Origin of the sequence: Sphingorhabdus sp. EL138 (genome assembly GCF_945862485.1) — a bacterium.
Taxonomy (GTDB): domain Bacteria; phylum Pseudomonadota; class Alphaproteobacteria; order Sphingomonadales; family Sphingomonadaceae; genus Sphingorhabdus_B.
Window position 1 is genome coordinate 1 of record NZ_CAMAYF010000009.1, and the last position, 57,671, is coordinate 57,671.

The window sequence follows — 57,671 nt, forward strand, 5'->3', positions numbered from 1 at the left end:
TGGTGCACCCGGAGCGATTCGAACGCCCGGCCCTCAGATTCGTAGTCTGATGCTCTATCCAGCTGAGCTACGGGTGCACTGGAGCGCCGCTATTAGGGACGGCGGTAAAGTTGTGCAAGACCTAATTTGACGTTTAAACTTGCTTGCACGTCGATTTTCGGCGGATTGCGTCTACGGCCGGAAATTCGGATGGATTGGCAAGCAATATACGCACCAGTGCAAGGCCCCGGTCATAGCGCAAAAGCACAGGTTCATATCCCGCTGGTGCCATTTGCCCCTGCTTAATCAATGCAAGGCGGGCGGGCGCGCCTTTGGTATCGCGATCGCTCCGTACGGCGGCAACATCCGTTCGCGCATCGAAGATGCTGACAGACCAATAGCGCCCGGGAACAGGTGTGACATCGACCAGAACAGGCCCCTTCGACAGGTCAAATACACAGGTCGAATAGGATAAATCTGGGCTTGGCCGGACGATCGGTTGATTGTCGGCAGTCGCCATTTTTGAAAAGACAAAACGGTTCGACGCGCCGTCACCACCGATCTTTTGAAGCGCCGCATACATCAACGCATAAGGCGTTGCCAGCAAAGTAGATTGGTAAGCACCCAAAGCGACAAGGCCGCCCGCCAATATCGGAAATATCCAGCGCCGCATCATGCACATCCTTTACGTTCAATGACGGGGAGTTTTGCTTTTTCAGGATTGGCGATGACCTCCGGCGAAGGATGATATAGCCGCAGGGTGAGATCAAAGGCCTTTGCTGATCCCGTTGGCAGCCAATTGCCAGCCTGCGCATCCGGCGATACCGTGAACGCCCATCGCCCTTGCGCGTCTGCTTTCACTGCGCTTGCTGCAACCGACCAACGGTTGGCCGCATTTTTCACAAGCCAACCTTCGCCTTCATACAAGGTAACGCTCCACCAGCGGCCATCCAGCGTTCCGCCGCGCACATCATAACTGCAGCGGCCGTCCAGCTTGCGGCCATTGCTGTCGCGGCTGGCGGTGAAATACATAGCCTCTTTGGCAGGCAGGGCCATCAGGCCTGATAAAGCGACCTTGGCGCGGGTGAGCGCTCTTGCATCCACCGTTCCGAAGCTTTTTCCTGTCTCCCAAGGTCCATTGGGAACGAGGCCATCGTTTAAGCCGCCGCGCACCTGATGTACCGCAAAGGCCGCGCCGCCGACGAGCCCAAGTGCCATAACAATGACATATCTTTGCCAAGCCTTCATAATCCCTCTCCTCAAGATCGAATGCTAGCCAATTACCTTAGCCATTGGCAAGCGCCGCCTGCGCCGCCGCAAGCCGTGCGATGGGTACGCGATAAGGCGACGCGCTAACATAATCGAGGCCCACTTTTTCACAGAAGGTGATCGATGCGGGGTCGCCGCCATGTTCGCCGCAAATACCAAGCTTGATCTCCGGACGCGTCGCGCGGCCCTTGTTGGCGGCAATCTCGATCAATTGGCCAACACCTTCGACATCCAAGCTGACGAAGGGATCACGGGCATAAATGCCCTTGTCGACATAATGCGTTAGGAAACGTGCGGCATCATCGCGGCTGACGCCCAAGGTGGTTTGCGTCAGGTCATTGGTGCCAAAGCTGAAGAAGCTACCGACTTCAGCAATTTCGTCGGCCATCAACGCCGCGCGGGGTAGCTCGATCATGGTGCCAACGAGATATTCAATCCGCTTACCCTGTTCGGCAAAAACGGCTTCTGCGGCCTTGTCCACGACATCCTTCATCAGTTCCAGCTCACGGCGCGTGCCGACGAGCGGGATCATGATTTCGGGCACGGGTGCAACGGCAAGGCTGCACGCGGCTTCAAAAATCGCGCGCGCCTGCATCTCGTAGATTTCGGGATAAGTTACGCCCAAGCGGCATCCGCGATGGCCCAGCATAGGGTTGAATTCATGCAATTCGGACGCCCGTTGTTTCAATACCTCAACGCCGACGCCCGCGGCTGCCGCAACCTCAGCAAATTCGCTTTCGTGATGCGGCAGGAATTCATGCAAGGGCGGGTCAAGCAAGCGAATGGTGACGGGAAGGCCCGCCATGACTTCGAAAATCGCGGCAAAATCCTTGCGCTGCTCAGGCAGTAATTTGTCGAGCGCAACCCGGCGGCCCTTTTCATCATCCGCAAGGATCATCTGGCGCACAGCGGTAATGCGTGCGGCATCAAAGAACATATGCTCGGTCCGGCACAAGCCAATGCCCTCCGCACCGAAATCGCGCGCGGTTTGCGCGTCGGACGGGGTTTCGGCATTGGCGCGGACCTTCATCCGGCGACCCGCATCGGCCCAGACCATCAATGTGCCAAAATCGCCTACCAATTCGGGCTGAATTGTCGGCACTTCGCCCGCCATCACTTCGCCGGTCGAACCGTCCAATGTCAGGATGTCGCCTTCTTGGAGTGTACGTCCAGCGATGCGCAAAACTTTGGCAGCAGCATCGATTTGCAGGCTGCCTGCGCCCGATACGCAAGGGCGGCCCATGCCACGTGCTACAACGGCGGCATGGCTGGTCATTCCGCCGCGCGCGGTCAATATGCCCTTGGCGGCGTGCATGCCGTGAATATCCTCGGGGCTAGTTTCGACACGGACCAATATGACCGCCTTGCCCAATTCGTTGAAGCGTTCGGCGGTGTCGGCATCAAAGACGATCTCCCCCGATGCCGCGCCCGGTGACGCCGGCAGGCCAGAGGTCAGCACATCGCGCGGCGCTTGCGGATCCAGCGTCGGGTGCAGCAACTGGTCCAGCGCCATCGGATCAATGCGCAAAACGGCCTCGTCGGTCGTGATCATGCCAGCCTGCGCCATATCAACGGCGATTTTCAAGGCGGCCTTCGCGGTGCGCTTGCCCGAACGGGTTTGCAGCATCCACAATTTCTCCCGCTCAACGGTGAATTCGATATCCTGCATATCGCGATAATGGGTTTCCAGGATTTCAAACACGCGCGCCAATTCGGCATATACCGTCGGCATAGCCTCTTCCATCGACAGCGGCTTTGCGCCTGCACGTTCGCGGGCGGCCTTGGTCAGATATTGCGGGGTGCGTATCCCTGCGACAACATCTTCCCCCTGCGCGTTGATCAGATATTCGCCGTAAAAGGCGTTCTCGCCCGTTGCCGGGTCACGGGTGAAGGCAACGCCTGTCGCTGACGTTTCGCCCATATTGCCAAAGACCATCGCCTGCACATTGACCGCAGTGCCCCAGTCGCCCGGGATATTGTTCAGGCGGCGATAGACCTTTGCCCGGTCCGATTCCCATGATCCAAACACCGCGCCGACCGCGCCCCATAATTGGTCATGCACATCTTGCGGAAATGGCTTGCCCCATTCGGCAGCCACGAGGCGCTTATACTCGGCAACCAAAGCCTTCAAATCATCGGCGGATAATTCGGTATCGAGATAGAAGCCGCGATCTTCCTTCGCGATTTCCAACGCCTCTTCAAACGCTCCGTGATCCAGTTCCAACACCACATCGGCATACATTTGAATGAAGCGGCGATAGCTGTCCCACGCGAAGCGCGCATCACCCGACGAAGCGGCAAGCCCTTCGACTGTCTGGTCATTCAACCCCAGGTTCAACACCGTATCCATCATCCCCGGCATCGACACCCGCGCACCCGAACGCACCGACACCAGCAACGGATTGGCCGGATCACCAAAGCATTTGCCCGTTACCCGCTCAATATGCGCAAGGCCATTGGCGACTTCGGCCCGAACGCTGTCGGGGAAGCTTTGGCCATTGGCATAATAAGCCGTGCACATTTCGGTCGTAATCGTGAAGCCCGGCGGGACAGGCAAGCCAATCGACGCCATGCCATCCAAATTCGCGCCTTTGCCGCCCAAGATGTTCTTATTGCCGCGAACGGTTTCGTCACCATCCGAAACACCGCCACCGAACCGATATACATATTGGGTCATCCCGCAGCCATTCCTTTTACTTGGCTTTAATACTTGGTCGCCGTTGTGCAGTGCAGCGCATCGGAGTCAAGTCTGGATGGCGGTTATTTTCCGGATTTGTTGGCGAATAACATAAAGCGCGCCAAGGGCCATTTGAATGATAGCAGATACAAGACATGGAGCACGACCAGCGCAATCGCCAGATTTGCGAGATATTCATGCGCTTCTTCGGTAATCTCGCCGGATTCATTTTCGCGGCCTGCGCTTTCATGCTCGCCCGAGAGGGAAAAGGAAGTAAGCGCGCAGGGTTGCAACGCGCGCCCCTTGTCCATCATGATACCCGTGCCCGTGGCACCGATTACCGAAAGGGCGATTCCCGCCAATAGGACTTGGCTAATGACAGGATGGGTCATGATACCCTGTAGATGCAAATCTTTGAACGAGGGGTGGAAGCGCGCAAGCCCCAATTGCGGCGCGCCGCTCACAGCCCAAATCAGCCGGAATACAATAAGAACAGCCACGCCATAACCGAGCCATGCATGGATCAGGCCCATTTCCGCAGAAAAATAGGCCGCCAAAACGGTCAGCGCGAGTACGCTATGAAAAATACGGATGCGGTGCATGACGGCCATTGGGATGTTCCTTTGATCAGGAAACAACTCAAGCCCCCATTCGGCCCCGATGGCATTGATTTAGATCACACGCCGCCATGCTGAACATGTTCAGCGTGCCGTCAGACCCTATCCCTCAATCTTCGAAAAATCGGCCACGCGGCTGACCGCATCGCGGAACCGCGCGAGTAAGCCCAAACGAAACGCCCGCTTGGCCGGATCCGGATCATTGACCATCACGCCTTCAAAAAAGGCATCTATAGGCGCGCGCAAAGTCGCCAATGCCGCCATTGCGCCTTCGAAATCTTCGACGGACAAGGCGGCAGCGGCCTTGGGCTCCGCCGCGTCAAGCGCAGTGCGGAGAGCACTTTCGTCGCCACCCAAGTCCGCGTCGCTCCAGCGTAGGCTGGAGCCTATCTCGTCTGTCGTTTTAGACTGTGACACGTCATGGGCCCCAGCCTGCGCTGGGGCGACGGACGTTTTTTCTGCACCGTCGGCCTGCTTCAATATGTTCGCCGCACGTTTATACGCCGCCAACAGGTTCGCACCCTCAGCGGTCGTGATATAGGCCTGCAAAGCCTTCACCCGCGCCAGCAGCCGGACAAGATCATCCTCACCGCCAAGGCTAAAGACCGCGTCGATGAGGTCGTGGCGGACGCCAGCTTCGCGTTGTTGGACTTTTAGGCGGTCGGCGAAGAACTTCTGAAGTTCACCGATGATTTTGGGAGTGCTTTCGAGGGGTTCAGGATAGGCGTTGTGAGGCTTATCCCAAGCGTAACCAATCTGAATTTGGTTCCAAGATTGAGACCAAAACCGGCGCTTAGTGATGTCCATCACAGATTCTTCTGGTCCGATAAAGTTGATTAAACCAGCGAGTATAGCGGCTATATCGAAGCGAACATTATTCGTCTGAAGCAGGGCCAGCACACCGAAGGCTGAGCGCCTGAGTGCGAACGGATCTTTGGAACCTGTTGGAGCTTGGCCCATTGCAAAAAACTGGGCAATACTATCCAACTTATCCGCCAAACTCACCGCCACCGTCACCGGCGCAGTCGGCACATCATCGCCCTGCCCGACGGGCTTATAATGGTCGCGAATGGCGTCGGCGACGGCGTCGCTCTCACCTTGCGCGCGGGCGTAATAGCCGCCCATGATGCCCTGCAATTCGGGGAACTCGCCGACCATGCCGGTGACGAGGTCAGCCTTGCACAAACGCGCCGCGCGTTCGGCGGCATCGGCAGTCGCGCCCTTGACGATACCCTCTTCCACCAGCCAACGTGACAGCTTAGCAACGCGTTCAACCTTATCGGCAACGCTGCCCAATTTTTCGTGGAATGTGATCTGCGCCAATTTCTGCGCTTGGCTATCCAGCGCAACCTTAAGGTCCTGTTCCCAGAAGAATTTCGCATCGGACAGACGCGCGGCCAGTACCTTTTCATTGCCTGCAACAATCGCTGCGCCGCCATCATGCGCATCAATATTCGCGGTGCAGACAAAAGCGTTGGCAAGCTTGCCAGTGCTGTCATGACAGACAAAATATTTCTGGTTTACGCGCGCGGTCAATTGAATGACCTCTTGCGGCACGTCCAGAAATGCGGCGTCGAAGCGGCCAAGCATCGGCACAGGCCATTCGGTCAGGCCCGCATTTTCGATGACCAGACCTTCATCTTCCACCAAGGTCAGGCCAGCAGCCTGTGCCGCCGCCTTTGCACCGTCACGGATGATACGGCAGCGTTCGGAAAAATGGACGAGGACATAAGCAGCGCGCAGCTTCTCGATATAATCGCCAGCGTTGCCGACGGTAATAGCACCGCTGTGATGGAAGCGATGACCCATCGTCTCCGCGCCGCTGACAATGCCGTCAATGTCGCAATGCACCACCGCATCGCCGAGCAAAGCTACAATGCCCTGCAATGGGCGCACCCAGCGCAGGCTTTCGGTCGAAACCGATGCTGCGCCCCAGCGTTGCGATTTCGGCCATGGGAAGGCGCGGATGATCGCGGGGATCGCCTCTGCCAAAACATCTGCCGTCTGACGCCCTGCCTTTTCAACTACCGCATAATAGACGCCATCGCGTTCGACCAACTGGTCTTGCGAAAGGCCGCTTTTTCGCAGAAACCCTTCCATCGCCTGCGGCGGCGCACCGACCTTTGGCCCTTTCGTCTCTTCAGACACAGCCTCAGTCGCCAATGGCAAGCCAGTCGCGATCAACGCAAGACGGCGCGGCGTGGCAAAAACTTCGACCGACGCTGCAGAAAGCCCAGCCTTGGTCAACGCATCGTTAAACAGGCGGGCCAAGTCTTCCTTGGCCTTCACTTGCATCCGCGCAGGGATTTCTTCGGAGCGCAATTCAAGCAGGAAGTCGGTCATACTGCCCACCCATTCTTTTCCATCCATGCTTGGCAACTGCCTTTGGCAAGGTCGCGGACGCGGCCCATATAGCTTGCGCGTTCCTGCACAGAAATAACGCCGCGCGCTTGCAATATGTTGAAGATATGGCTCGCCTTGATCGCTTGCTCATAAGCGGGAATGGGCAAAGCATGTTGCAGGCAACTTTCGCATTCTGCCGTCGCTTTTTTGAACGCATCAAACAACATGTCGGTGTCGGCAACTTCGAAATGATAGGTGCTCATCTGCCGCTCATTTTCGCGGAAAATGTCCCCATAAGTCACCGCCGGACGATCCGCCGTTGCGTTGTTATACACAAGGTCGAAAATGCTGTCCTTGTTCTGGATATACATCGCCAGACGTTCCAGACCATAAGTCAGCTCACCCGAAACGGGTTTGCAGTCAAAGCCGCCCATTTGCTGAAAATAGGTGAACTGCGTCACCTCCATGCCGTCGCACCATATTTCCCAGCCAAGGCCCCATGCGCCCAGCGTTGGGCTTTCCCAGTCATCTTCGACAAAGCGGATGTCGTGGAGCAAAGGATCAATACCAATCGCCTTTAACGAACCGAGATACAGCTCCTGCAAATTGGGCGGGCTTGGTTTCAGGATTACTTGATATTGATAATAAGCGCCCAGCCGATTGGGGTTTTCGCCATAACGGCCATCGGTTGGTCGGCGTGATGGCTGCACAAAGGCGGCGTTCCATGGGTCCGGCCCCAGCGCGCGCAGGGTCGTGGCCGTGTGGAACGTGCCAGCACCCATTTCCATGTCATAAGGCTGCAATATCGCGCAACCCTGCTTACCCCAATAAGCATGAAGCGTGAGGATCAGATCCTGAAAACTAAGTGGAGCAACGTCGGACATGGCCAGCCATTGGCGGAGAAGCGGCGCTAAATCAAGGTTATGAATAAGCGCACGGGTTTTTGTCAGTGGTGCATAGCATTATGTAAGGTGTTGTTGACATTATGTGCAAATCGAATTAGTAATGTTTACATGACACAAAGACACCGACACCTGACATGAAAAACCAGCTCAAAGTGCTGCGCGCGATGCGCAACTGGAGCCAGGCCGATTTGGGCGAGCATCTCGATGTCTCGCGCCAAGCGGTGAATGCGATTGAAACGGGGAAATATGACCCCTCGCTGCCACTGGCGTTCAAGATTTCACGGTTGTTTGATTTGCCCATCGAACAGATTTTTGATGACGAATTTGAAGGAGGGGACAATGTTTAATGCGGATGAAAATGGTGGCCGTAATGCCCTTCGTATTTTGGGGATGATATTTTGCGGCTTTGGCATAATCATGCTCTTAGGCGCCATCACGGGATTTCTGTCTGTACATATGGCGGAAGGTGGCGGCCCGCTAAATTTAGCTGGCTATGCTATTTTAGCGGCGCTCATAAGCGTCACCCTCGTGCTTGCATTCGCCATCTGGAGATTGTTTCGCCAAATGAAGCGCAGCGACCAAAAAGTGCCGCAACGTGAAAAAGTCTACAATCGTTTCTTAATTGGGAGCTTTTTATTTGGCGGCGTCACCGGCCTCGTCCTCGCTCTGACAGGCAGTTTTGACGAAACAGAAGCCGGTCTGATTTCCAATGATGCCATGTCACCCATGCTCGCGATCATCATGTCGGTAGCTATTGGCGTCTTCATGCCTGCCGTTACTTTCTACTGGCATAAAAATCTTGTCGATGAACAAGAAGAGGCTGCCTATCGCTTTGGCGCGCTCATCGCGATGTACGCCTTTTGGTTCATCGCGCCAGTCTGGTGGTTTCTGTGGCGCGGGGGCATGTTGCCCGAGATAGACGGCATAGCATTGTATTTTATAACAATTTTTGTTGCCCTAATTGTCTGGTTCTGGAAAAAATATCGTTAATGATCGGTCCAAGTTCGTCGAAATAGTTTTCTATCTCTCGTTAAAGGAGAATATCGATGCGTATTTCTTTGAAGTCCTTATTGGCCGCCACCACAACATGCGCATTGGCATGGGCAGCCCCCATCGCGGCACAAAACACACCAACTGAGGCACCGGCATCGGTGGAGGCACTTGACCCCGTCAAGGCACCGCCTGCCGTCAAGGATGTCGATCCGGCCTTGTGGGTCATCAAAGACGCCGATACCACCATTTACCTGTTCGGCAGTGTCCATATCTTAAAGCCAGGTCTTGGCTGGTTTGATGATGGCGTAAAGACGGCTTTCGACAGTTCGGACCAATTGGTGCTGGAACTGGTCGAGCCGCCCGCAGCAGAGGTCCAAGCCTTGTTTGGCAAGTTTGCGATGGATCAGCAGGGCAAGTCATTGCGTTCCAAAATGAATGATGCGGACAGCGCGGTGTATGACGCAGCCATGGGTAAGCTTGGTATTCCAGCACCTGCTTTTGACCCATTTGAACCATGGGCGGCAGGCATCACTATGTCCTTGCTGGCAATGCAGAAATCTGGCTTTGACCCCAATAGCGGCGTTGAAAAACAACTGACCGCGGCGGCGAAGGTTAGCAACAAGCCCATCGCCGGACTTGAAACTATGGAGTTTCAGCTTGGGGTATTCGATACCCTGCCCGAGGCTGAACAAATCGCATTTTTAATCGAAACGGCAAAAACGATTGATGACGTAGGCAGCACCACCGACAAGATGGTCGCCATGTGGGCATCGGCGGACACCGAGAGCCTTGCCCAACTTATGAACGAAGGCCTGACCAGCCGGACATTGTATGATGCCTTGCTGACCAATCGGAACGCCAATTGGGTGAAATGGATTTCAGCACAGATGAAAAAGCCGGGCGTGACATTCATCGCCGTTGGCGCAGGGCATCTAGCTGGCCCAACAAGCGTTCAGGCCTTGCTTCCGGCCTATGGCCTCACTGCAACACGGGTGGCCTATTAAGCTTTGATGTGTAAACAAAGGAAGGTCGGGCCAAGAACGCCCGGCCTTTTTCGTTTTGTGCAAGGTCGATATGGGAAAAATACAAATGGGCAATCCTGCGATGGCCGGAATAAAACAAGGGCCTTTTCCCACTTTGTTGCCGACCTTAGGCTTCATTCTGTTGTACTTCGCCCTGCAAGGGGTGAGCACGGCCGTCATCATCGCCGCGACGCAAGGCGCATCGACCACACCAGAGCCTATTTCGATTATCTGGGGACTGCTTGCATCCGCCGTGATTCAATTATCCCTGATGGGACTATATCTGCGCAAAGACACGCGAGCGGTGGCATTGGGCCTAACTGATTTTGGTAAGATCCCGCTGCACAAGGCAAGCGGGCTTGCCATACTATTAGTGGCCACTGCAATGGCATTCAACTTCATCTATGCGACCTACATTATTCCGGGTGTAGACATGCAAGCGGACATGGCAAAAATCCTAGCGGGCATTGAGCGGACGCCGTTGAACATGGCGGCCATGTTCTTCGCCATCGCAATTGCCGCACCAGTGGTGGAAGAGCTACTGTTTCGGGGTTTTCTACAAAATACGCTGACGAAATATGTGCCGGTTTGGGGCGCTATCTTTTTGTCATCATTGCTGTTCGCCTTGGTGCATTTGCAACCCTATGCGATCCCCGGCCTCATGTCGTTGAGCATTGCCTTTGGCTATCTCTACCACCGCACAGGGTCACTGCGCACCAACATCATTTTGCACATGGCGAACAACGTCTTTGCACTATGGGTCTCGCAAGTTCTGAATTAGACTACGACGGGTTCCAGCAAGCGCAGCGTTCCGGCGTCGGCATCAATTTCCGCAATGCCGCCGACAGGCAGCGTAAATTGGTCCGTGATATGCCCGAAAAACGCCCCCTGATAAGCAGGGATGCCCAAGCCGCCCAGATGTTGCGTCAATACGTCATTCAACGTGAACGCGCCATAGCTGGTGCCTTTGTTCACGCAGTCTGTGCATTGCCCAAACACGACGCCTTTCAGGTTCTTCAGCACACCTGCCTGCCCCAATTGCGTGAGCATGCGGTCAATGCGATATTCCGCCTCATCCACATCTTCGATGAACAAGATCGCGCCGTCGAAACTGGGCAAATAGGGCGTGCCGACCAGCGCGGTCAGCACGGTCAGGTTTCCGCCGAGCAGCTTGCCCTGCGCCTTGCCATTGCCCGTGCCCAACACCCGCGTGCGCCAGCGGCGCTGCGCCATCCGGTCTTCGTCGCCAACGGGGTTGGTAAACAACGGCGTCCCTGCCTCAAACGCAATCTCGCGATATATGTCCCAAGACGCCTTGCCCCATGCACTGCCTGCGTTCGGGCCATGCAAGGTCACAAATCCGCCTTTGGCTGCAATCGCCATATGCAAGGCCGTGATATCACTGAAGCCTGTCAATAATTTGGGATTGGCGCGAATGATGTTCCAGTCAAGATACGGCAAAAGCCGCGCACTGCCCCACCCGCCACGCACGGCAAAAATGGCCTTCACATCTGGGTCCGCGAACATGGCGTTGATGTCGGCCGCGCGGTCCTTATCTTGGCCAGCCAGATAGCCATAGCGGTTCAACAAATGGGCCGCACGCTTGGGCTTTAGGCCCATGGCGACAATCGCCTCTTCCACCAATTGAATTTGAAATGGCTCATCGCTGGCCGACGCGGGTTCAATCAAGCCAACGGTATCACCGACACGCAACCGTGCAGGATTCCGCGCAGCCTTAGCCGCAGGCACGCCCGCGGCCAAAAGCGGCGAGGCCGACAGCATAGCTGCCAGCCCCGCCAGAATCTGACGCCGAGTTGCATTGATATCCATACTCGGCATGCCTTTACTTAGAACTTCGCTTCGATCGACAATGTGAACGACCGTCCGCGTGGGTCAGCGACCCGTGGTTCCCAGCTTGAGCCAGCGCCTGTGTTGCTATCATATGTAATCGCAAAGGGTGGGTCCTTGTCGAACACGTTACGGACGCCTGCGGTCAAGCGATATTGCTTGAGCAGGTCGAAGCTCACCGACGTGTTGTAGATCACATATGGCTTCACCTTCGGATTGAAATCTGGGCGGACCACAGTGCCATTGGCAATACCAGGCAAGGCTTGGTTGTTGTAACCGTCGCGATAGATTTGCGAGAAGTTGAAGGTGAAATCATCTTTCGTGAAGCTTACAAAAGCGCTGTGCTTCCACTTCAGACCCAAATCACCCGCAAAGGTGAACCGACCAATCAAGCTAGGTCCGAAGGGTGCAGATGGCAGAAACTTCTCACGCTTTTTCAGCTGATAGGTTCCGTCTAAGCCGGCATTAATGACGCCGCCAAAGGCATCAAGCCCGCCGCGCAACGCAACCTCAAGACCTTCTGTCCGGCGCGATCCGATATTGTCGGCACGCAAGTCAATCAAGGTAATGATATTGTTGGTGCGGGTCACGCGATCAGGGAAGAAGCTGATATTATCGAGCAACTGACGCAATGTCAGAGCGCCGATGGTATCATCAACCGCAATCGACCAGTAATCTAGTGACGCGCTGAACCGGCTGGATGGTTGAAGAACAATACCAACGCTGTGTTGCTTCGACGTTTCAGGTCCAAGGTTCAAGTTACCGCCAGACAGGGTCTCGGGCGTGATCGCCGAGCATCCGGGCAGCAAGCTGACGGTTCCGGTCGCACATGTTGTCGGATCAACCAAAGTGTTGCCTGGGTTTGGCGACTGCGTGACGCCGTTAAAAATCTGGTTGAATGCAGGGACGCGGAAACCAGTATTGAAGGAACCACGGAACATCAGCCAGTCAAGCGGCCGGTACTTGCCCGAAATCTTCGGGTTAACCGTCGAGCCAAAGCCGCTATAGTCATCAAGACGTAATGCGCCGGTCACTTCGAATGAATCGAACACTGGAACCAACACTTCGGCATAAGCCGCCTTCACCGTCCGGTTCTTTGGCGTCAGCGCGTTGTTATTGTCAAAGGCCACGTTGAAAATATCCGGCGTTCCAGTGACCGCCGCTGGCGATCCATTAAAGCCGTAGGTTTCGCGACGATAATCGACGCCAAGAGCGACCTGAACGGTGCCACCGGGCAGATCAAACAGCGACCCTGAAACCGAAGCGTCGAGTTGCTTTACTTCATATTTACCGCCGTAAAGCGTTACGCCTTCGGCGGAGATGGCATCCAATCCCGCCAATGCAGCTGCCGATTGCGTAAGTGAAAACGGATTGAGAATACCGCTGTTCAAAAGGCCAACAATACCGGGGCGCGTTGCGCCCGGCGCTGTGGGTGCGCGCGGATCAATACCGCCCGACACGGCACCGGCAACACCCGATGCGGTTGCCGCCGCCGCAGAGGAGAAGGTACCACGATAATGGTAGCCAGTGCCTAATAAAGAAGAAGATTCGCTTCGCGCGTATGATCCGCCGGCACGATAGTCCCAGCCATCCCATAATGGACCTTCGGCGCCTAGACCCGCACGCAATGTTTTGGTGTTGGTTTCATATTCACGCACGTCGCATGACGTACAACGCCAGCGATACGAAATCGGCTTGCCATAATTGGGCGCGATTTGCGGGAAAACGGCGACCAGCTTATTGTAAACATCGTTATATGTACCAGCCGTCGTCGCATTCAACGGATAATATAAGGGCAATGTCGAGTTATTGCCGGAATATTGGTTGTTGGAAAAACGCTTGGATGAATCGGCGTCTGACCCCGTGATTTCAGCATAAATTTGGTGGTCGCCAAATTTCGCTGTTGCGCGGCCATAATAGGTCAGCGTGTTCAATGGCTGCTGAAGCACAGCGGCGCGGCCAGTATCCCAAGCACAGGCAAAACGTGCCGAGGTATTTGCCCACAATTGGTCATCATAGGCCATGCCCCCATCCATGGATGCGCAACCTGCGCCGCCGGGGAGGTCAAGAATGTTGATCCCACCAGTCGCAGGAACAGTCGCGCCAGCCTCAAGCAAGGTAACGCCGCTCAACAAGGATCCTGTTGGCGCGAACAAGCTATTTGCGGTGGTTGGAAATGCAGTTGCAATTGGGGTTCCGCGGGTATCGACCGACAGACCGCGATTTGGCTGGTTGCCATTAACAAAGCCGCGTTCTGAACCGTTCAGGGCTTTATTGACGCTTCTGCTAACGGTGGCCAAGAGGTTGAAGCCGTCTGTGTCCAAGTCGCCATAACCACCTGTCGCGGACAGCCGATAAATAGCGCCGCCACCCGCTTCGGTCATGTCCGTGAAAGCGTTAAGCGCGAGGCCCTGGAAGTTTGTTTTGGTGATGAAGTTGATAACACCGCCGATTGCATCGGTTCCATAAATGGCCGACGCGCCGTCTTTCAGGACTTCAACGCGCTCAAGTGCTGCAATAGGAATTTGGTTCACATCGACGGCAGAGCCTGTCAAGCCGTGCGCCGCAACGCGGCGTCCGTTGAGCAACACCAATGTCGAGGCCGAACCCTGGCCGCGCAAGTTGGCGGCCGACAATCCGTTGGTGCCACGCTGCGCTCCTGAGGTTACGTCCGCATTGGACGCGAGGTTGTCCGCGCCGTTGCCGTTCGTGGACAAGAACGAAATCAGCTGTTCAGGGCTGTTAATTCCTTCACGCGTGAGGTCATCCGTGGTGATCACTTGCAACGGCAATGCACTCTTCGTCGGATCCTGCTTAATGCGCGATCCAGTAACGATGATCGCTGCACCTTCATCAGCAGTTTCAGCGGCACTTGGCGGCGATGCATCCTGCGCAAATGCAGGCGCAGTCAGGCAACTGGCCAACAACAATATCGCGGTTTTTGAATATTTCATAAATTTTCCCCTGGTAATTTTGGCTCACCCCTGAGCCTTTTTTATGGTGACAGGTTATTCCGGCGCATCAGGCAATGCAACTGCCTTTACATTTAATGACCCAAGAAACTGAATCCTATCCCATATTATTTGACGCTTTGTCTACTTGGCGGGTTGATAATTGACGGCGTGAGGCGCAAAGGGGGCGTATGCTGTCACAAAAAACCCGTTACGCCATTCGCGCAATGCAGCATCTTGCCGACCATTATGGAAATGGGCCTGTGCAGCTCGCCGACATTGCCGAAGCGCAAAAAATTCCACCCAAATTTCTGACTGTTATCTTGTCTGAACTATCCCGTTCCGGCTTGGTGGCGTCGCAGCGCGGCAAGGACGGCGGTTATTGGCTGGGCGTCTCGCCGATTGACATCAGCTATGGCGACCTCATCCGCATCATGCGCGGTTCGCTGGCATTGGTTCCCTGTGCGAGCCGCTACGCCCATGAAACGTGCAAAAATTGCGTCGAGGAAGAAAATTGCCGCACACGCGCGCTGATGCTTCAGGTACGGGACAAGACGGCCAATCTGCTCGACGGTATCAACCTGACCGATGTCGTGGATGCCGATATTTACCTGCAGGCGGCGGAATAAGCTTTTGAGCAGCTTCAGCTTCTGTTGCCGCTAAACCGCTTCTTTCGAGCGGCCAATAAAATACCAAGGTGCAAGTCTGTGGCTAATCAACTAAGGCCGCTTCATGCCGGAGCAATCGTGGACCCTGTCAGTGCGAGATTTGGATGATTGAATATATTGCCAATGTCGATTGGGCGTCAGTTGCGCCTTTCATCGCCGTCGGCTTTGCGGCGCAGTTGGTTGATGGCGCGCTGGGCATGGCCTTTGGCGTGATTTGCAGCACTTTGCTCGTCAGTGTCATGGGCGTCGCCCCTGCCCGCGCTTCCGCTGGTGTCCATTTTGTCGAGATGTTCACGACGGGCGCGTCTGGCATTAGCCATGTTCTACACAAAAATATCGATTGGAAGCTTTTTGCCCGCATTGCGATTCCCGGCGTCATTGGTGGCTGCACTGGGGCCTATTTGTTGGCGAGCGTGCACACCGATGCAGCCCGGCCTTTCGTTATGGGATATTTGACGCTCATCGGTTTCTACCTTCTGTATAAAGCATGGGGCTTCACGCATGAACATAAGCCGCGTGATCCTAAGGTCACCATGCCACTTGGCCTGATAGGTGGTTTTCTCGACGCCTCTGGCGGCGGTGGCTGGGGACCAGTGGTCACGTCCAACCTGCTGATCCAAGGCGCGGACCCGCGCAAAACAATCGGCACAGTTAATACCGCAGAATTTTTTCTGACCGTTGCGGTGTCGATGACCTTCATTCTAACGATAGGGTTGGAAGCCTTCACCGTCGTAACCGGCGGCCTGTTGATTGGCGGATTGTTGGCCGCGCCCTTTGGGGCAATGGTCGCCAAACGCATTCAACCGCGCCTATTGCTGTTCGCAGTCAGCATCGTCCTGATCGCAACAAGCCTATTCAGCCTCTACAAAGCGCTGGCGTAACGCGCCAACAAGCTTGCCTTTCGTGGGCAACCCGCATATAGGCGCCCGCTTGTCGTGCATGGTCATCCCTGGAGGCGTGGCGGCAAGGTAACTTTTTTGGAGAATCAACATGAGCGATCAGCTGACATTGTCGGCAGAGACGCGCGATCGGGCAGGCAAGGGAGCCTCCCGCGAATTGCGTCGTCAAAACCGAGTGCCCGCCGTCATTTACGGCAACAAACAAGAACCCGAACTTATCCACGTTGAAGAAAAGGCGCTCGTCAAATTGTTGATGACTGGCCATTTTTCTAACAGCGTCGTCGAGATCGAACTTGGTGGCAAAAAACAAATTACGATTCCAAAGGATGTTGCCTTTCATCCGGTCAGCGATCGTCCAACACATGTTGACTTCCTGCGCATCGTCAAGGGCGCAAAGGTCGATGTTGAAGTTCCCGTGATTTTCGTCAACGAAGACGCGTCACCCGGCCTGAAGCGCGGTGGTGTTTTGAACATCGTGCGTCATGAACTCGAACTGATCTGCGAAAATGACAAAATTCCTGACGACATCCAGATCGATGTTGCAGGCTTTGACGTCGGCGATTCTATCCACATCAGCCACGTAAAGCTGCCCAAGGGTTCGCAAAGCAAGATCACCGATCGCGACTTCACCATTGCGACCATCGTTGCACCATCGGCGCTTAAGTCGAGCGATGGTGACACGACAGTCGAAGGCGAAGCGTAAGCTTAATGCGACCAAGTCCCCCTCCCGCGTGCGGGAGGGGAGTTTTGTCTTTGGCTCTGTCCGGGGGACAGAGCTACAAAACTGGGAGGGTGAGGGAGCGCGTGGCAAGAGTCACCCGCCCCCAGCCCCTCCCGCCTGCGGGAGGGGAGACCAATCATGCAATTATGGGTAGGTCTCGGTAATCCAGGCGCCACCTATGCGATGCACCGCCACAATATCGGTTTCATGGCGCTTGATGCGCTGGCCGAAATTCACGAACTGCCGCTACCTGCCAAGAAATTCTTGGGCTGGGTGCAGGAACTGCGGCTTGGCTCCAACAAAATCATCCTCTTAAAACCCGCAACGTTCATGAACGAAAGCGGCCGCAGTGTGCGCGCCGCGATGGATTTCTACAAGCTTGAACCCAAGGATGTCACCGTCTTTTACGACGAGCTCGACCTTGCCCCATTCAAGGTGAAGGTTAAATTTGGAGGCGGCGCGGCGGGCCATAATGGCATCCGTTCGATCACCGACCATATCGGCGCAGACTTCCGTCGTGTCCGTTTGGGCATTGGCCATCCCGGCAACAAAGACCGCGTCACCGGCTATGTCCTCGGCAATTTTCACAAGAGCGAGATTGACGATCTGGCCGATTTACTCGGCGCTGTATCCGCCGAAGCCGATTGGCTGGCCAAGGGCGATGACGTCCGCTTCATGAACGACGTCGCCATGCGGTTGCAGCAGGATTAAAAAACTTACAGCGCGCTTAGCCGCGGACTTAGCCTTCCATTATTCCACATGGATCACCTTAACTGGAAAGCCCCAACGAACTGCAACGCTGGATGGACTCGCTTCACGAAGTTACATAGATAATTGTGTGTATCATCAGAGAGGAACCCCATGGACCCCATTTCGACAATCAACCGCAGGACATTGCTTGGCGCCGCTGCCGCTATCACTACTGCGACCACCATCGGCTCACCTGCAGTAGCGCAAGTCGCTGCGCCAGATCTTAAAGGCAGATCTATCCTTATTACCGGCAGCTCATCGGGTTTTGGCTATGCCGGTGCACTGCATTACGCCCGCGCTGGCGCAAAAGTGATTGCATCCATGCGCAATTTGCCACGGGCAGAAGCTGACAAGCTGAAAGCGACAAGCCAGAAGGAAAATCTGGATATCACTATTATCGAAATGGATGTGACGTCCGACGAGCAGGTTGCCAACGGTGTAGCTGAGGCCCAGCGGATTGCTGGGGGCGCCTTGGACGCGCTCATCAACAATGCTGGCATCGGCTTGACCGGACCGGTCGAGATGCAGGACATAGCCGCAACACAATTGATGTTCGATACCAATGTCTATGGCTGTCACCGTGTCGCGCGCGCTGTGCTGCCAGCCATGCGTAAGGCCAAACGTGGCCAAATTTTCAACATATCATCACAGCTTGGCCGCGTAATTTTGCCAGGCGGCGGCCATTATTCAGCAACGAAGTTCGCGCTTGAGGCGATGAGCGAGCAAATGGCGTATGAGCTTGCGCCTCATGGCGTTGAGGTAACCATCATTCAACCCGGTGGCTATCCAACCGATGTGTGGCGCAACCGCAATCGCTACACCGGCGAATTGCTCGCACGCGCTGATGAAGAGCGCAAAGCTGCTTATGCAATGTTTACGTCGCGCATGGGCACGGAAGATGGCTCAGGCCGAAGCGCCGATATCTTCGACGTGCCGCGCGCTATAGCCGAGATTATTGCTATGCCCGCCGGAAGCCGTCCGTTGCGTCAGATGGTACACCCCGTCGCCAAGCCGCAGGAGGCGATCAATAAGGTTTCGGCAGAAACGCAGCGCGCATGGCTTGGAAATTCACCTTATGGTCCGCTCATCAAGGCCGTGCATGATTAAGGACTGAAGCCGCCTCTGGTATTTTGTACCGCATGGCGCTACGGCGCGGCCAACGACGCGTCATCGCGGCACAATTCAGAATATCAAGGATATGTCATGGGTTTCAAATGCGGTATTGTGGGCCTTCCCAATGTGGGCAAGTCCACCTTGTTCAATGCGTTGACGCAAACGGCGGCGGCGCAAGCGGCAAATTATCCCTTCTGCACGATTGAACCCAATATCGGTAATGTCGCCGTCCCTGATCCGCGCTTGCAGACCATCGCCAAAATCGGTGGCAGTCAGAAGATTATCGAAACGCAATTGGGTTTTGTTGACATTGCGGGTCTTGTGCGCGGCGCGTCCAAGGGCGAAGGCCTTGGCAACCAGTTCCTCGGCAACATCCGCGAAGTAGATGCCATCGTCCACGTTTTGCGCTGTTTCGAAGATGACGACATTCAACATGTCGACAATAAGATCGACCCGATTTCCGATGCGGAGACCGTCGAAACCGAACTGATGCTGTCCGACTTGGAAAGCCTTGAAAAGCGGGTGCCGAACCTCATCAAAAAAGGGACTCAGGGCGACAAGGAAGCGAAAATCAGCGCGCTTGTGCTTGGCCGTGCTCTCGACCTGCTGCGCGATGGCAAACCAGCGCGCCTGACCAAGCGCGACGATGCCGAAGAAGAACGCCATTTCCACATGGCGCAGCTTTTGACCGCAAAACCCGTGCTCTATGTCTGCAATGTTGAAGAGGCCAGCGCCGCCATTGGCAATGCCTTGTCCGCCCGCGTCTTTGAAAAGGCCAAGGCCGAAGGCGCCGAAGCCGTCGTCGTATCCGCCGCGATTGAGGCCGAAATCTCAACGATGCCGACCGAAGACCGCGAAGTTTTCCTCGAAGATTTGGGCCTCACCGAAACCGGCCTCGCCCGCGTCATCCGCGCTGGCTATGAATTGCTCCACCTCATAACCTTCTTCACCGTCGGCCCCAAAGAAGCCCGCGCTTGGACCGTCACCAAAGGCGCAACCGGGCCCAATGCGGCAGGCGCGATCCACAGCGATTTCGAAAAAGGCTTCATCCGCGCCGAAACCATGGCCTATGAAGATTATGTCCAGTATAACGGCGAAGCCGGCGCGAAAGAAGCGGGTAAATGGCGCTCAGAAGGCAAGGAATATCTCGTCAAAGACGGCGATATAATGCTGTTCAGGTTTAATGTTTGAGTTGATGAAATGTCGGGAATGTCAGCTATTTCCGTCCAAATAGCTTCTCCACATCTCCCAATGCCAGCTTCACCCAAGTCGGCCTGCCATGGTTGCACTGGCCGCTATGCGGGGTGACTTCCATTTCGCGGAGCAACGCGTTCATTGCGGTGACGGAGAGCACGCGGCCGGCGCGGACGGAGCCGTGGCAGGCCATCGTTGCGGCGACATGGTCGATGCGTTCCTTAAGCGATAGCGCGTCGTCATAAGCCGCCAGATCGTCGGCGAGGTCCTCAAGCAAGCCTTTGGCATCACCATCGCCGAGCACGGCTGGCGTCGCGCGCACGAGCATTGCGCCGGGGCCGAAGCGTTCGACGTCCAGCCCAAAGGCGGAAAGCTCCTCTGCCCGCGCCTCAAGACGGTCGCAGGCGGGTTCTTCCAATTCCACGACAATGGGTAACAATAAGGCTTGCGATGGCACTGCGCCGCCTGCTGCTGCCATCGCCTTGCGCATACGTTCAAGCACCAGCCGTTCATGCGCGGCATGTTGGTCAACGATGACAAGGCCGTCTTCGGCCTCCGCCACAATATAAGTGTTGGCGACCTGTCCGCGCGCCACGCCGAGCGGGTTGCGGGCGCGTTCGGGGACGGGCGCGTGCGCTTCGGCGGCTCTGCCCCATAAGGGCGCCAGGTCTTCGCCGGGAATTGCACCCATATCGGCAAAGCTGCTGCGGCTTTCCTGCGCTGACGGATAAGCCGGACGCTGGCCATAATTTCCTTGGTAGGCAGTTGACCCAAGCGGTGTAGGCCGCGCAAATATGTCACCTTGCGCGGTTTGCATCGGTTCCTGTTGCCACGCCGCCAGCGCGTCGGCGCTTGGCCGTTGCACGCTGCGAATGCCAGATTGGTCGAGCGCATGGCGCAGGCCCGATACAATCATCCCGCGGATCAGCGCTGGATCACGAAAGCGCACTTCTGTTTTGGCGGGATGGACGTTCACATCGACCAAAGCTGGCGGCAGGTCGAGAAATAAGGCCACCACCGCATGCCTGTCCCGCGCCAACATTTCGGCATAAGCCCCGCGCACTGCGCCGATAAGGAGCCTGTCCTTCACCGGACGGCCATTGACGAACAGAAATTGATGGTCGGCGACACCACGATTGTACGTCGGCAGGCTGGCCACGCCGCCAAGGCGCACGCCCTCCCGCTCAAAATCCAGCGCCACGCTGTTGTCGATCAGTTCATGACTGGTGAGCGCGGCAACACGTTCGGGCCGCATCGATGTCGGCTGCACCGCCAAGACGCGCCGTCCTTCATGTTCGACAACAAAGCCAATGTCCGGCCGTGCCATCGCAAGCCGTTTCATCGTGTCGAGCGCGGCTGCATATTCGGCGCGCGCACTGCGCAGGAATTTGCGCCGTGCGGGCACATTGCCGAACAGATTTTCAACGCGCACCCTTGTACCAACGGGCAAGGCGGCAGGTCCTTCGCCTGTCACAACGCCATGGTCGACTGTCCGCGTCCAGCCCTCGGCTCCCGCCGGTCGGCTCTCCATCGTCATTTTGGACACGCTGGCAATCGACGGCAAAGCCTCCCCCCGGAAACCCAAAGTCGAGACCATCTCAATATCTTCATCGGGCAGTTTGGACGTCGCATGGCGTTCCAGCGCCAATGCCATGTCGGATGGGGACATGCCGCAGCCATCGTCGGTGACTTCCACCAGATCAATGCCGCCTGCGCTCAAGCGCACGGTTATGGTCCGCGCGCCCGAATCAATAGCGTTTTCGACCAGCTCCTTCAACGCGCTGGCCGGTCTTTCCACCACTTCGCCAGCGGCAATGCGGTTGACCAGATTTTCGGGGAGCCTTCTTATTGACATCCGCAGGTTCCTAGCCCAAGCGGACTGTTCAAGCGACTCCTTAATCGTCCGCAATCCAGCCAAATATCTGTTTTTAAAAACAGCAAATTCCGCTAGGACCGCGCGATTATATGGACGCGCTCCTAAGGACTCTCACCAAACCGGATTGGGTGAATATTACATGGTATTTGGCAAGTTTTTCCGTTTCGCATCGCAGGATATGGCTATCGACCTCGGCACCGCCAACACGGTGGTCTATGTGCGCGGGCAAGGAATCGTCCTCAACGAACCGTCTGTCGTAGCGATTGAAACCATAAACGGTATCAAGCGCGTAAAGGCCGTTGGCGATGACGCCAAGCTGATGATGGGCAAGACACCCGACAGCATTGAGGCCATTCGTCCGTTACGCGATGGCGTGATTGCAGACATTGATGTTGCCGAACAAATGATCAAATACTTCATCCACAAGGTGCATGGTAAGCGCCGGATGTTTAGCTATCCCGAAATCGTTATTTGCGTTCCATCAGGTTCGACATCGGTAGAACGGCGGGCGATTCGCGATGCTGCGTCGAACGCGGGCGCATCGGAAGTGTTCCTGATTGAAGAGCCAATGGCGGCTGCGATTGGTGCAGACATGCCCGTAACGGAACCTATTGGTTCCATGGTCGTCGATATTGGCGGCGGCACTACTGAAGTTGCTATCCTGTCCTTACGCGGCCTTGCGTACACAACCTCCGTGCGTACCGGTGGTGATAAGATGGACGAAGCGATTGTGTCTTATGTGAGACGACACCATAACCTGCTGATTGGAGAAGCAACCGCAGAGCGGATCAAAAAGGATTTTGGAACCGCCCGTCCGCCCGCCGACGGCGTTGGCCAGACCTTGCACATCAAGGGCCGTGATCTTGTAAATGGCGTGCCGAAAGAAATTTCGATTAATCAGGGCCAGATTGCCGAAGCCTTATCGGAACCGATCGGCACCATCCTCGAAGGTGTGCGCGTTGCATTAGAAAACACCGCGCCAGAATTGGCAGCTGACATCGTAGATCAAGGCATTGTTCTGACTGGTGGCGGCGCTTTGATGGCCGGTCTTGACGAATTTCTGCGCGATGAAACCGGCCTTCCTGTCACCGTTGCCGAAGATCCGCTGACCTGCGTTGCCATTGGTACTGGCCGGGCCATGGAAGACCCGATCTTCCGCGGCGTCCTGCTCACCGCTTAGGGTGTGGTTAGGATGGCGCCGCCGCCACATCGGCGCTCGGGATTTTCCCGGAAGGCGCAATATAGCCTGTTCGTAACTTATGTGGTTGCGATTGCAGGAACGATAGTGGCTGCCCTGCTTCTGACGATTTCGGTGGTCGATCCGGCTGGATTTTCTGCATTGCGAATCCTTGGCACTGAAGTAACGGCTCCCGTCGCACGGGTGGTCAGTAAGGCACAGCAATCCACACAAGCGATAACGCACTCTATTTCGGCCTATATCAACGCAGCATCGAAAAATGTAACACTCGAAAAAGAATTGAAGGCGAGCCGCAACGCATTCATCGAGGTGCGGGCCTTGCGTATCGAAAATGACCGGCTTCGCGGGTTACTCAACTTATCTGATGGCGATATGCAGCAAGTGGCCGTTGGTCGCCTGATCAGTTCCACCGCATCAAGCACACGGCGGATCGCCACCTTATCGATTGGGCGTAATTTCGGTGTTGAACGCGCCCAACCTGTTCGTGGGCCAGCCGGACTTATCGGCCGCGTTATAGAAACAGGGCCAACGACCGCGCGCGTATTGTTGGTAACGGACAGCGAAAACCTAGTTCCCGTCATGCGGGCCAGCGATGGTCTGCCGGCATTTTCGGCAGGCCTTGGCAACGGGTTCGTTCTGATCAAGCCGCTGAACCTGGGCGAAAATCCCTTCAAGGTCGGTGACATCATCATTACCTCTGGCAATGGCGGGCTGTATGGCGCGAATATCCCATTTGCACGGGTCATCCGCAAAACCAGCGACGGTGCGCTTGGCCTGCCCTTTGCCGATCCCGCCAACACGCCATATGCCATTGTGATGAAGCCTTATCTGGAAGAGGCGAGAACCGAACAGCAGATGCTCGCCCCAGATGGTGAAACCAAAGAGGTGGCGGAGTGAAAATTCCGGTCAGCGCCATTCGATTGCCGAACCGGCCAGGACGGGAATATAAAAGTCGTTTTGACCGCGAACAATCGATGCTCAGAATGTTGGCAACTCCCATTGCCTCGGTGATTTTGGCATCAATGGTCACCACCCTGCCCGTTTTTAGCGCCGGACCTCTTTTGCCGCCATTCGGGCTCCTGATGTTTTTAAGCTGGCGTCTGATGCGGCCCGGATTATGGCCCATATGGTCGGGCGTTCCATTCGGATTGATGGATGATCTTTTCAGCGGCCAACCTTTTGGCAGCGCCGGCCTGCTCTGGTCGCTCGCGATGCTCATTGTCGAGATTATCGATTCGCGCGCCATATGGCGCGATTATCTGCGGGATTGGTTGATTGCCGCATTGCTCATTATGGCCGTGCTGCTGGGGGGTTGGTGGATTGCCGGCATCGCCCACGCCGCACCTGAACCAATGGTTTTATTTCCGCAGATCATCTTGTCCATATTGCTATATCCGCTCGTTGTGCGCATATGCGCGCGTCTCGATCGTTGGCGATTAGCAACATGAAAATCGAAAAGCAGTTAACATCAGTACAGCTTGATTTCACCTTCACACGCCGCGCCGCTTTTGTGGGCGGCGTGCAGGCCACAATTGGCCTGACCGTTGCCGCGCGCATGTCCTTTATCGCCGTTGCAGATAATGAAAAATACAAGCTGCTCGCCGAAAGTAACCGCGTCAACCTGACCATCATACCGCCGCGCCGCGGTTGGTTCATTGACCGATTTGGTAAGCCTATAGCAACCAACCGGGCCGATTTTCGCGTCGACATCATTCCTGACCGGCTGACAAATAAAGACGAAACAGTTCAGACGCTGGCCGAATTACTGGCGCTTTCAACAGACGATGTTGACCGCATCCATCGCGAGTTGAAAAATGCACAAGGGTTTCAACCCGTGCAAGTCGCCGACGGTTTGGATTATGACCGGTTCGCAGCGGTCAGCGTGCGCTTACCAGATCTGCCCGGCGTCAGCCCACGCCAGGGCTATTCGCGCTTCTACCCCAGCGGCGCAGCGGTCGGGCATTTGATCGGTTATATCGGCACGGTGTCTGCGGAGGAATATCAAAAGAACAAAGATCCGCTGCTGATCACACCGGGGTTTAAGGTTGGCAAGGATGGCCTCGAAAAAACGCTTGAGGACAGGCTACAGGGCAAACCCGGTGCCCAGCGGACCGAAGTCACCGCGCGCGGTAAAATCGTGCGTAACCTGACCACACGGCCCGAGACGCCGGGCAAGCCCGTCCAACTGACGATCGATATTGACCTGCACAATTACGCCGCACGGCGGCTCGGCCTTGAATCGGGTTCCGTGGTCATATTCGATTGCCTAACGGGCGATATCATCACCATGGCATCAATGCCCTGTTACGATCCCAACAGCTTTTCCGACGGCATTGGCCGCGTCGAATGGAAAATGCTGAACAGCGACGACCATATCCCCATGCTAAACAAGGCGCTTCAGGGTCTGTATCCGCCAGGTTCGACGTTGAAACCAGTCGCCGGTCTTGCCATGCTGCGGCATGGCGTTGACCCCGAAGAAATGGTTGTCTGCAATGGCGGATACCGGCTTGGCAATCGCGTTTTCAAATGCCTTGGGCGGCATGGCCCAGTCAACATGACCACCGCGATTATGAAAAGCTGCAACACCTATTTTTATGCAATGGGGCGTCGGATTGGCTATGACAATATCGCACCTGTGGCGCGTGAGCTTGGGCTGGGTCAGGAATTTTCCTTGCCCTTCCCTTCGCAACGTTATGGCACTGTGCCCGACAGCGCATGGAAAATGCGTAAATATGATCAGCAATGGACCGAGTCCGACACGCTCAATGCCGTCATTGGTCAGGGTTATGTCATCGCCAGCCCATTCCAACTGGGCCTGATGTCGGCGCGCATAGCGTCTGGCTTGGACATACAGCCGGAAATTCTGATGGGCAAACGCGCGGCACCTAAGCCTTTGTCCTTTCCCAAGGCGCATCTCGACGTCGTGCGTGAGGGCATGAACTTGGTCGTCAACGGTGATGGGACCGCCGTTCGCAGCAGACTGCCGCTTGAAGGCATCGCCATGGCGGGGAAAACCGGAACAGCGCAGGTCCGCCGCATATCAGGTTCGCAACGTGGGCAGTCCGGCGAATGGAAATATCGCGATCATGGCCTGTTTGTATGCTTTGCCCCAGTTGATCAGCCGCGTTACGGCGCAGCGGTCGTCATCGAACATGGTATGGGCGGCGCGCGCGCAGCGGCCCCCATTGCCAAGGATGTGCTCACCTTCATCTATGACCGTGAACGGGCAATGGCGTCGCTGGAGGCGTTGGAGGCTGGCTGGGGCGGCAATATAGAAAAGCGTATGGGCGCCAAATATGCCGTGTTCCAAAACCAGCCAGCGCCACCTCCCCCATTGGACCCGTCGGCATGAACGGCATCGTCCCTGCCCCCGTTGCCGCTTTGCCTTGGCGTGTCATTTTCATCCTGATGGCGTTGGTGGGCTTTGGCGCTGCTGTGCTCTATTCCGCTGCGGGTGGGCATTTTGACCCATGGGCAGGCAAGCATCTCATCCGCTTTTTGGTCCTGCTCGGCATGGTCATCATCATGTCGCGGATGAGTCTGGAGTTCTGGAAATCGATAACTTTTCCGCTCTATCTGCTGTTGCTGCTCATGCTAGTGGCCGTAGAACTTTTGGGATTCATCGGCGGTGGTAGCCAGCGCTGGATCAACTTGGGCATCATCACGCTGCAACCATCCGAACTGATGAAACCGGTGATGGTTCTGGCCGCCGCCTGGTTTTTCGACCGGCTTCCACCCAACCGCATACTTGGCATTGATGCTGTTTGGCCGCTGGGCGCATTGTTGCTGCTGCCAAGCGCGCTGGTCATTATCCAGCCTGATTTTGACGCTGCTATTGCCTATGCCTTTGGCTTGGGCGTGGTGGGCTTTATGGCCGGATTGCCGCTGATCTATTTTTGGGGCGCGGGTGCGGCCATCGCCATATTTGCTCCCTTGGTCTATTTCTTTGGCCTCAAACCTTATCAGCAAGACCGCGTGCTCATTTTCCTCAACCCCGAAAATGATCCTTTGGGCGCTGGCTATCATATCACCCAGTCGAAAATCGCCATTGGTTCGGGTGGCATATTTGGCAAAGGCTTTGGCAATGGCACACAAAGCCATTTGGATTACCTGCCTGAGGGCCACACCGACTTTGTCTTTGCCACCATGGCCGAAGAATGGGGCATAATCGGCGGCTTTTTCATTCTGTTTCTCTATTTCCTGCTCATGCGCTGGGGCTTGACCGTCGCGATGGAGAGCAAGACCCGTTATGGTCAATTGGTCGCCGCGGGCCTGACCTGCACCATTTTCTTTTACATCATGATCAACCTGTTGATGGTCGTGGGCCTCGCGCCCGTGGCCGGCATACCTTTGCCCTTTGTCAGCCATGGCGGGTCATCCATGCTGACCATGATGCTGTGCGTAGGCATCATCATGTCCATCGAACGCCACCCTGGCGCAAAGCGGGGCCAATTCCATTAAATCGGGCAAGGCCCGCTTGACAAAGCAAGCTAAACCCATCAAAGGCGGCGCTCCAAACGGGACTGTGCATCTGGCCATCCCGAAATGGGGACGCTTAGCTCAGTTGGTAGAGCAGCTGACTCTTAATCAGCGGGTCGTGGGTTCGAACCCCTCAGCGTCTACCATTTCTTCCGATAGCACCGAACAGGCATAGATGTCAGCCTAAGCGCGTTTCTCAAACTTCAGCCCTGCATGCGTCTCAAGCCGTGCGATTAACGTATCGCCTAAAATCGTTGCTGGCGTCCAGAAGCCGCCCGGAACCGCGTCAGACACGTCTTTGGCAAGGCAGGCAGCGGCTTGAGAGAGCATTTTGGCGGTTGATCCATAGCCCGGATCGCGGTCTCCCGTCACGCGGCATTGGATGGTTTCACCTTGTGCAGTTGAACCGAAGAAAACAATGTCAAACTGGCCCTCATATTGGGCTTTCTCGCTTGGCCCCTCACCAGGTTTCGGCAAGACAAAAGTTTCGAGCAGCCAGCGGATCGGCGGCACAGCCAGACCCATCATAAGGGCATTCACGCCCCAATGCGCCGCTTTAGCTTTCCGCTTGCCGGAACTCCCTTGGCCCGTCATTACGGCTTCCTCATACTTAAAATCAACACCGTAGCTGTTATTGCTCAGGGCGTTGGACCGATGCACGACCCGCGTGTTGATACCCGCCATGATAAATGGCGCAATCCAGCCGCGAGCGACCGTATCATAGGCAATCTTCACCTCCGGCTGCGTGACCGAAAATTGATGGTTCTGCGGACACAGGCTGTAAGGGTCTTGAAGTTCGCGGCGCAGATCGGCGTTGCCCACGGCTTCTTTGACCATGTTAATCATGCTGGCGATGGTGCCGCCGGACGCCCCGCCCTTCATGCTGACGACCCGCATGTCGATCCGCGCACATGTCTGGCCAAATTGTTCCAATGCGTTGCGTTGAAGGAAGTGCACGCCCAGATCGGACGGGATACTGTCAAAGCCGCAACAATGGACGATCCGAGCGCCGCTTTTGATTGCATCGGCTTCATGCCGTAATTGCATTTTGCGGATCCACTGTGGCTCGCCCGTTAGATCGCAATAATGGGTCCCCGTTGTGGCGCATACCTTTACCAATACGTCGCCATAAAGCGCATAGGGACCGACCGTTGACATGACGACAGTGGTCTGGGCACAGATTTTCCGTAAGGCATCTTCGTCCGCCGCATCAGCAACGATGATCTCAACGCCCGACAATCCAATCGAGTCGCTGACTTGTTGAAGCTTGCTATGTGAGCGGCCTGCGATGGCCCAGCGGATGGATCCATCTGCAAACTGCGCATGCATATAACGCGTTATGATCTGGCCAACAAAGCTGGTGGCCCCATATACGATGATATCAAATTTTTTATCGGCCATTTTATCCCCAACGCGCACAGAAACTCTAAAGAACTATCCATCATCGATACATTGGCGTTGATGGCTGAATATATTGATAAAGCTTGGCCTCATCCATTCATCTTACGTTAGGCGGTGGGCATGCCATGTTGCAAGTGTCCATGTTCAACTTCGCGCTGACAGAGGCAAGCGCAGGCCGAACCAATAGATAATCTCTTTGTCGCGCCTATGCGTGACATGCTAATGTCACCTTGATGACCGAGACACTTTTAATCCTTGATGGCGGCACGGGCCGTGAGCTTGCGCGGCGTGGTGCGCCCTTTGGCCAACCTGAATGGTCGGCGCTGGCGCTGATGGAAGCCCCGCACTTCGTTAGCGCAGTCCACCGCGCTTATGTCGAGGCTGGTGCGGACGTCATAACCACCAATTCTTATGCGCTTGTGCCCTTTCATATCGGCGCGGAACGTTTTGCCAGCGAAGGCGCTTCGCTTGCGGCGCGCGCGGGGCAATTGGCACGCGATGTGGCGGATGCATCGCCGCAGGATGTGCGCGTCGCCGGATCGCTGCCGCCTGTTTGTGGTTCCTACCGCCCCGATCTTGTTGACCTTGATCGCGCCCGTCCAATTCTGGAAGTCCTGATCGGCGCACTCGCTCCAAATATTGACCATTGGCTTGCCGAAACGCTGTCGTCACTGGCCGAAGCCCGCTTATGCGCAACGCTCACCGCCCCGACCGACAAAGCATTATGGCTTTCCTTCACATTGGAGGATGAGGTGGTCACGGACGCCCCTGTCCTGCGCTCCGGCGAGAGCGTGACCGAGGCCGCCCGCCTTGCGCAAGAGGTCGGCGCAGCAGCGCTGCTGTTCAATTGCAGCCAACCTGAAGTGATGGAAGCCGCCGTCCGCAGTGCGCGCGCGCAACTCGGGGCGGACAGCGCGATCTGCATCGGCGTCTATGCCAATGCCTTCCCACCCATGGCTGCCGATGCCGAAGCCAATTCGGGGCTCAGTCCGATCCGTGCGGACTTAACGCCCGAAGGCTATGCCCGCTTCGCCGCCGCTTGGCACGCAGCAGGCGCCTCCATATTGGGCGGCTGTTGCGGGATTGGCCCTGAACATATCGCGGCGCTACGCGCGGGCGTGGCGAATTAGGGCAATTTGTCCAGATCAACATGCAGCCAGTCGGCATGGTGTGGAGCTTTTTTGGTCGCGCTCCATTCCTGCAGCATCAACGGCGCGACGCGTTTTAATTCGGCATATTGTTCTGCCGTGCCAATGTTGCAGGCAAGCTCCAACCTATGGCCATTGGGATCGAAGAAATAGATCGACCGGAATATGCCGTGAAAGGTCGGGCCAATTACATCTATGCCTTGCGCCGCAATATGCGCCTTAGCGGCCAGCAGCGCGTCAAGATCCGCAACCTCAAACGCGATATGCTGCACCCAGGCCGGCGTATTGGGGTCTTTGCCCATTTCGGGCTGGTTCGGCAGTTCGAAAAAGGCAAGGACATTGCCGCCGCCGCAATCCAAGAAAATATGCATATAGGGGTCATATTCGCCCGTGGATGGCACATGATCCTCGGCAAAGGCGGTGGTGAATTCCATACCCAAAACCCGCGCATACCAATCCGCCGTCGCCTGTGCGTCCTTGCACCGATAGGCGACGTGGTGAATACGGTTCAGCGTGATCGGCGCAGTCATGCGGCTGGCTCCGTTACCGTCAATGCGCCGCGTTCAATTTGGTCGCGCTCGATGCTTTTGAACAAAGCAGTGAAGTTGCCTTCACCAAAGCCTTCGTCTTTTTTGCGCTGAATGAATTCGAAGAACACAGGACCGATCATAGTTTGTGAGAATATCTGCAATAACAAACGCGGGTCGCCATCTTGCGTCGTTCCATCCAACAAAATGCCACGTGATTGAAGTTCTTCAACCGGCTCACCATGGCCGGGCAAGCGTTCTTCCAACATGTCATAATAAGCCTTAGGCGGTGGCGGCGCGAAGGGCGTGCCTAGCGTCTTCAACCGGTCCCAGCAGGCTGGTAAGTCATCGCAGGAAAAGGCGATATGCTGAATGCCCTCGCCATTATAGGCGCGCAGATACTCCTCAATCTGCCCGCCGCCTGCTTTGCCCTCTTCATTCAACGGAATGCGGATTTTGCCGTCCGGCGCTGTCATCGCGCGGCTGGTCAGGCTCGTATATTCGCCCTTAATGTCGAAATAGCGAATTTCGCGGAAATTGAAGACGCGCTCGTAAAAACCGCCCCAATGCGCCATACGCCCGCCATAGACATTGTGCGTGAGGTGATCGATGATCTTGAAACCAGCGCCCACCGGATTGCGGTCCACACCGGGCAGATAGTCGAAATCAATGTCATAAATCGACAGTGCGTCGCCATAACGATCCACAAGGTAAATCATCGCGCCGCCAATGCCGCGAATAGCGGGTAAGCGCAGCTCCATTGGGCCAGTGCGCGTTTCAACAGGTTCCGCGCCACGCGCAATCACTTCGTCATAGGCGACGCGCGCGTTCTTCACGCGAAACGCCATGCCACATGCCGATGGGCCATGCTCCGCCGCGAAATACGCCGCAGGGCTTTTCGGCTCGTAATTGGCGATCAAGTTGATCTCGCCTTGCCGCCACAAGTCGACATCCTTCGACCGATGTCGCGCGATGCGGCTGAAACCCATGCGTTCAAACACAGGCTCAAGCAGGCCTTTTTCCGGCGCGGAAAATTCGATGAATTCGAACCCATCGAGACCCAACGGGTTTTCGAACAAATCGGCCATATGCGCTCCTGAAAAACTGGTTACATTTGCAACCAGTTTAGGTCATCGGTGGCGGCGCGTCAATGCGCGTTTGGGTTCAGGTAAAGTGCAAGCGCCGATATTTGCCGCGGAAGTAGAGCAAGGGGTCACGGCGCGGTTCAAAGCTCGCTTTCTCCACACGGCCGACCAAGATGAAATGGTCGCCAGCCTCATGCAGGGCATGGCGTTTGCATTCAAACATGCCGAGTGAGCTTGGCAAAATGGGCGCGCCATATTCGCCGACTTCCCACCGGGTTCCGGCAAAGCGATCCTCGCTTTTGCCAGCGAACAGGTTGGAGACAGGTTGCTGCCCGATTTGCAGCACGTTGACCGCAAAATCGTCAATGCCGCGCAAAACCTCTGCACTGCCGGAATTATTGGCGATGCACACCAACAACAAAGGCGGGTCGAGCGACACGCTGGTAAAGCTGTTGGCGGTTAAGCCCACGGGCTTCCCTTCTGAGTCATGGGCGGTGATGATCGTCACGCCCGTCGCGAAGCACCCCATCGCATCCCGCAATGTCCGCGCGTCGGAGCCGGAACGATATTCCGGAATGAAGCGCGGTTGCTTGCGCTCCAAAAAGTCAATCAGAAGCCCGTTAAACGCCTCTGCCCGTTCGGCCATAATCAACAAGCCGCCGCCATCGACGTCTATTGCCTCTACATTGGGAAGGCTGTCCACAAAAGCGGGCTGCGCACTATCTGGGTCAATTTGCCCCAAGGCACCCCGAATGATCAATGACGGCAAGCCAATATGCGCTGCGGCATCCGACAATGCTTCCCCCACGCCATTTGTGTCGAACGCCGCAAATATGGCATCGTCATAATCTGTCCGGTTTAAACTCTGCCCAAGCGCCGCCGACATACGGTCAGCCACCGCACGCACCGCCTTTGCATCATGGTCCGCAGGCGGATCGACGAAAATCAGGCCTGATGCCAAGGTTGCGGCATCTTCGGCCAAGGCCATGGTCGCAATCCATGCGCTATGGGACGCAGCAACAACAACGGGACGCGTCCGCATTTGGCCCAGCACGGCGCGCAAATCTTCAACATACGCGGTAAAGTCATACCGACCGTCGGACGGCCATTCGCTGCCGCCATGACCGCGTAGATCGACATTAATGACATGGCGTCCAGCCTGTTCCAGACCAATGGCCACATCTTCCCACACTTTGCGGGTCTGGCCAAAGCCGTGCAGTAGGACAATGGACGGATCATCGGCGGAACCGATATCGTCGGCCTCCAGCCTGATGCCTGCAAAGCCCTTAAATTCTCTTACATAACGAAGCGACATCTGCCCGAACCCCAAATTCCGTCTAACGGTGTCATGTTCCCGTCACCCGTGGACGCGTACTATGCTTTACGCAATAATTTATGCGCGGTCGGTGGAAATAACAGCCATCGTAATCCGTGAGATGCAGACCAGTTTTCCCGCTTCATCCTCTATCCGGATTGACCAGATTTGTGTCGTGCGGCCTATGGATTCCGCCGTGGCCGTAGCAAAGACAAAGCCGTCCTTCACGGGGCGAATATGGTTGGCGTTGATTTCCATGCCCACGGTCGCAAACTTGCTGGGATCAACCGTCATCGCCGCCGCGGTGGAACCCACGCTTTCGGCCAAGACCACAGACGCACCGCCGTGCAGCCGCCCATAAGGCTGCTTCGTGCGTGCATCGACGGGCATGCGCGCCTTGATCCAATTGTCCCCATAATCGACAAATTTAATGCCGACAAAACCGGGCATGCAATTTGCACCACTTGCGGTTAGCGTCGCAAGATCAAGCTTTTCATGGAACCATATCGTCATGCAATCTTCATGCGCGAAGCAACAGAAACTGTCTAGGGCAAGTTGTGGCTAAAGCCCAAGTGCGCGTTTAACTTCGGCCCAATCGACGAGCTTGAAATTCTGTGTCGCAGGGCGGTTATCGCCATCTTGGACGACAAAAAGCCCATCCGAAAATTCAGGACCAAAATCGCCGAGCATCAATTCAATGCCGTCGGTTTCCTGAACGCCGTCAATTGCGCCGTCATTGATGCGAAAACGGCCAAGATAATTGGCCTCGGGCAATTTATAGACGGCATACGCATTGTCGCCTTGGCTCGAAACGATGACATAGCCGCCATCGGAGCCGGACGGGGCCAAGGCCACGCCTTCGGCATCCATAACGATTTCCTTGCCATCTGCCTTGGCAATCGCCGTCGGGATATTGGACCCATCGGGTGAAGCATCGAATTTCCAAAGACCGACATCTTCTTCGGCCACATATAATATGCCGGTGCGGTCATCTACAACGCAGCCTTCGGACTGGCTGCCCAACTTCATGCTGCGCACGACCTTGCCGCTGGGAACAGGGCCATTTAAATCAATCGCGACCTGATCAATGCGGCCATCTTTGAGCACGACAAAACCGAACAGCGCCTTGTCACGCGCGCGCTGCCAGAGGCACATGCCATAAGCCTCCCCAGTATCGACAGGGAGGGTAACCAAAGGCAATAATTTCTGGGCCGCAGTATCCAGTCGGAACAACGCCATTTGTGCCTGCGCGAGATCCTGTCGGTCGCTGGCGGCCACGAGGACACCGATGTTGCCGCCGACATCGCGCAGATCCACATTGTTGAGGCGTGGCGACGGCGTGAAGCTGACCTGACGGCCTTTCAGGTCATAGACATGAATGCCCGCACGCTTGTCGGTGCCGATGATCAGGCTTTGGGCCGGATAGGTGGCGTTACGCCAAATGGCAGGATCATCCGCCGCATCCTCCATCGTTGCAACCGGCTGCGTCTCCAACTTTGCCGTGACCGATGCCGTGGGCAGCGGGCTCATTGCCGGTTGCGTCGAAGCGCAACCGGCAAGGAACAATGGCAAAAGGAGCAGCGGCAGACGCATTAGAAGTTAACGCGGATACCGCCGGAGTAACGGCGACCAAAACGCTCCCATTCAATGGTGTAACGGCTGGTGAATGGCGTCGGGATGCCCTGAGCATTCAAAATGTTTGAAGGATCGGAATAACGACGGCCCGGATTGTTGAGCAAATTCGACGCATCAAAATAGATTTCTATGCCATTTGATATTTCATAACGTGCAGAGAAATCGAGCTCATCATCGTCGGCCCAATAGGTATCACCGGCGCTGTCGAGATTGTCTGCAAAGCCATCGGCCCAGGTCGTGCGGTTTTGATATTGCAGACGCAGCGACAAGCCATATTTCTCGTAATAAGCGCCGACATTGTAAACGACCTCGGATGTACCAGGCAGCGGCACCTTACGCTCCGGCGAGACAATGGCGCCTGCGGCATCAAGTATCGCGGGCTTGGTCACTTCACTGTCATTGTAGGTGGCATTGGCAGTGATACCAAAGCCGCCCATCCAATCGGGCAAGCCAAGGTCGGAGACATAGGGGTCTAACTGCATCTGTGCAGCCGCTTCAACGCCGAGCACGCGGCCCGAACCGCCATTCGTGATCCCGCTAAAGGCGTAACCCGAACGGTCAACATTATTGGTGTCGAGCGCGTTGGAACCAAATATGCTGCGCGACGTGTACAGCACGTCCTCCACCTGTTTGTAGAATGCACCCAGCATGAAGTAACCCTGCGGTTGGACATAATATTCATAATATGCGTCCAAACCATATGAGCGCTCCGGCTTTACCGCCGGATTGCCGCCAGAAATCCGCTGATTGCTGTCATCAACAACAACATTCGGACGCAGCTGGTCATAATCGGCACGCGCCGCGCCGCTGGTAAAGCCAATGCGCAATTTCTTGTCGGTATCGACGTCGAAATTGAGGTGCATGCTCGGGAATACCAGAGTCCCGGAGCTTTCCGCAGTCACAGGCGCACTCACACCGGCAATCGTTGCCACCGCAGTTCCGCTGTTCCGCACGCGTTCGATCCGCGCACCGCCGATGGCGGAACCCCAGTCATAACGCACTGTCCCCATCAGATAGCCCGCCATTACCTCTTCGCGAACGTCATAAATATTGTTGGTCGCGGGTGAGAAAGTGAAAGCACTACGTGCAGCATCGCTGGCTGCACGCATTTTATCGGCATCGAAATAACGGAAAGTGTATCCCATCGGTATTTCGCCCTTGAAGGGCGTATCAAGGCTGAACCCATTATAGGTGGTTGAGATACCGATCGTCGCAAATTGGGCCGCAGTGTTGAGGGAAATATTGCTTTCATCAACCGTCTTGGTGCGCTGGTCAAATTGGAAGCCGGCTTTTAGGACTGCATCCCCGCCCAAAAATTCTGTTTCGCGCGACACGACAAATTTTGCAGTATATGCCTTGGTCGTATCCACTGCATCCAACACACTGAAGCTTGCCAGCGGCTTCGTGAAGCTATCGATATCCGTAACCGACGTACCAGCCTGAAAGCGCGTCGGGCTGCTCAGCTGTATGGTGTTGAACAAAGCCAAGCGGCCAAAATTAAGGTCCCTGAAATCATAGGCTACCGTTGGGCGCAAATTGCGTGTGCTTGGGCTATCCCACGTTGTTTCACCGACGACTGAACGGTCGTCTTTGGATTCCGTAACATTGCCCAGCCAGTTGATTTTCCAGCCATCGCCGAATTCATGGGTTCCCTCGATCGTATTGGTGAAGATCGATTGTTCAAAAGCGCGCAGCGTCGAACGCTGGCGAATATCGATGCCGTAGACGGTACCTTGAAACGGTGTATTCCCAATGCAGACATCGGCATAACCCGTTGTTGTCGGTGTTGGATTCACTGTGGTTCCGCAGGCGGCGGTGTTGGCGATCAGATCACCCTGACGATCATCAAGGTCAAAGCGGAAATTGTCGCGCATTTCGTCATCGGTGAACGTCGTGTAAATTGAACGCAGCGAGATAGTATTATCGGCGTTGGGCTTCCAGTCCAGACGACCCGACAGCGACCAGTTACGGCGCGTTAAACGGTACAGCTTATTCTCGGTTTCATGCGCCCAAAAGCGTGTGAGCGCGCCGGGACGCTGATCCTGTGAAACGCGTTCATAATCCGTCTCGAAATTGTCGGTGATCATGTCGCGCTGGTAATAGCTGCCTGAAACGAGAACGCCGATTTCGCCATCGCCAGCAGGAACGCGGGTCGAGACGACCGCCGAACCTTCATATTGCGGCTGATTGCCGAGATCGGCCACGCCATAACCAGCCTTACCGGCAAAGTGCAGACCGCTATAGTCAAATGCAGAGCGGGTAATTACGTTTACATTGCCAGACACCGTTTCACCCGGCATGTCCGGTGTTACAGCCTTGGAAACAATGATCTGCGCCGCGATAGCCGATGGGATAGAGTCAAAACGCGCGTCGCGGCCTTCTGGGCTGACAATGTTGATGCCGTCGAACGACAGGGTCGTCCAATAATTTGGCGCACCGCGGATGCTGATGTAACGCGCTTGTCCTTGATCGCGCTCTACGGCTACGCCGGGAAGGCGGCCAGTTGCCTGCGCAATATTCTGGTCGGGCAAACGGCCAACTGAGTCCGATGCCACAACGGTTACCAACGAATCAGAATTTTTCTGAACTTGCAGGGCTGCTGCCTCAGATTCAGCGATTGGCCGCGAACCCGTGACGACAATGGCATCGTCTTCCGCTTCATTCGTAGTCTGCGCCATCAACGATGATGGCAGGATCGCCAGCAAAGCAGCGCCGCAAAGCATTGCATTGCATTGCGTGAAAGTTTCCGTGAATGTGTAGAACGCGTTTGCATATATAAAGCCCCTAAATATACCCTTAGTGATAATCGGCCCATAAGCAGGGGTTGTGACTCTTCGGCATATCAGTGATGACAATTTGGCGACAATGGCGTTACAGTTCGCATTATGGCTGCCGTAAATATGCAATGTTTCCATGGCATCGCGCCTTAATTGATGAAGAAGGAAATTTTTCGTGAAGTCCGTGCCAGTTCCGAGCAGATTGAAAGCCCGAAAAACGCCAACCGATGCGCGCTATTTTAACCGCGAGCTATCGTGGTTGAAATTTAATGAGCGCGTGCTGGAAGAAGCGTTGAATCCGGCGCATCCCTTGCTGGAGCGGCTACGCTTTCTATCGATTTCGGGCACGAACCTCGATGAATTTTTCATGGTCCGCGTGGCAGGCTTGCGCGGACAGCAGCAACGGCAGATCGAAGAGCTATCGATCGATGGCCGCACGCCATCTGAACAGCTTGCCGACACCGTCGCCGCCGCCGACAGATTGATGATCCAGCAACAAAAACTCTGGCGCAAGCTGATGGGGGAATTGGCTGGTAAAGGCATCAAGATCGTTCAACCATCTGCAATGGGTAAGACCCTGCAGGCGCAAGTGGGCAAATATTTCCGCGAACAAATCTTGCCGGTCCTCACCCCGCAAGCGCTTGACCCTGCCCATCCCTTTCCCTTCATCCCCAATCAGGGCATCAGCCTGATATTCGATATGCGCCGCAAGGATAACAATGAAGTCGTAAGGCAATTGGTCTTGATCCCCCAATCGCTCTCCCGCTTCGTTCGACTGCCCGGTCCTGGCACGCGTTTTGTGACCATCGAGGCACTCATCAAACATTTCGTTGGCCAGATGTTTCCCGATTATTTGTTGGTCGCAGCCGGAGCCTTCCGCATTATCCGCGACAGCGATATTGAGGTGGAGGAAGAGGCCGAAGACCTTGTCCGCTATTTCCGCAGCGCCATCAAGCGCCGCCGTCGCGGTCGGATTATCCGGTTAAAGCTGGAAAAAGGCCTGCCCAGTGAATTGGCGACGTTGATCCGTTCGGAACTCGGCGCGGGCGCATCGATCGTGGTCGAAACCGTTGGGTTCTTGGGCATCGGCGATCTGAGCCAATTGGTGGACGAAGACCGTCCGACGCTTAAATTCCCGCCATATTCCGCGCGCTTCCCCGAACGCATATTGGAACATGATGGCGATTGTTTTTCGGCGATCAGCCAAAAAGACATCGTTATTCACCACCCGTATGAAAGCTTCGACGTCGTGCTCGCGTTCCTGCAACAGGCCGCAGTTGACCCCGACGTCGTCGCCATCAAACAGACATTGTATCGTGCTGGCAAACAATCGGGCGTCATCCGCGCTTTGTGCGAAGCGGCCGAGGCCGGAAAATCGGTCACCGCAATTGTCGAATTAAAGGCCCGGTTTGACGAAGAACAAAACCTGCACTGGGCGTCGCAGTTGGAAAATTCCGGCGTTCAGGTCGTCTACGGCTTTGTCGATATGAAGACGCACGCCAAAATATCCTTGGTCGTCAGGCGCGAGGCGGATGGATTCCGGACCTATTGTCACTTGGGCACAGGCAATTATCACCCGATCACCGCGAAGGTTTACACCGATATCAGCTTCTTTACTGCGGACCCGCGTGTCGGCCATGATGCCGGACAGATTTTTAATTATATCACCGGCTATATCCCGCCAACCGAACTCAGGCTTTTGACCATGAGCCCGCTTGGTTTGCGGGAAAAAGTCATGTCGTTGATCGACGATGAAATCGCCCATGTCGCCGCTGGGCGGCCGGGCGCAGTTTGGGCCAAGGTCAACTCGCTGGTCGATAAGGCGGTCATCGACAAATTATATGAAGCGAGCGAGGCCGGGGTTGAAATCGACCTAGTGGTGCGTGGTATTTGCTGCTTGCGGCCCGGTGTGAAGGGCATGTCTTCGCGTATCCGGGTAAAGTCAGTCGTCGGTCGCTTTTTGGAGCATAGCCGCATCTGGGCGATGGGCAATGGCGCGGATCTGCCCAATCCCGAAGCAAAAGTGTTCATCTCGTCGGCGGACTGGATGTCCCGTAATTTCGACCGCCGCGTAGAATATATGCTGCCAATTGAGAACCCGACGGTGCATGACCAGATCCTTGATCAGGTTATGGTTGCAAACCTGCTTGACAATCAGCAAAGCTGGATGCTGCGCTCTGACGGACGCTATGAAAGGGTAAAAGCGGGTAGCATGCCATTTAATCTGCATCATTATTTCATGACAAATGCATCGCTTTCGGGACGCGGAGGCGCGCTGGCAGATGACAAGAAGGTTCCAACGCTGAGCCTCGTCCGACAAAGATGAGGGCGGTGCGTCAGGCCGTCATTGATATTGGCTCCAACACAGTCCGGCTTGTAGTTTATGCAGGGTCGCCGCGCGCGCCATTGCCCATTTACAACGAAAAAAGCCGCGTAAGGCTGGGCGCGTGCCTTGCAGGCGACGGCGAAATTGACAAGGCGACGATGAAAAAGGCGTTGGCCGCATTGGCCCGTTTTGAAACGCTTGCTCGCGCGATGAAGGTCGACAGCCTGAGCGTCGTCGCCACCGCCGCAACGCGTGAGGCGAAAAACGGTGAGGAATTGGTCGATAAGGCCGCCGCCTTGGGCATCCGCATCGATGTGCTTGATGGCGATGCCGAGGCCACAGCAGCGGGCTATGGCGTGCTCAGCGACAATCCTCTTGCCAATGGCTATGTCGGCGATCTGGGCGGTGGTAGCCTTGAACTTATCCGGATATCCGATGGCACATTGGGCGCGCGCGTGTCGCTGCCGCTGGGGACATTGCGGCACGACATATTGACCGGAAAGTCAGCCAAGCAAATCATGCAAATGCTGCGCGATGATATTGCAAAGACGATGGGCAAAAGCGCCTTTCCGATGGAAACTGATCTACCCTTTTACATGATCGGCGGTTCGTGGCGAACATTTGCGCGGCTGCATATGCATGCAACGGGCTATCCACTGACCATATTATCGAATTATGAAATGCCGCCGGAGGCACCCGAACTGCTTACGCCGCTGGTACAAGACAAAGACGCCCTGACCCGGTCGAACGTGGTCGCGGCGGGCCGTATTTCGGAACTACCCGGGGCGACGGCTTTGTTGGGTGGCATAATCGGGCTGTTAAAGCCCAACAAGCTTGTGACGAGCATCTACGGCCTGCGCGAGGGCTTGTTGTTTGAACAGCTAACGCCAGAGGAGCGCCAGCAAGATCCGTTGATTGCGACGGCCCGCTTTGAAGGTGAGCGCTTGGGACGTTTTCCTTTTCATGGCGACGCGCTGGCCGAATGGATTGCGCCGGTTTTTGCGGGGCAAAGCGCGCATGACGCCCGTCTGTGCCGTGCGGCGTGCTTGCTGTCCGACAGCGTGTGGAACGTGAACCCCGAATATCGCGCCGACCATGCGCTTGACCTTGCATTGTACGGCAGTTGGCCTGGCGTCAGTACCAGCGACCGCGCCGTCATAGCCGCCGCGCTTTGGACGGTGCATGCCGGAAAGCGGACCTTGCCCGAAATGCTGACGGCCTTGGCCACCCCCGGCGCGCTCGCCCAAGCCGTCATCTGGGGCCTCGCCATCCGCTTGGCCCACCGCCTCGACGGCGGCACCGGCGGCGCCCTTGCCGACAGCCGCATCGACGGCGACGGCGCGACGTTACGCCTGCACTTGAGCGGCTCGGCGGTCCGGTTACAGTCGAACAGCGTCCAGCGCCGTTTACAAGCTTTGGGCGAAGCTTTGGGCTATGCGCAGGCGGAGATTATGGGTTAAAGGTCAGTTAAGCGGACTTCGAGTAACCACCCCGTCATCCCCCTCACCCCATCGGGTATAATATCTCTTTCGTTACCTTGTGCACTGCGGTCATCACCTCATCGCTCAGTTTCAGGTCAATCGCAGCGAAGATATCGTCGAGCTGATCTTCCTTGCTCACGCCCACAATGGTGGACGCCACAAAGTCATGCTGTTTTGACCACGCCGTTGCCAGCGTCACCGGCGACATGCCCGCCTCTTGCGCAATTGCAACAATCCGCATCGTGCTTTCCAATGCGCGGGGCCCCGCAAAACGTTGTGCCATGGCGATTTGGCGCGATCCGGCCATTTCGAGATAGCCAGAGAAACGCGCGCCTTCGGGGCGGGCGCCATCGAGATATTTGCCCGACAACACGCCGCCAGCCAAGGGCGAGTAAGGCAGCAACGATATGCCCTCCAGACGGCAGACTTGTTTCAGCTCATCCTCAAACCGGCGGTTGTTGATCGAAAAATTATTCTGGATACTTTCGTAACGCGCCACGCCCAGCCGTTCGGACGTCGCCAGCGACTTCATCAGGCCATAGCTTGTTTCATTTGAACAACCCAAAACGCGCACCTTGCCCGACCGCACCAGTTCATCGAGCACCTCCATCGTTTCGTCATAGGCAAGGCCGTGGTCGGGCCAATGCGTTTGATACAGGTCGATATAGTCGGTCTGTAAGCGGCGTAGGCTTTCCTCCACCGCGGTGATGATATTGTGACGATCGAGCGTGGTCATGCCGCCGCGCTTGGGCGATTTAAACCATGTGTGGCTTGGGCCGGAAACCTTGGTTGCCATGATGATGGCGTCGCGGTTCTTACCCTTCATCCAGCGGCCGACAATGTCCTCTGTCCGGCCAACCCATTTGATGTCTGGCGGCACGGGATAGCCTTCGGCGGTGTCGAAAAAGTTGATACCCGCGTCCAGACATTTGTCGAGAATGCGGTGCGCCTCCGCCTCGTCGGTTTGCGACCCAAAGGTCATGGTGCCCATGCAAATGTCGGACACATAAATGGCGCTTTTGCCGATACGACGATGTTCCATAATTCTCTCCCTAATATTGTCCGGCCGCGCCAACGACCAAAAATGCAAGCGCAGCAAGCAAACCTGCCACGCGGTTTGAACGGAAATGGCCGAGCGCGTTGCTGCCATCGGATTTCAGCGATGCGACTTGCATCCCCAAATGAAAGGCGACCGGAAGAAGGGCAACCAAAGCTTGCTTTTCGGGCCGAACGCTCCAAATCGCCATGCCCCAGCCTGTGATGGTGAGGATATAGAAAGCCGCCACGCCGAGCCGGACGCTGCCGCCCAGCCGCAAGGCGCTCGATTTAATTCCGACCAAGGCGTCATCTTCGCGGTCTTGCATGGCATAGATGGTGTCATAGCCGACAACCCAGAATATCGTGCCCGCATAGAGCCACAGCATCGCCGTATTGCTTTGCCCCATGATCGCGACCCAGCCGACCAATGCGCCCCAGCTAAACACAAGCCCAAGCCAGACTTGCGGCCAATATGTGATGCGCTTCATAAAAGGGTATGCCGCAACAAGAAGGATGCTGCTGACAGCGACAATCTGCGCTTCCCACCGAAGTTGGAGCAGCACCAGCAAACCCACGGCGCACAAGCCAAGCAGAAACGCCCAAGCACCGCGCAGGCTGATATCACCGCTGGGCAAGGGCCGCGACGCTGTGCGCGCGACTTGTGCGTCCAAATTGCGGTCGACAATGTCATTATATACGCACCCTGCCCCGCGCATCACCATCGCGCCCAGCAGCATCCACAACGCAAGGTCCCAGCGTGGAACAAGCCCACCCGAAAGCGCCAGCCCGAATATACAGGGCCAAAATAACAGCCACCAGCCAATCGGACGGTCGAACCGCGCCAAAAGCACCAAAGCGCGCAGCTTCACCGGCAACAGGGCGATGATGCCGGTATATTCGCTGTCGGGGACAAGTTTAGACGTCATATGGTCAGCTCTGCCAAAATTTACTCGGCGCGTCATCTGCGAAGTTGAACGAGCGTAAGTTCGCAGATGACGGCACTCGGTTTTACAGGTAGAGGCTAGCCATGCCCGCAACACCCGCCTGGCCCCCAAAATCAACGCCGCGCTTGTTTGTGGAACAAGTGCTGGCGCTTGGAGCAACCCTGAACATTTCCGGCAATAGCGCGCATTATCTGATCGGTGTGATGCGCCTGAAAGAAGGTGCGCCGGTCAAATTGTTCGACGATATTTCGGGCGAATATCTCGCCACCGTCACGCATATACACAAACGCGACCTTGACCTGACCGTCACGGAAAAATTGCGCGGACGCGAAACGACGCCTGATCTGTGGATTGTCCAAGCTTTAATCAAAAAGGATCGCTTTGACTGGATTGCCGAAAAGGCGTGCGAATTGGGCGTGGCGCGCTTTGTGCCTGTGCTGACCGCGCGCTGCGTGGTCGATAAGGTGAAGGATGACCGCCTGCGTGCGCATATGATTGAGGCGGCCGAGCAATGCGAGCGCACCGCCTTGCCGCACATTGCGCCGCTGACGAAACTGGACGCTGTGCTGATGGATTGGCCAACCGACCGCAGTTTATATTTCTGCGACGAACGCGGCGGCGAAACTATGTTGGAGGCCATCAGCGCCGGACCAGCGGCCCTGTTGATCGGGCCGGAGGGCGGCTTCACCGATGGTGAAAATGCTTTAATTCGCGCGCATCCCAATGCGCGGCCCATATCGCTTGGCCCGCGCATATTGCGGGCGGACACGGCTGCGGTTGCCGCATTATCGGTTTGGATGGCAAAAAATGGCGACTGGGCGGCTTAAGTCTCTCTGCGGTGTATATAATCCGCCCGAGAACTGGGTCATAACGCGATAACATTAATCTACTGGCAATATCGCCGCGACATTTCTAAACCGCCGCCATGAGCACAAAAACCGTTTCCAACCGCATTGATCCCGTCATCGAAACGCGCGATCAATTGGTCGCCGCAATATCCAAGGGTGAAAAGCCCAAGGACCGCTGGCGCATTGGCACCGAGCATGAAAAATTCGTGTATAATCGCAGTGATCATCATGCCCCTTCTTATGATGAACCGGGTGGCATTCGCGATCTGTTGATGGCGATGACCGAATTTGGTTGGGAACCTGTGTACGAAAATGGCAAGGTTATCGCCATGAGCGGCAGCGACGGTGCCATCAGTCTTGAGCCCGCCGGCCAACTCGAACTATCGGGCGCACCACTTGAGAACCTGCACCAAACCTGCGCTGAAACCGGGCGGCATTTGAAACAGGTAAAGGCCATTGGCGACAAGACGAACACCAGCTTTCTGGGCCTTGGCCTTTGGCCCGACAAGACGCGGGCTGAACTGCCGATCATGCCCAAGGGGCGCTATGACATCATGCTGCGCCATATGCCACGCGTTGGCAGCATGGGCCTCGACATGATGCTGCGCACCTGCACGATCCAGGTCAATCTCGATTATGCGAGCGAAGCCGACATGGCGCATAAATTCCGGACATCGCTGGCGCTGCAACCTTTGGCCACTGCGTTATTTGCGAATTCGCCTTTCTTGGAAGGCAAGCCAAACGGGTTCCTGTCCTATCGCAGCCATATCTGGTCGGACACCGACCCCCAACGCACGGGCATGTTGCCGTTCGTGTTCGACGCCAATTTCGGCTATGAACAATATGTTGATTATATGCTCAAGGTGCCGATGTATTTCGTGTATCGTGACGGCAAATATATCGATGCATCGGGTCTTGATTTCCGCGATTTCCTAAAGGGCGAACTTTCCGTCTTGCCGGGTGAAAAGCCCACGGTCAGCGACTGGGAAGACCATATGTCCACCGCCTTTCCCGAAGTGCGGCTGAAAAGCTTTTTGGAAATGCGCGGTGCCGATGGTGGCCCGTGGAACCGTATCTGCGCGCTCCCTGCTTTCTGGGTCGGCTTGCTCTATGACCAAAGCGCGCTTGATGCCGCATGGGATGAAGTGAAGCATTGGACGATGGAAGAGCGCGAGGCCCTGCGCAATGCTGTACCCGCACAAGGCCTAAACGCCGCGATACCAGGCGGTGGTAAGCTGCTGGATTTGGCGGGACGCATATTGGACATCTCGTCATCTGGCTTGGCAGCACGCAATTGCCTGAACGCCAGCGGTGACAATGAAACCGGCTATCTCGACCCGTTGCGCGAAATCGTCGCCAGCGGCAAAACCGTCGCCGAAGTGTTGCTCGAGAAATATCACGGCGAATGGGGCGGCGATGTGTCGCGCGTCTATGATGAGATGAGCTTCTAGATCGATATTGTCGAAAGCAGACTTGCCCCGTTCGCATATCGGCGTTAAGGGCACCCTTCTTCGCTGAAAAGCGGAGTGCAGGAGTTTAGCTCAGTTGGTAGAGCATCGGTCTCCAAAACCGAGGGTCGTGGGTTCGAGTCCCCCAACTCCTGCCATTTTCTTTCAAATTTAGAAATGGTGACTGGGGAAGATCAACCCGCCTTGCGCTTGGCAACCATGTGATGCGCCAGCACAATCACCGCGCCGATGGCCAGCCCCACAATACCGCTCATCGCCGCATCTGCTACCCAGGCCAAAGCGCCTTCATATAGGCCCAAAAACTCTGCTGGGTGGATGCCAAAGCCGTGGACGATGATTTGCCCGCCCACCCATAGCATCGCAGCGGTACCGATGGTGGACAAGGCGGCGAGCAATTTGGGCATACCCTTTACAAGGGCGCGGCCAATGGCTTGCGATCCGCTGTTTTCGCGCCCGGCCAACTTCAGGCCGATATCGTCCATTTTCACGATCAAGCCGACGACGCCATAGACCCCGATGGTGACGGCGATGGCGACAAAGGCCAAAGTCCCAGCCTCCAACCAGATCGATGTTTCCGCAAGGCCTTTCACTTCATTCAATGCAATCGCCATGATTTCGGCGGACAGGATGAAATCGGTGCGCACCGCGCCCTTGACCATCGCGGTTTCATGTTCGCTGCTGGTTAACGCAGCCAGTTCTTCGAGGAGATTCTCCTCCTCATGCGGGGCGATTTTTTCCCACACCTTTTCTGCGCCTTCAAAGCACAGATACGCGCCGCCCAGCATCAATATCGGCGTAATCGCCCATGGCAGGAACAGGCTCAGCAACAGGGCAACCGGCAAGATGATCACCAGCTTGTTAAAGAATGACCCCTTGGCAATGCGCCAGATGATCGGCAATTCGCGGTCGGGGGTAAAGCCCGTGACATATTGCGGTGTCACCGCGGTATCGTCGATGACAACGCCTGCGGCCTTGCTGCCTGCCTTGCCCGCTGCGGCGGCGACATCATCCACAGAAGCGGCAGCCACTTTGGCAATCGTGGCGATATCGTCGAGTAAAGCAGCAAGACCGGATGGCATTTGGGGCGTTTCCTTGGCAAGTTTAGGTTGCAGGAGATAACCCAAAAGCCCGATAGTTCAAGGCACTTCAACATCGCTTAAATAGCCAAAGCGCTTTCCTAAACGGACTTGCCCAGTTTTGTTTGGTATCTTGCGTTGCGGCGAATCCATCGCTACAGACCTATTCTTTCCGAAATAGGAACCTATATCGCTCTCGACCCGCCGGTCGGAGCGCTGGCGGCTATCCTCGGGATCGAACAGGAAGAAACGATATGGCAAAGAATAGCCCCGGTGAATTCATCCGTCAGGTACGGACCGAAATCGGCAAGGTAGTATGGCCAACAAGGCAGGAAACCGTGCAGACCGCTATCATGGTTCTGATCATGACGATCATCCTTGCCATCTTCTTTTTGGGCGTCGACGCGGTATTTGCCGCAATCGTAAAGGGACTGCTCGCGCTCGCCGAAGGCTAAGCGCAGACCCTTGAGAGAGTTTTGGGGAAAAGAAAGATATTATGGCACGCTGGTACATCATTCACGCTTATTCGGGTTTTGAGAACAAGGTCCGCGACCAGATTCTGGCCGAGGCCGAGCGCATTGGTCTTTCGCAATTGGTCGAAGCTATAGAGGTTCCGACCGAACAGATCACCGAAGTGCGTCGCGGCAAGAAGATCAAGGCAGAGCGGAAATTCTTCCCCGGCTATGTTCTTGCAAAGCTGAATATGAACGATGATGTGTACCATTTGGTCAAGAACACGGCAAAGGTCACGGGCTTTCTGGGCGCTGGCAACAAGCCGCAGCCTATCACCGAAGCAGAAGCCGCCCGCATCCTGAACACGAAGCAGGAACTCGAAGCCGCACCCAAGAAGCGCGTTTCGGTCGACTATGAAATTGGTGATCAGGTCAAGGTGCTTGGCGGACCATTTGCAAGCTTCAACGGCTTGGTCGAAGAACTCGACTTCGACAAGAACCGCGTCAAGGTATCGGTTAGCATTTTTGGCCGTGCAACGCCGGTCGAGCTGGACTTTGAAGAAGTTGAATTGATGAAGTGATGATCCGCTCCCGTCATGGGAGTGGAGATGGATGTCGGCAATCAGCCCAGCCATAGGCGCGGCTTGCTTTTCCGGCGCATTTCACTTATTCGCCCCCCTCTGCTGATGAGAATCAGTAGAGCCCGTGCGGGAGGTTGTTACCAAAGAGATTTGTATACGACTGTTTGACCGCTTAATTTGACCCGTTTTTGCCTCGGCAATTTTGGGGAAAGAATGAAAGGACGCCATATATGGCAAAGAAAATTGACGGCTATATCGGCCTGCAAGTTCCTGCAGGTTCAGCCACACCATCCCCGCCCATCGGCCCAGCTTTGGGTCAGCGTGGCGTGAACATCATGGAATTCTGCAAGCAGTTCAATGCGGCGACCGCCGATATGGAAAAAGGCACGCCGATTCCAACCAAAATCACCGTTTTTGCGGACAAGAGCTTCACCTTTGCAATGAAGTCACCGCCTGCGACCTTTTTAATTAAGAAGGTTTTGGGTCTGAAGTCCGGTTCGAAAGAACCAGGCAAGGTGACTGCTGGTAAAATTACCCGTGCACAATTGGAAGAAGTCGCGACCATCAAAATGGCCGACCTCAACGCGAACGACATGGACGCGGCCGTAAAAATCATCGCAGGCTCGGCTACCGCCATGGGCCTCGAAGTCGTGGAGGGTTGAGAACATGGCAAAGCTAACCAAAAAAGCAAAGTCGCTCGCGCATCTCGATGCGGACAAGCTCTACAGTGTTAATGAAGCGCTGAAGACCATCAAGGAACTGGCGACCGCCAAATTTGACGAAACCATCGAAGTTGCGATGAACTTGGGCGTTGACCCACGTCATGCCGACCAAATGGTGCGCGGCATGGTTTCGCTTCCTGCTGGTACTGGTAAGGAAATGAAGGTTGCCGTATTCGCACGTGGCGACAAGGCGACTGCTGCGACTGCTGCGGGTGCTGACAAAGTCGGCGCAGAAGACCTGATGGAAGATATGCTGGCGGGCAATCTCGATTATGACCGCGTCATTGCAACGCCGGACATGATGGGCATCGTTGGCCGCTTGGGTAAGACCTTAGGTCCAAAGGGCCTGATGCCTAACCCAAAGCTGGGCACAGTCACCATGGACGTTGCTGAAGCCGTTAAGGCGGCAAAGGCCGGTCAGGTTGAATTCCGCGTTGAAAAGCAAGGCATCATCCACAGCGGCATCGGTAAGAAAAGCTTCTCCGATTCCGACCTGCGCAAGAATTTCGACGCATTGGTCGATGCAATCATCAAGAACAAGCCAACCGGATCAAAGGGCAAATATGTTCGCCGCGTGGCAATCAGCTCGTCGATGGGCCCAGGCCTCAAGATTGATCTGGCAGACGTCGCTGGCGCTTAAGCGTTTCGCCGTATGAACAAAAAAGGGGCTGGAGGGAAACCTTCAGCCCTTTTTTATTGTCAGCTGTTTGTAGCCTTCCTTTTGACGGCATATCGCGGCCATAAAAGGCTTAATGCTAATCCGCCCATGACGAGGGCAGCCGCCAGCAACTTCCAACTTTGCAAGGGTTCGCCCAGAAACAAGGCCGATGCGCCTATCCCGAATACCGGCACAAGCAAGGCCATGGGCGCCACAGTTGCCGCTGGATGCCGCGCCAGCAACCATCCCCATACGCCATAGCCGAACATGGTATTGCCCACCGCCTGCCACACCACGGCAGCCCATGTTGTGGGCGTCGCGGCGTGCACACCCGCCATCAAGGCGGGCACCCCTTCAAACAGCAACGCGAGAAGGAACAAAGGCGGCACCGCAAAAATGCTGGCCCAGACCACATAAGCGAGCATGTCCACCTTGCCCGCCGCCCGCGACACCATATTCCCGTTCGACCAACAAAAGGCGGCGGTTACCACAAGCCCCAGCCCCAAGGGCGTCGCGCTGCCGTTCGAATGGGTCAGGATGACAGCAAGCCCACTGGTCGCCAGCGCGAGCGCTGCCCATTGAAAACCGCGCACCCGCTCACCCGTCAGCCGCATTGATAGGGCGATGGTGAAAAACACCTGTATCTGGACCACTAGGGACGCAAGACCGGGTGTAATGTCGTTCTTCATCGCCAGAAAGAGCAGACCAAATTGCCCAGCACCGATCAGCACGCCATAAGCCGCAAGATTGGACACGGGCACCGCCGGCCGTTTCAGGAAAAACGCGGTTGGCAAAAACGCGCAGGCAAAACGCAAGGTGGCAAGCCATAAGGGCGGCAAGTGTTCCAGCGCCAATTTGATGACAACGAAGTTCGTTCCCCATACCGCCATCACCGCCAAGGCGAGCAGAAGATGCAGACGGGGCACGATGGAGGTTTGCGACATGCCCAACGCCATAGTTACTCCGTCAATTTTTACGAACAGTTTTGCGTAAGGACTTAATCCAACGCGATGATCTCCACCGGCAGATCATCGGCTTTTGTCCCGCCATATTGTTCGGGCCAGTGCGCAAACGGACGCGACGCCGCTTGACTCTCCCCCCAACCCTGCTAGTTGCACCCCTGTTCGGTGGAGCGACGGCTTCACCGGCAACCGTCCGAGACAGTTGGTGATGGGAATTTGCCCATCTTAATGTCCAGCCTAGACGGGGATAGAGATTTCAGGATTGGCTTTGCCATCCTTCGCCACTGCTCCGACAATCTGTCGTGTGCGTTCGGCATGAAACTTCCCCACGGACCAAGTCAGCGCAAGTGCCCATCCGGGTGCTTCGCTTTTCGTGTTGGGCTTGCTCGGTTCGCCGGGACGGCCCGAATAAGGAGTAATGCATGAACCGTTCTGAAAAGACCGAAACAGTTGCATCGCTGAACGCCACTTTTAATGAAGCGGCGGTTGTTGTTGTTACCCGTAATCTCGGGCTGACAGTTGCACAATCGACCGACCTTCGTTTGAAGATGCGCGATGCGGGCGCAACATATAAGGTTGCCAAGAACCGTCTTGCCAAAATCGCCCTTGAGGGAACGTCATATGGATCGGTAGCAGAATTGCTTACCGGACCTACGGCGCTCGCCACATCGTCGGACCCGGTCGCCGCTGCAAAGGTTGCTGTCGAGTTCGCCAAAACCAATGACAAACTTGAAATTGTCGGCGGTGCGATGGGTAGCACTTTCCTCGATGTAAACGGTGTAAAGGCTCTGGCTTCATTGCCATCGCTCGATCAACTGCGCGCGACGCTTATCGGGCTTGTACAAGCACCGGCAACGAAAATCGCTCAGCTTTCGACCGCACCGGCTGCGAAATTGGCACGGGTATTTGGTGCCTATGCTGACCAAAAGGCAGCGTAACTTTTTACATGAAACCGGCGGCGTCCATTTGGGCGAGCCCTACAGATATGACAGAAAATCGGAGTGTTATTTAAATGGCTGATATTGAAAAGCTCGTAGACCAACTTTCGGCTTTGACCGTTCTTGAAGCGGCTGACCTTGCAAAGGCTTTGGAAGAAAAGTGGGGCGTTAGCGCCGCTGCTGCTGTTGCTGTTGCTGGCCCTGCTGCCGCTGCTGCACCTGCTGCTGAAGAGCAGACTGAATTCGACGTTATCCTGACCGGCGACGGCGGAAACAAGATTGCCGTCATCAAGGAAGTCCGCGCAATCACTGCACTTGGTCTGACTGAAGCAAAGGCTCTCGTTGAGTCCGCGCCAAAGGCGATCAAGGAAGGCGTAAACAAGGCAGAAGCCGAAGACATCAAGGCGAAGATCCTTGCTGCTGGCGGAACCGTAGAACTGAAGTAATTCAGTCTCCCTTTGGGGATATACAAAAGGGGCGGTCTAGCGATAGGCCGCCTTTTTTTGTGCCAAAAGCGGACGCGGTTGATATCCGTGCGGCGTCCTCATCGATTTTGATGGCGACTAAGAAACCTCAGGATTGCGGATAACGGCTGGCGCAGGTCCGTATGGCCGATGGTTCAGGCCGCGCGCCGCTGACTTCAAAACGCGCAATATAACCGCCAAGCTTCAATTGCTCGGTAAAGCCGGTCAGGCGATAACCGACCGCCTCAAATTCACAGAATAACAACTTTGGCGCTATGCCGTGGCGGTCGGTCGCGCGGTCACGGTCGACGACTATCACTTGCCCGCCTTTTGCCAGCGCAGGCCGCATCCGCCACAGAAACGCATAAGGCTCTTCGATCTCATGGTACATATGCACCATGAATATCCGGTCAAAGCTGTTCTCCGGTAGGCGGGGATCGTCAACCGCACCTTCCTTGATTGCGACATTGTCGAGCTGCTCACGCGTGACGCGTTCCCCAAGTCGATCAAGCGCGCCGCGATTAATGTCCTGCGCCAAAACGCGGCCTTTGGGGCCAACGCGCTCGGCAAGGCGCATGGTGTAATAGCCCTCGCCTGCGCCAATGTCCGCAACGGTGGTCCCCAACTCAATGCCCGCCCAATCCATGACATATTCGGCTTCGCCCGCTTGGTCACGGGCAGCCTCCGTTGAAAACTCCGTGTCGCCAGCCGCCGATACCGTGCGATCAGGGCGGGGAAATTCTACCGCGCGTGCATTTTGTGCGTCCGACGCACTTTGTTGGCAGCCGCCGACAAGCGCCATCGCCAGCGTTAGTAATATCATCTTCGCGGTCATGGCATGACGGCCCAATGCCTCAAGCCTCGGCCAGAGCAGACGGCTTATGGGTTGCTTGGCTGTCGAACGCTGTAAAAACGCCCTTCACCCAATCGGGCAACGGGATGGGACGATGCACGTCGAGATCCACATGCACGCTGACCAAATCCACCGTAGCGCGCAAATCGTCGGAACCATCTTCGGTGAGCCCGTGAATTTCAACGAACTGCGTCATGCTTGTGCGCCCCGTTGCGATGGTCCGCGCCATGACTTCAATCATCTCATCCGGCTTAATCGGTGCAAACCATGTGACGGTGGCTTTCTTCACATGAAATTCCATCGGCGCACCATCGGCATAATGGCGAAACTTTACCGCACGCCAATATTCGGTAATCGCGATATCCGCATAATCGAGATACCGGGCGTTGAAGACAACGCCTTGCGCGTCAGTTTCGGACCAGCGCACGCGCAAGCTATGATGAAAAGCAAAGTCGCCACGTGCCATGTCAGATCGCCTTGGACTGCGCAGGGGTGTTGACGCCCATGGATTGTAAATAGCGTTTCACATTGCGCGCAGCCTGCCGCAACCGGTGTTCATTTTCGACCATCGCAATGCGGACATAGCCTTCTCCATCTTCGCCGTAGCCAACGCCCGGCGCAACAGCGACCTTCGCCTCTGTCAGCAACTGCTTCGAAAATTCAAGGCTGCCCAAATGCGCGAGCGCGGGCGGCAAGGGTGCCCAGGCAAACATCGACGCCTTAGGCGGCGGAATATCCCAACCGGCCCGTCCGAACGCCTCGACAAGGATATCGCGGCGTTTGTGGTAAAGCTGGCGGTTCTGCTCAACAATGTCCTGCGGCCCGTTGAGCGCGGCGCAGGCTGCTGCCTGAATGGGGGTGAAGGCACCATAATCCAGATAGCTTTTCACGCGGGTCATCGCCGCAATCAGGTCGCGATTGCCAACAGCAAAACCAACGCGCCATCCAGCCATCGAATATGTTTTGGACAAGGACGTGAATTCGACGGCCACATCCTTGCCGCCTTTGACTTGCAAAATCGATGGAGTCGGATTGCCGTCAAAATAGAGTTCGGAATACGCAAGGTCAGACAATATCAAGACCTTATTGTGCTTCGCCCATGCAACCAGCCGTTCGTAAAAGGCCAAATCAACGGTCTCGGCAGTGGGATTTGACGGGTAGTTTACGACCAATATCGACGGACGCGGCACAGTAAAGGCCATGGCACGCTCCAGCGATCGGAAGTAATTTTCGTCGGGCGTGGTTGGCACCGAACGGATCGTTGCGCCTGCAATGATGAAACCGAAAGTGTGAATAGGGTAGCTCGGGTTCGGTGCCAGAACCACATCGCCCGGCGCAGTGATCGCCGTGGCAAGGCTTGCCAAGCCTTCCTTGGACCCCATGGTCACGACAACTTCATGTTCAGGATCCACATCGACCCCGAAACGACGCCCATAATAATTCGCCTGTGCTTTGCGAAGCCCTGGAATTCCCTTAGACGCGGAATAGCCATGGGCATCCGGCTTCTGCGCCACTTCGCACAGTTTTTCGATCACATGCGGCGGTGGCGGCAAATCAGGATTGCCCATGCCGAGGTCAATGATATCCTCACCCGCGCCGCGCGCCGCCGCACGCATCGCATTGACCTCAGCGATGACATAAGGTGGCAAGCGTTTGATGCGGTAGAATTCTTCGGACATAAGCTCCCGTTTCGGGTTGGTTAACTCAAGACCGCACTCATGCGCGAAGTTTTACCGCATTTCCAGAAAAACTATATGCGCATCAATTAACGCGGGCGGTTCCCTTTGGCCTTGTGCCTTACGCCATGCTTTGATGGGGGTGGACCATCCTTGCGGAAAGGACGTGCGCCGTCGCGGCTTGAACCACCGCCACGTGGTCCGTCTCCACGGAAGTTGCCGCCACGGGGTGGACCATCACCACGTGGTGGACCATCGCCCCGTGAATTAACACCAAGCTTCGCACGTTGCGGACGATCGCCATCGCGGCCCCTGCGCTTGTTTTCGCGTGCTGCTTCCCTTGGCGGACCATTGGCTTGGACAATTTCGACGTCATTGTCCTCCTCATGTCCCGGTTGTGCTATCGACTTAGCGAACTTGGCGACCGCAGCTGCCGCAATTCCGACATGGGTTTCATTAGCGGCAATGCGTATGGCACCAATGTCGTTCTTCGTCACGCCGCCACGGCGGCACAATAATGGCAATATCCATTTAGGATCGGCATTGTTACGGCGACCCACGTTCAGTTTAAACCAGACCGAATCGTCAAAGCCTGCGCGATGGTCGTCGCGTTGACGTTCACGGCTGCCGTCATCTAGCAAATCTTCAGCTTGCGGCATCTTGGCACGATGCACGCGCACTAAAGCGGCCGCGATGTCTTCGGCCGACATGGTTTCGAGCAAGCGGGCGCCCAGCGCGCGATCTTCGTCCTCAACCTCTACAGGAGTCAGAAGCGTTTCGAGCAGACGTTCATGGTCCTTGGCCCGAATGTCTGCAGCGGTCGGAACCTTGATCCAATCCGCCTCAATCTTTGCACCACGCAGCATGGATTCCACTCGCTTGCGGCGCTGATAGGGCACTATCAATACAGCAGTACCCTTGCGGCCTGCACGACCTGTACGGCCCGATCTATGCTGAAGCCCTTCGGCATCGCGCGGCAGTTCGACATGCACAACCAACGATAGGTTGGGCAAATCAATCCCGCGTGCGGCAACGTCGGTTGCAACGCAAACGCGCGCGCGTTGGTCACGCAAAGCCTGAAGTGCTTGGTTGCGTTCAGACTGCGAATGCTCACCCGATAAAGCCACAACGTTAAAGCCGCGCTCGGTCAGGCTGGCATGCAAGCGGCGAACATTTTCACGCGTGGCGCAGAACAATATGGCGGTCTCCGCCTCATGCAAACGCAGCAAGTTCACGACAGCGTTTTCGATGTCCGGCGGAGCAACCGTGACCACTTGATAGCTGATGTCGCCATGCCCGCGGTCTTCGCCAACGGTTGAAATGCGCAAAGCATCGCGCTGATATCGTTTTGCCAGAGACACAATCGGTTTCGGCATGGTGGCTGAGAACAGCAATGTCCGCCGCGCTTCCGGCGTAGCGTTCAAAATTTCCTCAAGCTCTTCACGAAAGCCCATGTCGAGCATTTCGTCCGCTTCATCCAAGATTGCGACCTTCAATGCCGACAGGTCAAGCGCGCCGCGCTCCAAATGGTCCCGAAGGCGTCCGGGGGTGCCGACAACGATCTGCGCGCCTTGATTCAATGTGCGCCGTTCTTTCGACGCGTCCATCCCGCCAACGCAGGTCGCAATACGTACGCCTGCTTTACCATAAAGCCACATCAATTCGCGGCTTACCTGCAAGGCAAGCTCGCGGGTCGGGGCAATGATGAGCGCCGCAGGCTCGCGTGCGAGGCTAACCATCCCACCATCAAGGATTTGGGGGGCCATAGCGAGGCCAAAGGCGACGGTCTTGCCCGAGCCAGTTTGTGCCGACACAACCAAGTCGCGTCCAACGGCCTCCTCTGTAATTACAGCGTTTTGAACGGGGGTCAGCGTAGTGTATCCACGCGCGGTGAGCGCTTCATCGAGAAGCGGAGATATGTTTTCAAATGTCATTATGGCGCGCCTTTGCGCTCTTTTTTACGCAATGTCCATGCTGCGCCGCACAACAAAACAATCTTCGACAATTTCATTTGCTTTGATATGCCTATCGTTATGGCCGACTCACCCGAAATCCCGCCCTTCATGGACCCTCAGCAGTTCATGAAGTTGTTTGAGCAAACGGCAATCGCGACGACCGACCCCCTAAAGGCGTATCACGCGGCGATGGATGCCTGGGGAACCGTGCTGGAACCGCTGGCCAAGGCTGGCCGTGATAAGCTCGATACGACTGATCGCCGTTTTGCCGCGCCCCAATGGGAGCACCCGGTATTCGACTTGGTCCGCCAAAGCTATCAGGTCATGTCCGAATATATGTTGGCCGCAGCTGACCAATTGGATGGCTTGTCCGAACAGGATAAAGCAAAAATGGGCTTTGCTCTGCGTAGCATCATCGAGGCAATGAGCCCTGCAAATTCACCCTTTACCAATCCGGTTGCACTCGAACGCGCCTTGGAGTCCAAGGGTGCGAGCCTGATGTCCGGGTTGCAGTACCTGATGCAGGACATGCAACGCGGACAGTTGACGCATACCGACCCTAACGCGTTTACCCTTGGCGAAAACATCGCCGCAACGCCGGGCAAGGTCGTGCACCAAACGCCTTTGTATCAGCTTATTCAATATGACCCGACCACGGAAAAGGTGCTGGAAACGCCGCTCATCATTTTCCCGCCATGGATCAACCGCTTTTATATTCTCGATTTGACGGCGGAAAAAAGCTTCATCAAATATTGCGTCGACCAAGGAATCACGGTTTTTATCGTGTCATGGAAATCGGCCGACGCTTCGATGAAGGACGTCATTTGGGATGACTATATCACGGCGCAGATCGACGCGATTGATACCGTGCGCAGCGCCCTTGATGTGCCAGATGTCCATACGATTGGCTATTGTGTTGCCGGTACGACCTTGGCGGCAACGCTCGCGGTCCTCGCGGCAACTGACACTGCTGACAAAGTGCGCAGCGCGACCTTTTTTACAGCACAGGTCGATTTTAGTTCCAGCGGGGAACTTTTGCATTTTATCGATGATCAACAGATTGCGATGACGGAGGCTTTGAGCGCACCGCAAGGCTATTTAGATGGCCGTTTCCTGGCGCTGACCTTCAACATGCTGCGCGGTAAGGATCTGATATGGTCCACTGTCGTCAAAAATTATCTGCTGGGCGAAGACTATCCCGCGTTCGATTTGCTGCACTGGAATGGCGACGTCACCAACCTGCCGGCCAAATGGCATCGCAACTATCTAGTAGACCTCTATCGCGATAACCGGCTGGTGAAGCCAAATGATTTGTCAGTACTCGGCACCCCGATTGATCTGCGCCGCGTGCAAACGCCAACCTATATTCAGGCTGGCCGCGAGGATCATATTGCGCCCGCCGAAAGCGTCTGGAAACTACAGGAGCATTTCACGGGTCCCACCAAATTCGTGCTGGCGGGCAGCGGTCATATTGCGGGTGTGGTCAATCCGCCTGCGCACCATAAATATCAATATTGGACCAATGACACATCGCCGCCCTCATTCGCGGCCTTCATTGCGGGTGCCACGGAGACGAAGGGTAGCTGGTGGCCCGATTGGCTGTCTTGGCTGACAGAGAAGGGCGACACCCGCGTGCCGGCAACCGGGCCGCGTCAACCCGGCCAAGGCACTCTTAAGGCCCTAGAATCGGCGCCAGGTAGCTATGTGAAGGCACGATGAGATTCAATTGACGTTTACGTAAACGTCGACTAATTCAGATTCAGCTTTTTAGGAGAATCGTGATGCAACTCGAATTCAGCCCCGCAGAAATCGCCTTCCAAAAGGAAGTGCGCAATTTC

Annotated in this window: 52 protein-coding genes and 3 tRNA genes (1 of these 55 running past the window's edge); 30 read left to right on the top strand and 25 right to left on the bottom strand. The window is 55.9% G+C overall.

Annotated elements, in window-relative coordinates; genetic code table 11:
- The 7 genes from Q0O33_RS05585 to Q0O33_RS05615 form a co-directional block, all read right to left on the bottom strand.
- Nucleotides 1-77: transfer RNA gene (locus tag Q0O33_RS05585), tRNA-Arg, on the bottom strand.
- Between the two features lie 56 nt (nt 78-133).
- Nucleotides 134-655, bottom strand: coding sequence for a DUF1254 domain-containing protein (locus Q0O33_RS05590; RefSeq protein WP_295497170.1), 522 nt, complete (start codon nt 653-655; stop codon nt 134-136).
- A complete protein-coding gene (locus Q0O33_RS05595; protein WP_295497172.1) occupies nt 652-1,227 on the bottom strand; it encodes a DUF1214 domain-containing protein in 576 nt (191 codons plus the stop codon). The genes Q0O33_RS05590 and Q0O33_RS05595 overlap by 4 nt, the downstream gene beginning before the upstream one ends.
- Nucleotides 1,228-1,264: 37 nt before the next feature.
- The gene (gene ppdK, locus Q0O33_RS05600) at nt 1,265-3,925 is read right to left on the bottom strand and encodes a pyruvate, phosphate dikinase (protein ID WP_295497174.1); all 2,661 of its coding nucleotides are present in this window, start codon (nt 3,923-3,925) and stop codon (nt 1,265-1,267) included.
- A gap of 83 nt (nt 3,926-4,008) precedes the next feature.
- The gene (locus tag Q0O33_RS05605; protein ID WP_295497176.1) at nt 4,009-4,536 is read right to left on the bottom strand and encodes a cytochrome b/b6 domain-containing protein; all 528 of its coding nucleotides are present in this window, start codon (nt 4,534-4,536) and stop codon (nt 4,009-4,011) included.
- Nucleotides 4,537-4,644: 108 nt separating this feature from the next.
- Entirely contained in the window at nt 4,645-6,885 is a 2,241-nt protein-coding gene (glyS, locus tag Q0O33_RS05610) for a glycine--tRNA ligase subunit beta (RefSeq protein ID WP_295497179.1), read from the bottom strand.
- Nucleotides 6,882-7,769 carry a glycine--tRNA ligase subunit alpha gene (locus tag Q0O33_RS05615; protein WP_295497181.1) on the bottom strand — a complete coding sequence of 296 codons (888 nt, stop codon included), beginning with the start codon at nt 7,767-7,769 and terminating at the stop codon, nt 6,882-6,884. Before Q0O33_RS05615 ends, glyS begins: the two co-directional genes overlap by 4 nt.
- A 155-nt stretch (nt 7,770-7,924) precedes the next feature.
- Here Q0O33_RS05615 and Q0O33_RS05620 point away from each other — a divergent pair, with 155 nt between their 5' ends.
- The 4 genes from Q0O33_RS05620 (at nt 7,925) to Q0O33_RS05635 (ending at nt 10,586) form a co-directional block, all read left to right on the top strand.
- The gene (locus Q0O33_RS05620; RefSeq protein ID WP_295497183.1) at nt 7,925-8,137 is read left to right on the top strand and encodes a helix-turn-helix transcriptional regulator; all 213 of its coding nucleotides are present in this window, start codon (nt 7,925-7,927) and stop codon (nt 8,135-8,137) included.
- The gene (locus Q0O33_RS05625; protein WP_295497185.1) at nt 8,130-8,780 is read left to right on the top strand and encodes a hypothetical protein; all 651 of its coding nucleotides are present in this window, start codon (nt 8,130-8,132) and stop codon (nt 8,778-8,780) included. The genes Q0O33_RS05620 and Q0O33_RS05625 overlap by 8 nt, the downstream gene beginning before the upstream one ends.
- Before the next feature lie 56 nt (nt 8,781-8,836).
- Nucleotides 8,837-9,787: a TraB/GumN family protein gene (locus tag Q0O33_RS05630; protein WP_295497187.1), complete on the top strand. Its 951-nt coding sequence runs from the start codon at nt 8,837-8,839 to the stop codon at nt 9,785-9,787.
- 85 nt (nt 9,788-9,872) lie between these two features.
- Complete coding sequence (locus Q0O33_RS05635; protein WP_295497189.1) at nt 9,873-10,586, top strand: CPBP family intramembrane glutamic endopeptidase; 714 nt, start codon at nt 9,873-9,875, stop codon at nt 10,584-10,586.
- On the opposite strand, the gene Q0O33_RS05640 is transcribed toward Q0O33_RS05635, so the two are convergent.
- Together Q0O33_RS05640 and Q0O33_RS05645 are read right to left on the bottom strand one after the other, a co-directional pair.
- A complete protein-coding gene (locus tag Q0O33_RS05640; RefSeq protein WP_295497191.1) occupies nt 10,583-11,635 on the bottom strand; it encodes an LD-carboxypeptidase in 1,053 nt (350 codons plus the stop codon). The genes Q0O33_RS05635 and Q0O33_RS05640 overlap by 4 nt on opposite strands.
- Nucleotides 11,636-11,652: 17 nt before the next feature.
- Nucleotides 11,653-14,607, bottom strand: coding sequence for a TonB-dependent receptor (locus tag Q0O33_RS05645; protein WP_295497193.1), 2,955 nt, complete (start codon nt 14,605-14,607; stop codon nt 11,653-11,655).
- Nucleotides 14,608-14,795: 188 nt separating this feature from the next.
- Between Q0O33_RS05645 and Q0O33_RS05650 the strand changes: the two genes are divergently transcribed.
- From Q0O33_RS05650 to ychF, 6 genes are all read left to right on the top strand, one after another.
- A complete protein-coding gene (locus Q0O33_RS05650) occupies nt 14,796-15,233 on the top strand; it encodes an Rrf2 family transcriptional regulator (RefSeq protein ID WP_295497195.1) in 438 nt (145 codons plus the stop codon).
- A 143-nt stretch (nt 15,234-15,376) separates the two neighbouring features.
- Nucleotides 15,377-16,153 (top strand): sulfite exporter TauE/SafE family protein, encoded by a 777-nt coding sequence (locus Q0O33_RS05655; RefSeq protein ID WP_295497197.1) that lies wholly within the window; start codon nt 15,377-15,379, stop codon nt 16,151-16,153.
- Nucleotides 16,154-16,262: 109 nt separating this feature from the next.
- Complete coding sequence (locus tag Q0O33_RS05660; protein WP_295497199.1) at nt 16,263-16,874, top strand: 50S ribosomal protein L25/general stress protein Ctc; 612 nt, start codon at nt 16,263-16,265, stop codon at nt 16,872-16,874.
- A 156-nt stretch (nt 16,875-17,030) separates the two neighbouring features.
- Entirely contained in the window at nt 17,031-17,603 is a 573-nt protein-coding gene (pth, locus tag Q0O33_RS05665) for an aminoacyl-tRNA hydrolase (protein ID WP_295497200.1), read from the top strand.
- A 150-nt stretch (nt 17,604-17,753) separates the two neighbouring features.
- A complete protein-coding gene (locus Q0O33_RS05670; RefSeq protein ID WP_366048319.1) occupies nt 17,754-18,749 on the top strand; it encodes an SDR family oxidoreductase in 996 nt (331 codons plus the stop codon).
- 96 nt (nt 18,750-18,845) lie between these two features.
- Complete coding sequence (ychF, locus tag Q0O33_RS05675) at nt 18,846-19,946, top strand: redox-regulated ATPase YchF (protein WP_295497201.1); 1,101 nt, start codon at nt 18,846-18,848, stop codon at nt 19,944-19,946.
- A gap of 25 nt (nt 19,947-19,971) precedes the next feature.
- On the opposite strand, the gene mutL is transcribed toward ychF, so the two are convergent.
- Nucleotides 19,972-21,804, bottom strand: coding sequence for a DNA mismatch repair endonuclease MutL (mutL, locus tag Q0O33_RS05680; RefSeq protein ID WP_295497202.1), 1,833 nt, complete (start codon nt 21,802-21,804; stop codon nt 19,972-19,974).
- 160 nt (nt 21,805-21,964) lie between these two features.
- On the opposite strand from mutL, the gene Q0O33_RS05685 reads away from it, so the two are divergent.
- The 6 genes from Q0O33_RS05685 to Q0O33_RS05710 all read left to right on the top strand — a co-directional run bounded on the left by Q0O33_RS05685 (nt 21,965) and on the right by Q0O33_RS05710 (nt 27,648).
- The gene (locus Q0O33_RS05685; protein WP_295492618.1) at nt 21,965-23,005 is read left to right on the top strand and encodes a rod shape-determining protein; all 1,041 of its coding nucleotides are present in this window, start codon (nt 21,965-21,967) and stop codon (nt 23,003-23,005) included.
- A 12-nt stretch (nt 23,006-23,017) separates the two neighbouring features.
- Complete coding sequence (gene mreC / locus Q0O33_RS05690) at nt 23,018-23,920, top strand: rod shape-determining protein MreC (RefSeq protein ID WP_295497203.1); 903 nt, start codon at nt 23,018-23,020, stop codon at nt 23,918-23,920.
- A complete protein-coding gene (gene mreD, locus Q0O33_RS05695; protein ID WP_295497204.1) occupies nt 23,917-24,471 on the top strand; it encodes a rod shape-determining protein MreD in 555 nt (184 codons plus the stop codon). Before mreC ends, mreD begins: the two co-directional genes overlap by 4 nt.
- Nucleotides 24,468-26,375 (top strand): penicillin-binding protein 2, encoded by a 1,908-nt coding sequence (gene mrdA, locus Q0O33_RS05700; RefSeq protein WP_295497205.1) that lies wholly within the window; start codon nt 24,468-24,470, stop codon nt 26,373-26,375. The genes mreD and mrdA overlap by 4 nt, the downstream gene beginning before the upstream one ends.
- Nucleotides 26,372-27,484 (top strand): rod shape-determining protein RodA, encoded by a 1,113-nt coding sequence (gene rodA, locus Q0O33_RS05705; protein WP_295497206.1) that lies wholly within the window; start codon nt 26,372-26,374, stop codon nt 27,482-27,484. Before mrdA ends, rodA begins: the two co-directional genes overlap by 4 nt.
- 88 nt (nt 27,485-27,572) lie before the next feature.
- A tRNA-Lys gene (locus Q0O33_RS05710) sits at nt 27,573-27,648 on the top strand.
- Between the two features lie 37 nt (nt 27,649-27,685).
- Here the strand turns inward: Q0O33_RS05710 and Q0O33_RS05715 are convergent.
- On the bottom strand, nt 27,686-28,903 hold the full coding sequence (locus tag Q0O33_RS05715; RefSeq protein WP_295497207.1) for a saccharopine dehydrogenase NADP-binding domain-containing protein: 1,218 nt from the start codon (nt 28,901-28,903) through the stop codon (nt 27,686-27,688).
- Nucleotides 28,904-29,136: 233 nt separating this feature from the next.
- Between Q0O33_RS05715 and Q0O33_RS05720 the strand changes: the two genes are divergently transcribed.
- The gene (locus Q0O33_RS05720; RefSeq protein WP_295497208.1) at nt 29,137-30,033 is read left to right on the top strand and encodes a homocysteine S-methyltransferase family protein; all 897 of its coding nucleotides are present in this window, start codon (nt 29,137-29,139) and stop codon (nt 30,031-30,033) included.
- Here the strand turns inward: Q0O33_RS05720 and Q0O33_RS05725 are convergent.
- The 6 genes from Q0O33_RS05725 to Q0O33_RS05750 form a co-directional block, all read right to left on the bottom strand.
- The gene (locus Q0O33_RS05725) at nt 30,030-30,581 is read right to left on the bottom strand and encodes a VOC family protein (RefSeq protein WP_295497209.1); all 552 of its coding nucleotides are present in this window, start codon (nt 30,579-30,581) and stop codon (nt 30,030-30,032) included. The two genes, Q0O33_RS05720 and Q0O33_RS05725, sit on opposite strands and share 4 nt — an antisense overlap.
- Nucleotides 30,578-31,666 carry a 4-hydroxyphenylpyruvate dioxygenase gene (gene hppD / locus Q0O33_RS05730; protein WP_295497210.1) on the bottom strand — a complete coding sequence of 363 codons (1,089 nt, stop codon included), beginning with the start codon at nt 31,664-31,666 and terminating at the stop codon, nt 30,578-30,580. The genes Q0O33_RS05725 and hppD overlap by 4 nt, the downstream gene beginning before the upstream one ends.
- 76 nt (nt 31,667-31,742) lie before the next feature.
- Nucleotides 31,743-32,978, bottom strand: a complete 1,236-nt coding sequence (locus tag Q0O33_RS05735) for an alpha/beta fold hydrolase (RefSeq protein ID WP_295497211.1) — start codon at nt 32,976-32,978, stop codon at nt 31,743-31,745.
- A 78-nt stretch (nt 32,979-33,056) separates the two neighbouring features.
- Nucleotides 33,057-33,491, bottom strand: coding sequence for a hotdog fold thioesterase (locus Q0O33_RS05740; protein WP_295497212.1), 435 nt, complete (start codon nt 33,489-33,491; stop codon nt 33,057-33,059).
- A gap of 48 nt (nt 33,492-33,539) precedes the next feature.
- Entirely contained in the window at nt 33,540-34,508 is a 969-nt protein-coding gene (locus tag Q0O33_RS05745) for a phytase (protein WP_295497213.1), read from the bottom strand.
- A 62-nt stretch (nt 34,509-34,570) separates the two neighbouring features.
- Nucleotides 34,571-37,336: a TonB-dependent receptor gene (locus Q0O33_RS05750; RefSeq protein WP_295497214.1), complete on the bottom strand. Its 2,766-nt coding sequence runs from the start codon at nt 37,334-37,336 to the stop codon at nt 34,571-34,573.
- A gap of 229 nt (nt 37,337-37,565) precedes the next feature.
- On the opposite strand from Q0O33_RS05750, the gene Q0O33_RS05755 reads away from it, so the two are divergent.
- A complete protein-coding gene (locus tag Q0O33_RS05755) occupies nt 37,566-39,716 on the top strand; it encodes an RNA degradosome polyphosphate kinase (protein ID WP_295497215.1) in 2,151 nt (716 codons plus the stop codon).
- 5 nt (nt 39,717-39,721) lie between these two features.
- Complete coding sequence (locus Q0O33_RS05760; protein ID WP_295497217.1) at nt 39,722-41,176, top strand: Ppx/GppA family phosphatase; 1,455 nt, start codon at nt 39,722-39,724, stop codon at nt 41,174-41,176.
- Nucleotides 41,177-41,219: 43 nt separating this feature from the next.
- On the opposite strand, the gene Q0O33_RS05765 is transcribed toward Q0O33_RS05760, so the two are convergent.
- Nucleotides 41,220-42,239, bottom strand: a complete 1,020-nt coding sequence (locus Q0O33_RS05765; RefSeq protein ID WP_295497219.1) for an aldo/keto reductase — start codon at nt 42,237-42,239, stop codon at nt 41,220-41,222.
- Nucleotides 42,240-42,249: 10 nt separating this feature from the next.
- A complete protein-coding gene (ubiA, locus tag Q0O33_RS05770) occupies nt 42,250-43,161 on the bottom strand; it encodes a 4-hydroxybenzoate octaprenyltransferase (RefSeq protein ID WP_295497221.1) in 912 nt (303 codons plus the stop codon).
- 101 nt (nt 43,162-43,262) lie between these two features.
- Here ubiA and Q0O33_RS05775 point away from each other — a divergent pair, with 101 nt between their 5' ends.
- From Q0O33_RS05775 to Q0O33_RS05785, 3 genes are all read left to right on the top strand, one after another.
- A complete protein-coding gene (locus tag Q0O33_RS05775; RefSeq protein ID WP_295497223.1) occupies nt 43,263-44,006 on the top strand; it encodes a 16S rRNA (uracil(1498)-N(3))-methyltransferase in 744 nt (247 codons plus the stop codon).
- Between the two features lie 98 nt (nt 44,007-44,104).
- Entirely contained in the window at nt 44,105-45,478 is a 1,374-nt protein-coding gene (locus Q0O33_RS05780) for a glutamate--cysteine ligase (protein WP_295497225.1), read from the top strand.
- Nucleotides 45,479-45,557: 79 nt separating this feature from the next.
- Nucleotides 45,558-45,633, top strand: a tRNA-Trp gene (locus Q0O33_RS05785).
- A gap of 36 nt (nt 45,634-45,669) precedes the next feature.
- Here the strand turns inward: Q0O33_RS05785 and Q0O33_RS05790 are convergent.
- Nucleotides 45,670-46,575 (bottom strand): DUF808 domain-containing protein, encoded by a 906-nt coding sequence (locus Q0O33_RS05790; RefSeq protein ID WP_295497227.1) that lies wholly within the window; start codon nt 46,573-46,575, stop codon nt 45,670-45,672.
- A 251-nt stretch (nt 46,576-46,826) separates the two neighbouring features.
- On the opposite strand from Q0O33_RS05790, the gene secE reads away from it, so the two are divergent.
- The 4 genes from secE (at nt 46,827) to rplA (ending at nt 48,967) form a co-directional block, all read left to right on the top strand.
- Nucleotides 46,827-47,027 carry a preprotein translocase subunit SecE gene (gene secE, locus Q0O33_RS05795; protein WP_125229785.1) on the top strand — a complete coding sequence of 67 codons (201 nt, stop codon included), beginning with the start codon at nt 46,827-46,829 and terminating at the stop codon, nt 47,025-47,027.
- Nucleotides 47,028-47,068: 41 nt separating this feature from the next.
- Nucleotides 47,069-47,605 (top strand): transcription termination/antitermination protein NusG, encoded by a 537-nt coding sequence (gene nusG, locus Q0O33_RS05800; protein WP_295497230.1) that lies wholly within the window; start codon nt 47,069-47,071, stop codon nt 47,603-47,605.
- Nucleotides 47,606-47,835: 230 nt separating this feature from the next.
- Nucleotides 47,836-48,267: a 50S ribosomal protein L11 gene (rplK, locus tag Q0O33_RS05805; protein ID WP_125229783.1), complete on the top strand. Its 432-nt coding sequence runs from the start codon at nt 47,836-47,838 to the stop codon at nt 48,265-48,267.
- Nucleotides 48,268-48,271: 4 nt separating this feature from the next.
- A complete protein-coding gene (gene rplA / locus Q0O33_RS05810; protein ID WP_295497232.1) occupies nt 48,272-48,967 on the top strand; it encodes a 50S ribosomal protein L1 in 696 nt (231 codons plus the stop codon).
- 59 nt (nt 48,968-49,026) lie between these two features.
- Here the strand turns inward: rplA and Q0O33_RS05815 are convergent, their stop codons facing one another.
- Nucleotides 49,027-49,941: an EamA family transporter gene (locus Q0O33_RS05815; RefSeq protein WP_295497234.1), complete on the bottom strand. Its 915-nt coding sequence runs from the start codon at nt 49,939-49,941 to the stop codon at nt 49,027-49,029.
- 428 nt (nt 49,942-50,369) lie between these two features.
- Between Q0O33_RS05815 and rplJ the strand changes: the two genes are divergently transcribed.
- Together rplJ and rplL are read left to right on the top strand one after the other, a co-directional pair.
- Nucleotides 50,370-50,885, top strand: a complete 516-nt coding sequence (rplJ, locus tag Q0O33_RS05820) for a 50S ribosomal protein L10 (protein WP_295497236.1) — start codon at nt 50,370-50,372, stop codon at nt 50,883-50,885.
- Nucleotides 50,886-50,959: 74 nt separating this feature from the next.
- Entirely contained in the window at nt 50,960-51,331 is a 372-nt protein-coding gene (rplL, locus tag Q0O33_RS05825; RefSeq protein ID WP_295497238.1) for a 50S ribosomal protein L7/L12, read from the top strand.
- A gap of 127 nt (nt 51,332-51,458) precedes the next feature.
- Here the strand turns inward: rplL and Q0O33_RS05830 are convergent, their stop codons facing one another.
- The 4 genes from Q0O33_RS05830 to Q0O33_RS05845 all read right to left on the bottom strand — a co-directional run bounded on the left by Q0O33_RS05830 (nt 51,459) and on the right by Q0O33_RS05845 (nt 55,812).
- Nucleotides 51,459-52,184: a class I SAM-dependent methyltransferase gene (locus tag Q0O33_RS05830; protein WP_295497240.1), complete on the bottom strand. Its 726-nt coding sequence runs from the start codon at nt 52,182-52,184 to the stop codon at nt 51,459-51,461.
- A 19-nt stretch (nt 52,185-52,203) separates the two neighbouring features.
- Nucleotides 52,204-52,668 carry a thioesterase family protein gene (locus tag Q0O33_RS05835; protein WP_295497242.1) on the bottom strand — a complete coding sequence of 155 codons (465 nt, stop codon included), beginning with the start codon at nt 52,666-52,668 and terminating at the stop codon, nt 52,204-52,206.
- A gap of 1 nt (nt 52,669) precedes the next feature.
- Nucleotides 52,670-53,881 carry an LL-diaminopimelate aminotransferase gene (locus Q0O33_RS05840; RefSeq protein ID WP_295497244.1) on the bottom strand — a complete coding sequence of 404 codons (1,212 nt, stop codon included), beginning with the start codon at nt 53,879-53,881 and terminating at the stop codon, nt 52,670-52,672.
- A gap of 86 nt (nt 53,882-53,967) precedes the next feature.
- Nucleotides 53,968-55,812, bottom strand: a complete 1,845-nt coding sequence (locus tag Q0O33_RS05845) for a DEAD/DEAH box helicase (protein ID WP_295497246.1) — start codon at nt 55,810-55,812, stop codon at nt 53,968-53,970.
- A gap of 99 nt (nt 55,813-55,911) precedes the next feature.
- Here Q0O33_RS05845 and Q0O33_RS05850 point away from each other — a divergent pair, with 99 nt between their 5' ends.
- Nucleotides 55,912-57,552 (top strand): alpha/beta fold hydrolase, encoded by a 1,641-nt coding sequence (locus Q0O33_RS05850; RefSeq protein WP_295497248.1) that lies wholly within the window; start codon nt 55,912-55,914, stop codon nt 57,550-57,552.
- A 62-nt stretch (nt 57,553-57,614) separates the two neighbouring features.
- Nucleotides 57,615-57,671, top strand: partial view of an acyl-CoA dehydrogenase family protein gene (locus Q0O33_RS05855; protein ID WP_295497250.1) — the 5' end (the start) only. The gene runs 1,137 nt beyond the window's last position; 57 of the gene's 1,194 nt are visible here — the first part of the coding sequence; it begins with the start codon at nt 57,615-57,617; its stop codon lies beyond the right edge, outside the window.

Coding starts and splice junctions, on each gene's coding strand:
- Q0O33_RS05590 (WP_295497170.1), bottom strand. CDS start 655: ATGATGCGGCGCTGGATATTTCCGATATTGGCGGGCGGCCTTGTCGCT.
- Q0O33_RS05595 (WP_295497172.1), bottom strand. CDS start 1,227: ATGAAGGCTTGGCAAAGATATGTCATTGTTATGGCACTTGGGCTCGTC.
- ppdK (WP_295497174.1), bottom strand. CDS start 3,925: ATGACCCAATATGTATATCGGTTCGGTGGCGGTGTTTCGGATGGTGAC.
- Q0O33_RS05605 (WP_295497176.1), bottom strand. CDS start 4,536: ATGGCCGTCATGCACCGCATCCGTATTTTTCATAGCGTACTCGCGCTG.
- glyS (WP_295497179.1), bottom strand. CDS start 6,885: ATGACCGACTTCCTGCTTGAATTGCGCTCCGAAGAAATCCCTGCGCGG.
- Q0O33_RS05615 (WP_295497181.1), bottom strand. CDS start 7,769: ATGTCCGACGTTGCTCCACTTAGTTTTCAGGATCTGATCCTCACGCTT.
- Q0O33_RS05620 (WP_295497183.1), top strand. CDS start 7,925: ATGAAAAACCAGCTCAAAGTGCTGCGCGCGATGCGCAACTGGAGCCAG.
- Q0O33_RS05625 (WP_295497185.1), top strand. CDS start 8,130: ATGTTTAATGCGGATGAAAATGGTGGCCGTAATGCCCTTCGTATTTTG.
- Q0O33_RS05630 (WP_295497187.1), top strand. CDS start 8,837: ATGCGTATTTCTTTGAAGTCCTTATTGGCCGCCACCACAACATGCGCA.
- Q0O33_RS05635 (WP_295497189.1), top strand. CDS start 9,873: ATGGGCAATCCTGCGATGGCCGGAATAAAACAAGGGCCTTTTCCCACT.
- Q0O33_RS05640 (WP_295497191.1), bottom strand. CDS start 11,635: ATGGATATCAATGCAACTCGGCGTCAGATTCTGGCGGGGCTGGCAGCT.
- Q0O33_RS05645 (WP_295497193.1), bottom strand. CDS start 14,607: ATGAAATATTCAAAAACCGCGATATTGTTGTTGGCCAGTTGCCTGACT.
- Q0O33_RS05650 (WP_295497195.1), top strand. CDS start 14,796: ATGCTGTCACAAAAAACCCGTTACGCCATTCGCGCAATGCAGCATCTT.
- Q0O33_RS05655 (WP_295497197.1), top strand. CDS start 15,377: ATGATTGAATATATTGCCAATGTCGATTGGGCGTCAGTTGCGCCTTTC.
- Q0O33_RS05660 (WP_295497199.1), top strand. CDS start 16,263: ATGAGCGATCAGCTGACATTGTCGGCAGAGACGCGCGATCGGGCAGGC.
- pth (WP_295497200.1), top strand. CDS start 17,031: ATGCAATTATGGGTAGGTCTCGGTAATCCAGGCGCCACCTATGCGATG.
- Q0O33_RS05670 (WP_366048319.1), top strand. CDS start 17,754: ATGGACCCCATTTCGACAATCAACCGCAGGACATTGCTTGGCGCCGCT.
- ychF (WP_295497201.1), top strand. CDS start 18,846: ATGGGTTTCAAATGCGGTATTGTGGGCCTTCCCAATGTGGGCAAGTCC.
- mutL (WP_295497202.1), bottom strand. CDS start 21,804: ATGTCAATAAGAAGGCTCCCCGAAAATCTGGTCAACCGCATTGCCGCT.
- Q0O33_RS05685 (WP_295492618.1), top strand. CDS start 21,965: ATGGTATTTGGCAAGTTTTTCCGTTTCGCATCGCAGGATATGGCTATC.
- mreC (WP_295497203.1), top strand. CDS start 23,018: ATGGCGCCGCCGCCACATCGGCGCTCGGGATTTTCCCGGAAGGCGCAA.
- mrdA (WP_295497205.1), top strand. CDS start 24,468: ATGAAAATCGAAAAGCAGTTAACATCAGTACAGCTTGATTTCACCTTC.
- rodA (WP_295497206.1), top strand. CDS start 26,372: ATGAACGGCATCGTCCCTGCCCCCGTTGCCGCTTTGCCTTGGCGTGTC.
- Q0O33_RS05715 (WP_295497207.1), bottom strand. CDS start 28,903: ATGGCCGATAAAAAATTTGATATCATCGTATATGGGGCCACCAGCTTT.
- Q0O33_RS05720 (WP_295497208.1), top strand. CDS start 29,137: ATGACCGAGACACTTTTAATCCTTGATGGCGGCACGGGCCGTGAGCTT.
- Q0O33_RS05725 (WP_295497209.1), bottom strand. CDS start 30,581: ATGACTGCGCCGATCACGCTGAACCGTATTCACCACGTCGCCTATCGG.
- hppD (WP_295497210.1), bottom strand. CDS start 31,666: ATGGCCGATTTGTTCGAAAACCCGTTGGGTCTCGATGGGTTCGAATTC.
- Q0O33_RS05735 (WP_295497211.1), bottom strand. CDS start 32,978: ATGTCGCTTCGTTATGTAAGAGAATTTAAGGGCTTTGCAGGCATCAGG.
- Q0O33_RS05740 (WP_295497212.1), bottom strand. CDS start 33,491: ATGACGATATGGTTCCATGAAAAGCTTGATCTTGCGACGCTAACCGCA.
- Q0O33_RS05745 (WP_295497213.1), bottom strand. CDS start 34,508: ATGAGCCCGCTGCCCACGGCATCGGTCACGGCAAAGTTGGAGACGCAG.
- Q0O33_RS05750 (WP_295497214.1), bottom strand. CDS start 37,336: ATGCTTTGCGGCGCTGCTTTGCTGGCGATCCTGCCATCATCGTTGATG.
- Q0O33_RS05765 (WP_295497219.1), bottom strand. CDS start 42,239: ATGGAACATCGTCGTATCGGCAAAAGCGCCATTTATGTGTCCGACATT.
- ubiA (WP_295497221.1), bottom strand. CDS start 43,161: ATGACGTCTAAACTTGTCCCCGACAGCGAATATACCGGCATCATCGCC.
- Q0O33_RS05775 (WP_295497223.1), top strand. CDS start 43,263: ATGCCCGCAACACCCGCCTGGCCCCCAAAATCAACGCCGCGCTTGTTT.
- Q0O33_RS05780 (WP_295497225.1), top strand. CDS start 44,105: ATGAGCACAAAAACCGTTTCCAACCGCATTGATCCCGTCATCGAAACG.
- Q0O33_RS05790 (WP_295497227.1), bottom strand. CDS start 46,575: ATGCCATCCGGTCTTGCTGCTTTACTCGACGATATCGCCACGATTGCC.
- secE (WP_125229785.1), top strand. CDS start 46,827: ATGGCAAAGAATAGCCCCGGTGAATTCATCCGTCAGGTACGGACCGAA.
- nusG (WP_295497230.1), top strand. CDS start 47,069: ATGGCACGCTGGTACATCATTCACGCTTATTCGGGTTTTGAGAACAAG.
- rplK (WP_125229783.1), top strand. CDS start 47,836: ATGGCAAAGAAAATTGACGGCTATATCGGCCTGCAAGTTCCTGCAGGT.
- rplA (WP_295497232.1), top strand. CDS start 48,272: ATGGCAAAGCTAACCAAAAAAGCAAAGTCGCTCGCGCATCTCGATGCG.
- Q0O33_RS05815 (WP_295497234.1), bottom strand. CDS start 49,941: ATGGCGTTGGGCATGTCGCAAACCTCCATCGTGCCCCGTCTGCATCTT.
- rplJ (WP_295497236.1), top strand. CDS start 50,370: ATGAACCGTTCTGAAAAGACCGAAACAGTTGCATCGCTGAACGCCACT.
- rplL (WP_295497238.1), top strand. CDS start 50,960: ATGGCTGATATTGAAAAGCTCGTAGACCAACTTTCGGCTTTGACCGTT.
- Q0O33_RS05830 (WP_295497240.1), bottom strand. CDS start 52,184: ATGACCGCGAAGATGATATTACTAACGCTGGCGATGGCGCTTGTCGGC.
- Q0O33_RS05835 (WP_295497242.1), bottom strand. CDS start 52,668: ATGGCACGTGGCGACTTTGCTTTTCATCATAGCTTGCGCGTGCGCTGG.
- Q0O33_RS05840 (WP_295497244.1), bottom strand. CDS start 53,881: ATGTCCGAAGAATTCTACCGCATCAAACGCTTGCCACCTTATGTCATC.
- Q0O33_RS05845 (WP_295497246.1), bottom strand. CDS start 55,812: ATGACATTTGAAAACATATCTCCGCTTCTCGATGAAGCGCTCACCGCG.
- Q0O33_RS05850 (WP_295497248.1), top strand. CDS start 55,912: ATGGCCGACTCACCCGAAATCCCGCCCTTCATGGACCCTCAGCAGTTC.